The 56,576-nt window shown below is 66.7% G+C and carries 49 protein-coding genes and 2 tRNA genes; 27 read left to right on the forward strand and 24 right to left on the reverse strand.

All coding sequences use genetic code 11. The features are described from left to right. The 4 genes from WG921_RS15390 to WG921_RS15405 all read right to left on the reverse strand — a co-directional run. On the reverse strand, positions 1-584 hold a 584-nt coding region (locus WG921_RS15390), incomplete at its 3' end, for a tetratricopeptide repeat protein (protein ID WP_461786847.1). A 133-nt stretch (positions 585-717) separates the two neighbouring features. Beyond that, positions 718-1,743, reverse strand: a complete 1,026-nt coding sequence (locus WG921_RS15395) for an IS1595 family transposase (protein ID WP_340110143.1) — start codon at positions 1,741-1,743, stop codon at positions 718-720. 431 nt (positions 1,744-2,174) lie between these two features. Then, positions 2,175-2,251 (reverse strand) — tRNA-Met (locus WG921_RS15400). Between the two features lie 55 nt (positions 2,252-2,306). Next, positions 2,307-2,939, reverse strand: coding sequence for a glutathione S-transferase family protein (locus tag WG921_RS15405; protein WP_340110144.1), 633 nt, complete (start codon positions 2,937-2,939; stop codon positions 2,307-2,309). Between the two features lie 166 nt (positions 2,940-3,105). Between WG921_RS15405 and WG921_RS15410 the strand changes: the two genes are divergently transcribed. The 6 genes from WG921_RS15410 (at position 3,106) to WG921_RS15435 (ending at position 10,287) form a co-directional block, all read left to right on the forward strand. After that, positions 3,106-4,269 carry an isovaleryl-CoA dehydrogenase gene (locus tag WG921_RS15410; protein ID WP_340110145.1) on the forward strand — a complete coding sequence of 388 codons (1,164 nt, stop codon included), beginning with the start codon at positions 3,106-3,108 and terminating at the stop codon, positions 4,267-4,269. Positions 4,270-4,419: 150 nt separating this feature from the next. Further along, on the forward strand, positions 4,420-4,902 hold the full coding sequence (locus WG921_RS15415; RefSeq protein WP_340110146.1) for a lysozyme inhibitor LprI family protein: 483 nt from the start codon (positions 4,420-4,422) through the stop codon (positions 4,900-4,902). 3 nt (positions 4,903-4,905) lie between these two features. Continuing rightward, complete coding sequence (locus WG921_RS15420; RefSeq protein ID WP_340110147.1) at positions 4,906-6,510, forward strand: carboxyl transferase domain-containing protein; 1,605 nt, start codon at positions 4,906-4,908, stop codon at positions 6,508-6,510. Positions 6,511-6,637: 127 nt separating this feature from the next. Beyond that, complete coding sequence (locus WG921_RS15425) at positions 6,638-8,596, forward strand: acetyl/propionyl/methylcrotonyl-CoA carboxylase subunit alpha (RefSeq protein WP_340110148.1); 1,959 nt, start codon at positions 6,638-6,640, stop codon at positions 8,594-8,596. Further along, positions 8,589-9,452: a hydroxymethylglutaryl-CoA lyase gene (locus tag WG921_RS15430; protein WP_340110149.1), complete on the forward strand. Its 864-nt coding sequence runs from the start codon at positions 8,589-8,591 to the stop codon at positions 9,450-9,452. Before WG921_RS15425 ends, WG921_RS15430 begins: the two co-directional genes overlap by 8 nt. A gap of 52 nt (positions 9,453-9,504) precedes the next feature. Then, positions 9,505-10,287 (forward strand): crotonase/enoyl-CoA hydratase family protein, encoded by a 783-nt coding sequence (locus tag WG921_RS15435; RefSeq protein ID WP_340110150.1) that lies wholly within the window; start codon positions 9,505-9,507, stop codon positions 10,285-10,287. A 37-nt stretch (positions 10,288-10,324) separates the two neighbouring features. Here WG921_RS15435 and WG921_RS15440 read toward each other — a convergent pair whose 3' ends face one another. Next, complete coding sequence (locus WG921_RS15440) at positions 10,325-10,819, reverse strand: flavin reductase family protein (RefSeq protein WP_340110151.1); 495 nt, start codon at positions 10,817-10,819, stop codon at positions 10,325-10,327. Between the two features lie 149 nt (positions 10,820-10,968). On the opposite strand from WG921_RS15440, the gene WG921_RS15445 reads away from it, so the two are divergent. Next, complete coding sequence (locus WG921_RS15445; RefSeq protein WP_340110152.1) at positions 10,969-12,204, forward strand: META domain-containing protein; 1,236 nt, start codon at positions 10,969-10,971, stop codon at positions 12,202-12,204. 54 nt (positions 12,205-12,258) lie between these two features. Here WG921_RS15445 and WG921_RS15450 read toward each other — a convergent pair whose 3' ends face one another. The 6 genes from WG921_RS15450 to ccrA form a co-directional block, all read right to left on the reverse strand. Then, a complete protein-coding gene (locus WG921_RS15450; protein WP_340110153.1) occupies positions 12,259-13,728 on the reverse strand; it encodes a DUF2125 domain-containing protein in 1,470 nt (489 codons plus the stop codon). Between the two features lie 86 nt (positions 13,729-13,814). After that, positions 13,815-15,290, reverse strand: a complete 1,476-nt coding sequence (locus WG921_RS15455) for an ATP-dependent DNA helicase (RefSeq protein ID WP_340110154.1) — start codon at positions 15,288-15,290, stop codon at positions 13,815-13,817. A gap of 53 nt (positions 15,291-15,343) precedes the next feature. After that, positions 15,344-15,733, reverse strand: a complete 390-nt coding sequence (locus WG921_RS15460; protein WP_340110155.1) for an acyl-CoA thioesterase — start codon at positions 15,731-15,733, stop codon at positions 15,344-15,346. Positions 15,734-15,796: 63 nt separating this feature from the next. Further along, positions 15,797-17,215: a cardiolipin synthase gene (cls, locus tag WG921_RS15465; protein WP_340110156.1), complete on the reverse strand. Its 1,419-nt coding sequence runs from the start codon at positions 17,213-17,215 to the stop codon at positions 15,797-15,799. Next, complete coding sequence (locus tag WG921_RS15470; RefSeq protein WP_340110157.1) at positions 17,212-17,937, reverse strand: endonuclease/exonuclease/phosphatase family protein; 726 nt, start codon at positions 17,935-17,937, stop codon at positions 17,212-17,214. Before WG921_RS15470 ends, cls begins: the two co-directional genes overlap by 4 nt. 105 nt (positions 17,938-18,042) lie before the next feature. After that, on the reverse strand, positions 18,043-19,299 hold the full coding sequence (gene ccrA / locus WG921_RS15475) for a crotonyl-CoA carboxylase/reductase (protein WP_340110158.1): 1,257 nt from the start codon (positions 19,297-19,299) through the stop codon (positions 18,043-18,045). Between the two features lie 439 nt (positions 19,300-19,738). Between ccrA and WG921_RS15480 the strand changes: the two genes are divergently transcribed. Then, complete coding sequence (locus WG921_RS15480) at positions 19,739-20,698, forward strand: DUF2189 domain-containing protein (RefSeq protein ID WP_340110159.1); 960 nt, start codon at positions 19,739-19,741, stop codon at positions 20,696-20,698. Positions 20,699-20,714: 16 nt separating this feature from the next. On the opposite strand, the gene WG921_RS15485 is transcribed toward WG921_RS15480, so the two are convergent. Continuing rightward, the gene (locus WG921_RS15485; RefSeq protein ID WP_340110160.1) at positions 20,715-21,698 is read right to left on the reverse strand and encodes a GlxA family transcriptional regulator; all 984 of its coding nucleotides are present in this window, start codon (positions 21,696-21,698) and stop codon (positions 20,715-20,717) included. A gap of 160 nt (positions 21,699-21,858) precedes the next feature. Between WG921_RS15485 and WG921_RS15490 the strand changes: the two genes are divergently transcribed. From WG921_RS15490 to msrP, 3 genes are all read left to right on the forward strand, one after another. Then, complete coding sequence (locus WG921_RS15490; RefSeq protein WP_340110161.1) at positions 21,859-23,232, forward strand: class II 3-deoxy-7-phosphoheptulonate synthase; 1,374 nt, start codon at positions 21,859-21,861, stop codon at positions 23,230-23,232. A gap of 131 nt (positions 23,233-23,363) precedes the next feature. Further along, positions 23,364-24,131, forward strand: a complete 768-nt coding sequence (gene serB, locus WG921_RS15495) for a phosphoserine phosphatase SerB (RefSeq protein WP_340110162.1) — start codon at positions 23,364-23,366, stop codon at positions 24,129-24,131. A gap of 77 nt (positions 24,132-24,208) precedes the next feature. After that, on the forward strand, positions 24,209-25,168 hold the full coding sequence (gene msrP, locus WG921_RS15500; protein WP_340110163.1) for a protein-methionine-sulfoxide reductase catalytic subunit MsrP: 960 nt from the start codon (positions 24,209-24,211) through the stop codon (positions 25,166-25,168). 245 nt (positions 25,169-25,413) lie between these two features. On the opposite strand, the gene WG921_RS15505 is transcribed toward msrP, so the two are convergent. Then, positions 25,414-26,313: a LysR family transcriptional regulator gene (locus tag WG921_RS15505; protein ID WP_340110164.1), complete on the reverse strand. Its 900-nt coding sequence runs from the start codon at positions 26,311-26,313 to the stop codon at positions 25,414-25,416. A gap of 92 nt (positions 26,314-26,405) precedes the next feature. Here WG921_RS15505 and WG921_RS15510 point away from each other — a divergent pair, with 92 nt between their 5' ends. Continuing rightward, complete coding sequence (locus WG921_RS15510; RefSeq protein ID WP_340110165.1) at positions 26,406-27,263, forward strand: hypothetical protein; 858 nt, start codon at positions 26,406-26,408, stop codon at positions 27,261-27,263. A 40-nt stretch (positions 27,264-27,303) separates the two neighbouring features. Here WG921_RS15510 and WG921_RS15515 read toward each other — a convergent pair whose 3' ends face one another. Further along, on the reverse strand, positions 27,304-28,164 hold the full coding sequence (locus WG921_RS15515; RefSeq protein WP_340110166.1) for an alpha/beta fold hydrolase: 861 nt from the start codon (positions 28,162-28,164) through the stop codon (positions 27,304-27,306). A 332-nt stretch (positions 28,165-28,496) separates the two neighbouring features. Between WG921_RS15515 and WG921_RS15520 the strand changes: the two genes are divergently transcribed. Further along, entirely contained in the window at positions 28,497-31,946 is a 3,450-nt protein-coding gene (locus WG921_RS15520; protein ID WP_340110167.1) for an indolepyruvate ferredoxin oxidoreductase family protein, read from the forward strand. Positions 31,947-31,981: 35 nt separating this feature from the next. Here WG921_RS15520 and phoB read toward each other — a convergent pair whose 3' ends face one another. The 7 genes from phoB to WG921_RS15555 all read right to left on the reverse strand — a co-directional run bounded on the left by phoB (position 31,982) and on the right by WG921_RS15555 (position 39,536). Beyond that, the gene (gene phoB, locus WG921_RS15525) at positions 31,982-32,677 is read right to left on the reverse strand and encodes a phosphate regulon transcriptional regulator PhoB (RefSeq protein WP_340110168.1); all 696 of its coding nucleotides are present in this window, start codon (positions 32,675-32,677) and stop codon (positions 31,982-31,984) included. Between the two features lie 11 nt (positions 32,678-32,688). Next, complete coding sequence (phoU, locus tag WG921_RS15530) at positions 32,689-33,390, reverse strand: phosphate signaling complex protein PhoU (protein ID WP_340110169.1); 702 nt, start codon at positions 33,388-33,390, stop codon at positions 32,689-32,691. Between the two features lie 11 nt (positions 33,391-33,401). Further along, positions 33,402-34,190 (reverse strand): phosphate ABC transporter ATP-binding protein PstB, encoded by a 789-nt coding sequence (gene pstB, locus WG921_RS15535; protein WP_340110170.1) that lies wholly within the window; start codon positions 34,188-34,190, stop codon positions 33,402-33,404. A gap of 35 nt (positions 34,191-34,225) precedes the next feature. Beyond that, positions 34,226-35,533, reverse strand: a complete 1,308-nt coding sequence (gene pstA / locus WG921_RS15540) for a phosphate ABC transporter permease PstA (RefSeq protein ID WP_340110171.1) — start codon at positions 35,531-35,533, stop codon at positions 34,226-34,228. Further along, positions 35,533-36,993, reverse strand: coding sequence for a phosphate ABC transporter permease subunit PstC (gene pstC / locus WG921_RS15545; protein ID WP_340110172.1), 1,461 nt, complete (start codon positions 36,991-36,993; stop codon positions 35,533-35,535). The genes pstA and pstC overlap by 1 nt, the downstream gene beginning before the upstream one ends. Before the next feature lie 62 nt (positions 36,994-37,055). Next, a complete protein-coding gene (locus tag WG921_RS15550) occupies positions 37,056-38,087 on the reverse strand; it encodes a substrate-binding domain-containing protein (protein ID WP_340110173.1) in 1,032 nt (343 codons plus the stop codon). 117 nt (positions 38,088-38,204) lie between these two features. After that, entirely contained in the window at positions 38,205-39,536 is a 1,332-nt protein-coding gene (locus WG921_RS15555; RefSeq protein WP_340110174.1) for a sensor histidine kinase, read from the reverse strand. A gap of 94 nt (positions 39,537-39,630) precedes the next feature. On the opposite strand from WG921_RS15555, the gene WG921_RS15560 reads away from it, so the two are divergent. From WG921_RS15560 to WG921_RS15615, 12 genes are all read left to right on the forward strand, one after another. After that, a complete protein-coding gene (locus tag WG921_RS15560) occupies positions 39,631-40,065 on the forward strand; it encodes a DUF1178 family protein (protein ID WP_340110175.1) in 435 nt (144 codons plus the stop codon). An 80-nt stretch (positions 40,066-40,145) separates the two neighbouring features. After that, a complete protein-coding gene (locus WG921_RS15565) occupies positions 40,146-41,096 on the forward strand; it encodes a hypothetical protein (protein WP_340110176.1) in 951 nt (316 codons plus the stop codon). Beyond that, positions 41,096-41,911, forward strand: coding sequence for a hypothetical protein (locus WG921_RS15570; protein ID WP_340110177.1), 816 nt, complete (start codon positions 41,096-41,098; stop codon positions 41,909-41,911). Before WG921_RS15565 ends, WG921_RS15570 begins: the two co-directional genes overlap by 1 nt. A 112-nt stretch (positions 41,912-42,023) precedes the next feature. Beyond that, a complete protein-coding gene (locus tag WG921_RS15575) occupies positions 42,024-43,271 on the forward strand; it encodes an aspartate kinase (protein ID WP_340110178.1) in 1,248 nt (415 codons plus the stop codon). A gap of 103 nt (positions 43,272-43,374) precedes the next feature. Further along, complete coding sequence (gene ptsP, locus WG921_RS15580) at positions 43,375-45,552, forward strand: phosphoenolpyruvate--protein phosphotransferase (RefSeq protein WP_340110179.1); 2,178 nt, start codon at positions 43,375-43,377, stop codon at positions 45,550-45,552. Between the two features lie 82 nt (positions 45,553-45,634). After that, entirely contained in the window at positions 45,635-46,387 is a 753-nt protein-coding gene (locus WG921_RS15585; RefSeq protein ID WP_340110180.1) for a sulfite exporter TauE/SafE family protein, read from the forward strand. 103 nt (positions 46,388-46,490) lie between these two features. Further along, positions 46,491-47,927 (forward strand): FAD-linked oxidase C-terminal domain-containing protein, encoded by a 1,437-nt coding sequence (locus WG921_RS15590; protein WP_340110181.1) that lies wholly within the window; start codon positions 46,491-46,493, stop codon positions 47,925-47,927. Further along, positions 47,927-49,090, forward strand: a complete 1,164-nt coding sequence (gene glcE, locus WG921_RS15595) for a glycolate oxidase subunit GlcE (RefSeq protein ID WP_340110182.1) — start codon at positions 47,927-47,929, stop codon at positions 49,088-49,090. Before WG921_RS15590 ends, glcE begins: the two co-directional genes overlap by 1 nt. A gap of 4 nt (positions 49,091-49,094) precedes the next feature. Next, a complete protein-coding gene (locus tag WG921_RS15600; protein WP_340110183.1) occupies positions 49,095-49,784 on the forward strand; it encodes a response regulator in 690 nt (229 codons plus the stop codon). A gap of 7 nt (positions 49,785-49,791) precedes the next feature. After that, on the forward strand, positions 49,792-51,078 hold the full coding sequence (gene glcF, locus WG921_RS15605) for a glycolate oxidase subunit GlcF (protein ID WP_340110184.1): 1,287 nt from the start codon (positions 49,792-49,794) through the stop codon (positions 51,076-51,078). Between the two features lie 247 nt (positions 51,079-51,325). Continuing rightward, positions 51,326-51,802: an Hsp20 family protein gene (locus tag WG921_RS15610; RefSeq protein WP_340110185.1), complete on the forward strand. Its 477-nt coding sequence runs from the start codon at positions 51,326-51,328 to the stop codon at positions 51,800-51,802. A 231-nt stretch (positions 51,803-52,033) separates the two neighbouring features. Then, positions 52,034-52,609, forward strand: coding sequence for a hypothetical protein (locus WG921_RS15615; protein WP_340110186.1), 576 nt, complete (start codon positions 52,034-52,036; stop codon positions 52,607-52,609). A gap of 163 nt (positions 52,610-52,772) precedes the next feature. Here the strand turns inward: WG921_RS15615 and ykgO are convergent, their stop codons facing one another. After that, positions 52,773-52,898, reverse strand: a complete 126-nt coding sequence (gene ykgO, locus WG921_RS15620) for a type B 50S ribosomal protein L36 (RefSeq protein ID WP_340110187.1) — start codon at positions 52,896-52,898, stop codon at positions 52,773-52,775. A gap of 90 nt (positions 52,899-52,988) precedes the next feature. Continuing rightward, a tRNA-Val gene (locus WG921_RS15625) sits at positions 52,989-53,063 on the reverse strand. A gap of 135 nt (positions 53,064-53,198) precedes the next feature. On the opposite strand from WG921_RS15625, the gene WG921_RS15630 reads away from it, so the two are divergent. Next, entirely contained in the window at positions 53,199-54,059 is an 861-nt protein-coding gene (locus WG921_RS15630) for an N-formylglutamate amidohydrolase (protein WP_340110188.1), read from the forward strand. Positions 54,060-54,332: 273 nt separating this feature from the next. On the opposite strand, the gene WG921_RS15635 is transcribed toward WG921_RS15630, so the two are convergent. Further along, entirely contained in the window at positions 54,333-55,592 is a 1,260-nt protein-coding gene (locus tag WG921_RS15635; RefSeq protein WP_340110189.1) for a DNA polymerase IV, read from the reverse strand. Positions 55,593-56,038: 446 nt separating this feature from the next. Here WG921_RS15635 and WG921_RS15640 point away from each other — a divergent pair, with 446 nt between their 5' ends. Continuing rightward, the gene (locus WG921_RS15640; RefSeq protein ID WP_340110190.1) at positions 56,039-56,398 is read left to right on the forward strand and encodes a hypothetical protein; all 360 of its coding nucleotides are present in this window, start codon (positions 56,039-56,041) and stop codon (positions 56,396-56,398) included. The last annotated feature ends 178 nt before the right edge of the window (positions 56,399-56,576 follow it).

Here is a 56,576-nt window from a genome sequence, read left to right on the forward strand (position 1 = left end):
CCATGCGCATTTCGCGGATTGGCCGTCAGTGATTTATCAATGCTCTTTTCGGCACGGTGGAATTGGCCGACTTCGACTTGCGCGAACCCCAACAGACCTTGGAGCCACCAGTCATCGCCATAATGGGGTTCAAGAATCTCAGCCAGCGCAAGGTTCTCGGCTTCGCGTCCCGGCTCGCCACTGAATCCAATCAGACTCAGGACGCCGAGGCAGGCTTGCGCGATAATCACATCACGGGGATATTCTTGCAATTGATCCCGCGCGGCCTGATATCCAGCGGCGCTTTTGCCGTCGATCAAAAGGCCGATGATCTTGATCTGCCGCGCTTCCCGTTCTGTCAGCGGCCCGTCGCACTGTTTGGCGAGATGAAGTGATTGTTGCGCACCAGCCCTATCTCCGACAAGCTGCCGGTAACGTGCCAATACGACATGTGGGAGGGCGAAGCCTTCGTCTTCTTGGGTCGCCAGTTTGAGCGCGGCTTCAACGCCAATCTCGGCACCGAGAAACCGATCAAGGCCAAGAACATACGCATCTCTGGCCTTTTGCGAGTTCGTAGAAAGCGAATATCCGTATCTGTCTTTCATACCCAGCACCATGTTTGAGCCAATGCTACAACAGTCGGCACGAAAAGTCTGTGGCTTCGCCAAAGCGGTCGCTGATCAGTCTCGCAGCATTCAGAACAATGGGCTCTGAGAGGGCTTTCGTTGCAAGTAAGGGCTACGGCCATCGGAGGCCCCATGCAGGGGTGCGTCGCATCTCACGGCCCACCGCGCCACACAGAAGACCCCGCATCTGGTCAACTACCGGGATCGGTTTCCATACGGTCGTGGTTTCCGTTGATCGGAAGCCAGAACAGGACTTCCGTTTCCGCACTTTCGTCTCGGGGACGCGGTGATTCCAGCGCCAGAGGATCTCATCGAGATAACGCTGAAGGTGCTTATGTCCGAGGCGGTGATACACGCCGATTAGCGCCCGCTGCACCACGGCATTTACCGCCTCAGCGGTGTTGATATGCGCGCCGGTCTTCCGGTTGGCATACTCGCGCTTGTTGTGTTGCACGGTGAAGTGGTTCGCGAACGACGCTCCGATCTTTCGGTAGCTTGAGTTTTTGTCGGTGATCAGCACTGAATTTGGGTCGATCCAACCTTCCATGATGGGCTTCATCGTGCCCCCCTGCGCATTCGGGATCAGAACTGCCCGGGCCTGTCCGTTTCGCGCCGCGGCCACCAGAGCGATCGGCTTTCCTGTTCCTCGACCGCGCTTGTTCTTCACCCCATGGCGGAACTTGGGTTTGCCGCCGATGAAGGCCTCGTCGACCTCTACAACCCCCGACAAACGGCCAGCGACCCCGTGTCGATCATCCATGAGCTCGCGAATGGCGTGGCCAAGTTTCCAAGCGGTTTTCTGGTTCACGCCCAACAGCCGCGACATCACCACCGATGAGATGCCCTTGGAGGACGTCAACACGAGGAACATCGCCGCGATCCAGATACGCAGGTCGAGCTTTGTCGCGTGCAGCGGCGTCTTCGTGGTGACAGTAAACTGACTGCGGCAATCCCGCTCAGCGCACTGATACAGACCCGGGCGCACAGACGCGCTGCGGAGCGGTCGCGAGCTCAGGCTGCCGCAGTGCGGACAGAACCGATCATCGCCCCATATCGCGTTTTCCAAGAAGAGCCGGGCGTGACGCTCCGTCGGCATCCTCTTCCAGATGTCGTGGACGGATTTCAGTTCTGTGATCATGAGCCAGCCTCGTTCATCAAGGGAGCCGAGGATATTGGCTGTTTTCAAAAAATCAGAAGCGACTGCGTCTTGGCGCGGACGCGGGCCTATCGAACCATACTACACAAGCCAGTCACAGACGCGCTGTTTTTCTCGTGGATAATAGGGAAAATTTTACCCGGACTTCGCCTCGAAACCGAAAGACGCGTACATCGTCGTTGTGGAATGCGAGAGCCCCGATCGCCATGAGGTTGCGGAACTGACGTGAAGCGGCGAAGATCCGTTCTATATGCCGACAGAGCGAAACTTTGAACTTATCATCAGCACCGTCTCTTGCTACGGTTCAGGGACTGCGTCCACGCCGGGTTGCAGTCCCGGTGAAGTCCCGGGAAGAAGCAAGTGAGGAGCAGGAAAGGAGATCCGCAGCAAGCACCTGAAACATCAAGGAAATTTGGTAGCGGAGGAGGGACTTGAACCCCCGACACGCGGATTATGATTCCGCTGCTCTAACCAGCTGAGCTACTCCGCCACTGCGCGCGGGTTCTAGGCATGGTCCGGCGCGTCGTCAAGCATGGAATCCTCCGTCAGGGCAACGGAATTTCGTTGCCGGTCGCGGGGATGTCGTACCCTTTGCGGAAGCCGTCCCGCGCGGCGAGCGCCAGATACCAGCGCTTGACGTTCGGGAACGCGTCGAGGTCGATCTGCTGCCATTCATAGCGCGAGGCCCAAGGCCAGGTCGCGAAATCGGCGATGCTCAGGTCTTCTCCGGCGATATGGGTGGAGTCGGCGAGTCGGCGGTCGAGCACGCCGTAGAGGCGCTTTGTCTCCGCGCCGAAGCGCTCCTCCGCATAGGGCGCCTTGCCGGGGTTGAAGCGCAGGAAATGATGCGTCTGACCCAGCATGGGGCCGAAGCCGCCCATCTGCCACATCAGCCATTCCATGACCGAGACCCGGCCCGGACCGGAGCTTGGGAGGAACCGCCCGGTCTTCTCCGCCAGCCAGATCAGGATCGCGCCGCTCTCGAATACGGTTTGTCCGCTCTCCCGGTCGCGGATCGCGGGGATCTTGTTGTTGGGGCTGATTTTCAGGAAGTCGGCGGCGAATTGGTCGTTCTTGCCGATGTTGATCGCGTGAACTTCATAGGGGAGCTGCATCTCCTCCAGCGCGATGGAGACCTTGCGGCCGTTTGGCGTGCTCCAAGTGTAGAGATCAATCATGGCGTGTCCTCATTTTCCTTGGGCGCGACATTAGCGATGACGGCCGCGAGGGCAAGGCGGCGGCGCCTTTCCGCTTTCACGATCGGGGCGCTATGCGTAAACATGGCGCGGAACGCGCTGAGGGCGGAGCGCCCGCCACCATGCGGACGAGAAGAGGAGACGATTGATGTTCATGGCGTCGATGAATTTTGCGCTGGGCGACGATGTGGAGAGCCTTCGCGAGGCGACCCACCGCTGGGCGCAGGAGCGCGTGGCGCCGATGGCGGCGGAGATCGACAGCTCCAATGTCTTCCCGGCGGAACTCTGGCGGGAGATGGGCGAGCTTGGCCTCCTCGGCGTCACCGTGGAGGAGGAGTATGGCGGCGTCGGTCTCGGCTATCTCGCCCATACCGTCGCGGTGGAGGAGGTGAGCCGGGCTTCCGCGTCGGTCGGGCTGTCCTACGGCGCGCATTCCAATCTCTGCGTCAATCAGATCCGACTGAACGGGACGGATGAGCAGAAGCGGAAATACCTGCCGAAACTGATCTCCGGCGAGCATGTCGGCGCGCTCGCCATGTCGGAGGCGGGTTCCGGGTCCGATGTCGTCTCGATGAAGCTCCGCGCGGAGAAGCGCAATGACCGCTTCGTCCTGAACGGATCGAAATACTGGATCACCAACGGCCCCGACGCCGAGACGCTGGTCGTCTACGCCAAGACCGACCCGGCCGCGGGCTCGCGCGGGCTGACCGCGTTCATCATCGAGAAGGGGACGAAGGGCTTCTCCACCTCGCCGCATTTCGACAAGATGGGAATGCGCGGCTCCAACACCGGCGAGCTGATCTTCGAGGATTGCGAGATCCCTTACGAGAACATCCTCGGCGAGGAGGGCGGCGGCGTCGCGGTGTTGATGAGCGGGCTCGACTATGAGCGCGTGGTGCTGTCGGGGATCGGGGTCGGCATCATGCACGCCTGCCTCGACCATGTGATGCCCTACATGCACGAGCGAAAGCAGTTCGGAAAACCGATCGGCGAGTTCCAGCTGATGCAGGGCAAGATCGCCGACATGTACACGGGGATGAACTCCGCGCGCGCCTATGTCTACGCCGTCGCCGCCGCCTGCGACCGGGGCGAGGTCACGCGCCAGGACGCCGCCGCCTGCGTGCTCTACGCCTCCGAGCAGGCGATGACGCAGGCGGTGCAGGCGGTGCAGGCGATGGGCGGCGCCGGCTTCCTGAACGACAGTCCGGTGAGCCGGCTGATGCGCGACGCCAAGCTGATGGAGATCGGCGCCGGCACCTCCGAGATCCGCCGGATGCTTTGCGGACGGGAGCTGATGCGGGCGACGGCGTGAATGGCGTCGTCCGGCGTTCGATGAGCGCGCGCGCGGGGCGTCGGCGCCCGCGATTTGACCGTCGGGAGATAAGCGCCGAAGGTGGCTTCGGCGTCGGCGCGCTCCATGCGGCGCCTGCCGCATGACTGGGGAATGGCGGAGGGCCGAAGAATGAACGAGAAGACGCCGGCCGTCGCTCTCGCCGGCCTCTTCGCGGCGGCGCTGGGCGTCTCCGCCGCGACCGCCTCTGCGGATACGCTTGTCGAGCAGATCGACGCCTGCATCGGCGCGGTCGGGGCGCCGGCGGATCATGCGGAGCTCTGCATGGGCATATATGCGCAGCCTTGCATGGACGCGCCCGAAAGCCAGACGACGGTCGGCGCGGTCAGCTGTCTGCGGACGGAATTCTCCGCGTGGGACGAGATCCTCAATCGTGAATACGATGCGCTTTCCCCGCTGCTGGATGAAGAGCAGAGCGCCGCGCTCTGGGCCGCGCAGCGCGCCTGGATCGCCTATCGAGACGCTGACTGCGCCTTCCCGCATGTTCTGATCCGGGGAACGATGGCGCAGGCCTGGAGCATGGATTGCGTGATGCAGCACACCGCGCGCCGCGCGATGACGCTGCGCGGCCTGCTCGATTTCATGGGGAATTGAACGATGAAGCTCACATCCACCGCTCTGCCGCGGGATCCGGCCTTCGCCGCGAACAGAAAGGCGCATCTGGAGGCGCTCGCGCATGTCGCGGAGGCCGCCGCCGCCGCCGCTGCGGGAGGCGGCGAGCGTTCGATGGCGCGCCATGTGGCGCGGGGCAAGCTGCCGCCGCGCGACCGGGTCGCGGGGCTTCTCGATCCGGGCGCGCCGTTTCTGGAGATCGGCGCGACGGCGGCCCATGACATGTATGAGGGCGCCGCCCCGGGCGCCGGGTTGATCGCCGGCGTCGGCCGGGTCTCCGGGCGGGAGGTGATGATCGTCTGCAACGACGCCACCGTCAAAGGCGGCACCTACTATCCGATGACGGTGAAAAAGCACCTCCGCGCGCAGGAGATTGCGGCGGAGAACAGCCTGCCGAGCGTCTATCTGGTGGATTCGGGCGGCGCGAACCTGCCCAACCAGGACGAGGTCTTTCCCGACCGGGAGCATTTCGGCCGCATCTTCTATAATCAGGCCAACATGTCGGCGCTGGGCCTCCCGCAGATCGCCGTGGTCATGGGCTCCTGCACCGCCGGCGGCGCCTATGTGCCGGCGATGTCGGACGAAGCGATCATCGTGAAGAATCAGGGCACGATCTTCCTCGGCGGCCCGCCTCTGGTGAAGATGGCGACAGGCGAGGAGGTGGACGCCGAGACGCTGGGCGGCGGCGACACCCACACCCGCCTCTCCGGCGTCGCGGATCATCTGGCGGAGGATGACCTTCACGCGCTGGCGCTGGCGCGGGGGATCGTCGCCTCGCTCAACCGGCCGAAGCCCATGACGGTCGAGATGCGGACGCCCGAGCCGCCGGCCTATGACCCGGAGGAGCTCCTCGGCGTCGTCCCCGCCGATCTGAAGACCCCTTACGATGTCCGCGAAGTGATCGCCCGCGTCGTGGACGGCTCGAGATTCGATGAGTTCAAGGCCCGTTTCGGGCCGACCCTGATCACCGGCTTCGCGCATATCGAGGGGATTCCGGTCGGCGTCGTCGCCAATAACGGCATCCTCTATTCGGAGAGCGCGGTGAAGGGCGCGCATTTCATCGAGCTTTGCTGCCAGCGGAAGATCCCGCTCGTCTTCCTGCAGAACATCACCGGCTTCATGGTGGGCCGGAAGGCCGAAGCTGGCGGGATCGCCCGGCACGGCGCGAAACTGGTGACGGCGGTGGCGACGGCGCAGGTCCCGAAGGTCACGATGATCGTCGGCGGCTCGTTCGGGGCCGGCAATTACGGCATGTGCGGGCGCGCCTACAGCCCGCGGTTTCTCTGGACCTGGCCGAATTCGCGGATCTCCGTGATGGGCGGGGAGCAGGCGGCGGGCGTGCTGGCCATGGTGCGGCGCGATGCGCTTGAAGCGCGGGGCGAGACGCTGAGCGCGGAGGCGGAAGCCGCGATCAAGGATCCGATCATGGAGCAGTTCGCGCATCAGGCGCATCCGCTCTATGCCTCCGCCCGGCTCTGGGACGACGGGATCATCGATCCGCGCAAGACCCGTGAGGTGCTGGCGCTGTCGCTCTCTGCCGCGCTCAACGCGCCGATCGGAGAGTCGCGCTTCGGCGTGTTCCGGATGTGATCGTGTCCGATGTCCTGACATCGGGCGCCCTGCGCTCGGACTCCCGCGCCTTCGCGGCGATGCCGGCGCGGAAGCAAATGACGGCCGGATCGGCTGCTGATATCATGGCGGATGAAAGGCCATTCTGATGTTCTCCAGGATTCTCATCGCCAATCGCGGCGAAATCGCGTGCCGGGTGATCCGCACCGCCCGCCGGATGGGCGTCTCCACCGTCGCGGTCTATTCCGATGCGGACGCCCGCTCGCTCCATGTGGAGATGGCGGACGAAGCGGTCCGGATCGGCGCGGCGCCGGTCGGCGAAAGCTATCTCAAAGGCGACACGATCATCGCCGCGGCTTTGGCGACCGGGGCGGAGGCGATCCATCCCGGCTTCGGGTTTCTCTCGGAGAATCCGGATTTCGTGGATGCGGTGGAGGCGGCGGGGCTGGTCTTCATCGGCCCCTCGGCCGCCGCGATCCGGGCGATGGGCCTGAAGGATGCGGCCAAGCAGCTGATGGAGAAGGCGGGCGTGCCGGTCGTTCCCGGGTATCACGGGGCCGAGCAGGATCCGGATTTCCTCGCCGCGGAGGCGGAGAAGATCGGCTACCCGGTGCTGATCAAGGCGCGCGCCGGCGGCGGCGGCAAGGGGATGCGGCGGGTCGATGAGCCGGCGGAGTTCAAGGCGGCGCTTGTGGAGGCGTCCTCCGAGGGGCTGACGAGTTTTGGCGACGGCGCGGTTCTGATCGAGAAATACATCCTCTCCCCCCGCCATATCGAAATTCAGGTCTTCGGCGACGATCACGGAAACGCCGTCCACCTTTTCGAGCGTGATTGCTCGCTCCAGCGTCGCCATCAGAAGGTGATCGAGGAGGCGCCTGCGCCCGGCATGACCGAAGAAGTCCGGGCCGCGATGGGCGACGCGGCGGTGACGGCGGCGAAGGCGATCGGCTACGCCGGCGCGGGAACGATCGAGTTCATCGTCGATGGCGCCGGGGGCCTTCGCCCGGATGGGTTCTGGTTCATGGAGATGAACACGCGCCTTCAGGTCGAGCATCCGGTGACGGAGGCGATCACGGGCGTCGATCTGGTCGAATGGCAGCTCCGCGTGGCGGCGGGCGAGCCTCTGCCAATGCGGCGCGAGGATCTGCGCATCGACGGCTGGGCGTTCGAGGCGCGGCTCTACGCCGAGGATGCGGCGAAGGGGTTCCTGCCCGCCACCGGCCGGCTCGACCATCTCCGCTTCCCCGAGGGCGCCCGGATCGAGACCGGGGTGAGGGCCGGCGATGAGATCACGCCGTTCTACGACCCGATGATCGCCAAGATCATCACCCATGGCGCCGACCGGACCGAGGCGCTGTCGCGGCTTCACGCGGCCCTGCAGGCGACGGAGGTGGCCGGCTCCGTCACCAATGTGACGTTCCTCGCGCGGCTTGCGGCGCATGAAGGCGTTCGCCGCGGCGAGGTGGACACCGGCCTGATCGCGCGGGATCAGGCGGCGTTGACCGCGACGCCGGAGCCGCCCGCCGCCGCGCGCGCGCTCGCGGCGCTGGCCGCGCTCGGCCTGCCGAAGGCGCCCGGCGCGGCCTGGGACATGGGCGATGGATTTCGTCTCTGGGGCGCGGGGCGCTCATTGACGAGGCTCGACGACGCGCTTGTCGAGGTGGATGTCGCCGGCGACCGGTTTTCCGCCGATTTCGGCGTGGGCCCGGTGACGCTGACCGTGAGAAGGGTGGGCGACACGCTCCGCGTCGATGACGGCCGGCGCGTGTTCAAGGCGCGCGCGGTCCGCCATCGCGGCCGCGTCACCGTGTTCATGGACGGCGCCGCCCATGGATTCACCGTCCCCGATCCGCTCGCGGCGGCGGGCGATGCGGGCGCCGGGGGCGACATGGTGATCTCGCCGATGCCGGGGCTGGTGAAGGTGATGACGGCGGCGCCCGGCGCGGCGGTGGAGCAGGGCGCGCCGCTCTGCGTGCTCGAAGCGATGAAGATGGAGCATACGCTGAAGGCGCCGCGCGCCGGAGTGATCGCCGCGGTCGGCGCGGCGGCGGGGGATCAGGTCGAGGAGGGCGCGGTGCTGGTGACGCTGGAGCCGATCGATGAGTGAGGCGAACGGGCGCGCCCTGATCTTCGAGATGGGCCCGCGCGACGGGCTTCAGAACGAGGCGCGCCCGATCCCGACCGCGGACAAGATCCGGCTGGTCGATCTGCTCTCCGAAGCCGGTTTCGAGAAAATCGAAACCGCCAGCTTCGTCTCTCCGAAATGGGTCCCGCAGATGGCCGACGGCGCGGAGGTGCTGGCCGGCGTCGCCCGCCGCCCCGGCGCGCGCTACACCGCGCTCACCCCGAATCTCAAGGGATATGAGCGGGCGAAGGCGGCGGGAGCGGACGAGGTCGCGATTTTCGGGTCCGCCTCCGAAGGGTTCTCCCGCGCCAATCTCAATCTCGGCAAGGCCGAGGCGCTGGAGATGTTCCGCCCGGTGGCGGAGGCCGCCAGGCGCGACGGAATCCCGATGCGCGCCTATGTGAGCTGCGTCGCCGAATGCCCGTTCGACGGGCCGACGCCGCCGACCGCCGTCGCCGAAGCGGTGGAGGCGATGCTGGCCATGGGAGCTTACGAGGTCTCGCTCGGCGACACCATCGGCCGCGGGACGCCCGAGGCGGTCGCGGCGATGCTGGATGCGGCGCTCGATGCGGCGCCCGCCAGCCGACTCGCCGGGCATTACCACGACACGGGCGGGCGCGCGCTGGAGAATATCGACGTGAGCCTGGAAAAGGGGCTCCGGACCTTCGACGCGGCGGTCGGCGGGCTTGGCGGCTGCCCTTACGCGCCGGGCGCGGAGGGGAACGTCGCGACGGAGCGGGTCGCCGCGCTGCTGGCCGAGAGAAATTTCGAGACCGGCCTCGACATGGAGCGCCTCGCCGTCGCCGCCAGCTTCGCGAAGAGTTTGCGGAGCGGCTGACCCGGCGCCGCCGGGCGGGCCGGGCGCGGCGAGAGGATCGAAGGAGACGAGCATGGCTGAGACGATCAGGCTGGAGACCGACGGGCGCGGCGTCGCAACGCTGACGCTCGCGCGGCCCGAGAAGCATAATTCGATCTCGGCGCGCATGATCGTGGAGCTTTCCGAGGCCGCCGCGACGCTGGCGGCCGATCGGACGGTGCGCGCAGTGGTGCTGACCGGGGCGGGAGAGAGCTTTTGCGCCGGCGGCGATCTCGCGTGGATGCGTGAGCAGTTCAGCGCCACTCGGGCCGAGCGGATCGCGGAGGCGCGGAAGCTCGCGGCGATGCTCGGCTCGCTCAACACGTTGCCGCAGCCGTTGATCGGGCAGGTGAACGGGCAGGCATATGGCGGCGGTATGGGGATGATGTCGATCTGCGATGTCGCCATCGTCGCCGATCACGCCAGATTCGGTTTCACCGAGGCGCGGCTGGGCCTCATCCCGGCGACGATCTCTCCCTATGTGATCGCGCGCATGGGCGAGGGCATGGCGCGCCGGGTCTTCATGTCGGCCCGGCTATTCGATGCGGCGGAGGCGGTGGCGCTCGGCCTTGCGGCCAGGGCGGTCCCCTCGGCCACGCTCGATGCGGCGGTGGAGGCGGAGGTCGCGCCCTATCTGGCCGCCGCGCCCGGCGCCGTCGCCCGCGCCAAGCGTCTGGCCCGGCGCCTCGGCCCGCGGCTCGACGACGCCGTGATCGAAGAGACCGCTCTCGCCCTCGCGGACGCCTGGGAGGACCCGGAGGCGCAGGAAGGCGTCGCGGCGTTCTTTGAAAAGCGCAAACCCGTCTGGCGGGGATAACGCGCTTCGGGTTTGCGCCTGACCGCCGCCCCCTGCTTCATCTGTCGACCGGGAAATAGCCGCCGCGCGCATAGCCGAGCGGGCGCCGGCTGGTATGATCGAACCCCGCGACCCGGCCGATCAGAATGACATGATCCCCGGCCGCGAACTGATCGTGGAGGCGGCAATCGAACCAGCCGCAGACGCCATCGAGCAGCGGCCCGCCGACCGGCCCGGGCCGCCAGTTCACGCCTTTGAAGCGATCCTCGACACGGTGCGCGAACCGATGGGAGAGCGCCTGCTGATCCTCGGCGAGGATATTGACGGCGAAGCCGCCCGCGCGCTGAATCGCCGCGAGACTGAACGACTGGCGGGAGATGCAGACGAGGAGCAGCGGCGGGTTCAGCGAGACGGAGGTGAAAGCGTTCGCCGTCAAGCCGATCGGCTCGCCCGCAGCGCCCGTCGTCGTGACGATGGTGACGCCGGTCACGAACGCGCCGAAGGCGTCGCGGAGCGCGCGGCTGTCCCTGATGTCTTCTGTCGCACGGGTCATGGCGCGGCCGCTCCCTATCGGGCGCACCATACGCGCCGCCGGCGGGGATGAAAGGGGTGGGCGCGGCCCCCGGCCGCAATCGCGCGCGCATTGTCCGGCGCCCTGGCGCGAGCTAGGTTGCGAAGAGAGACCGCCCCAAGGAGCCTCCCGTGCGTTCATGTCTCGCCGTCGCCGTCATCGCCGCCTGTCTTCCCGTCGCCGGACCCGCCGCGGCTCATGAAGAGGTCCGCGCCATCGAGGGCGCGGCGCTCTATCGTGAGCGGATCGCGTTGCCGGATGACGCTTATCTCCGCGTGGAGACGCGGGATGCGGATGGCGCATTCTTCGCCGCCGCGCGCATGCGGACCATGGGCGGCCAGGTTCCGCTGCCCTTCGCGGTGGCGGCGCCATTCGGCGCTCAGGCGACGCTTCACGTCGAGATCGAGATCCCGGAGGGCGCCGGGTGGCGCAGCGCGGAAACGCTGATCCCGGCGGGGCGCGGCGCGCGCGATGTGGGCGCGCTGATGCTGACCCGAAGCCCGGCCCGCCTGAGAAGGGAGCGTTTCCTCTGCGGCGAGACCGAAGTCGCGGTCCGCCTGAGCGGCGCCGATGCGACATTGACCGCAAGGGGCGAGGAATTTCACCTCGCCTCCGCCCGCGCCGCCTCGGGGGCGAAATACGAGAGCCCGGACGATCCGACGACGTTTTTCTGGAGCAAGGGTGACGCGGATCCGATGATCTCCATTCGCGCCGAGACCTTGCCAGATTGCGCGCCGGCCGCTCGGCCGGTCGATTTTCGCGCGGGCGGAAACGAGCCTGGGTGGAGCCTCACTTTCATGGATGGGCGCGCCGCGCTGGAGACCGATTACGGCGCCGAGCGCCGCGAGGCGATGCTGGATGAGCCCGTCGAGGAGGACGGCGCGATCTTTCATCGCATCGCCGCCATCGGCGCGGTGATCCGGATCGAGGACGGGCTCTGCCATGACGGTGCGACCGGGATGCCGTATCCGGAAACGGTCGCGGTGACGACGGCGACGGCGGACCTGTCCGGCTGCGGCGGCGCGCCGCTCTCGCTCCTGACCGGCGGCGAATGGCTGCTGGAGGCCCTCGGCGGCGAGATGGTCGAGGGGCCGCGCGCGCGCTTCACCTTTGGGGACGATGGGCGCGTCGCGGGGCGGGCGGGCTGCAACCAGTTCAGCGCGTCATTCACGCTGACCGGAGAATCTCTGACCTTCAGCCGGGCGGCGATGACGATGATGGCCTGTCCGCCGGCGCAGATGGCTCAGGAGCGCCGCTTCGCCGAGGCGCTGGAGAAAACCGTCATCTTCGATATCGACGCCGCCGGGGCGCTCATCCTCAAATCGGCCGAGGGCGCGCCATTGATGCGGGCGCGGCGCGGGCGCTGAGGGCGCATGGCGGGATGACCGCGTTCGATCACATCGCCGCCCGCGCGCCCGCCGCTACTGCAAGGGCCGGCCGTTGATCGTCATCGCGCCTTTGGCGACGCGGATATCGGCCAGAAGATGATCCGGCCCCTCGCCGGCGCGCCCATAGGTCAGCGCGGCGCCGGTGTAGATCTCCGCCGCCTCCGGCGGAATGAGGCCGGCTTCGGTCAACTGTCCCAGAAGTCCCAGCGCGCCCTTCAGCTCGACCGTGAGGTTTCCGTCGGGAAACATGGCGTCGCCGGCGATGTCGAGCGCGCCGCTCGCGGAGGCGACCAGGCCGAGACCTTCCGCGCGGAGGCTTCGGATCTCCAGCGTCTCCACATCTACGGGCGAGTGCGAGAGCGATCCGCCGCCAAGGTCCTCCAGGATGCGCAGCGCGCCGGCGAAGTCGAGATCCAGGCTGATCGGCGTGCGGGTGATCGCGCCGATGGGATCGTTCGCGTCCCAGAACGCCTCATCGAGGGCGAGGTCGTTGATCGACAGCGAGAAGGCGTAAGGTTGCGGCTCCGGCGCCTGGCGGATCGGCATATCGAACGTCATCGTGAAGGCCTGGGCCGCCGCTCCGCCATTCGCGCCGTCTTCGTCGGTCTTCATCGCGTAGGCGATGTCGGCGGCCCTGGCGGCGTAGGCGGCGCGCCCCTCGCCGACGCTGATGCTGGATTCGCTCGACGCGGCGGAAAAATCGACGGTGTAGGGCGGGGCGCTCGGCCCGCCCGAGCCTTCGCTCTTCGCCTGATAGCGCCCTGTGCGCACAGAGAAATCCGCCGCGCCATCGCGTGCGACGAAATCGGCGAAGGTCGCGGCGTCCAGCGCTTCGCCGTCAAAATCGATCGCGATATCCGCGACCTGCAGCTTCGTGTTCGTCTCGCTCACCATGTCGGGGGCGAGACGATAGGAGAGCGAGAGCGAATCCGCCGTCAACACCGACGCTCCGCCGCTGTTCGGCGCGCTCCCGAGATCGAGCGCGAGCGTCTCGAGGCGCGCGCGCGCGTTCGACAACACGTTTGCGCCCGGCGCCTGCGTCGCCGAGACGGCGCCCGCCCGGATTTTGATTTTCGTCTCTCCGTCGGCTTCGCCAAGCAGAACCCGCGGCGTCTCCGCGATCACGTCGAAGACGAGGGGCGCCGCGTCCGGCGCCGCGCTGAACGCCGTCGTCTCGATCGTCAGCTTGCTTTCACGGGATGGCGTGAGCGTCACCTCGTCGGCGTTGGCGATGCGCGCGCCGACGGTCAGGCTCGGCGCGGTCCAGCGCCAGAGCGCGGATGAATCGGCGAGCGAGGCGCCCTCGTAGACGACGTCGTAGCCGAACGGAAATCCGCCAACCTCCCGCCGCTCATAGGTGAAGAACAGGCGGCCCTCGCGAAGCTGGGCGATGACCTTGTCCGCCTCGGGCTCGATATAAAGCGAGCGCCCGGCGAACCAGCCCGCGGTCCAGAGAACGGCGAGCCCGGCGGCGCCGATGATGATCATCCGTGACGGTCTCATGAGATGGGCGCTCCCTGGATCTGTTCGGGGGGTGTTCGGGCGGGCACCATCCCCGCTTCGGCCGCCGCGGTCAATGCGCCCCGGCGTCAGCCGAGATCCGCGACGCCAAGCGCGCGCGCCGGGCGCGCCATCCGGTACCGCGCGACCCAGATCAGTCGCTCTTCGGCCCGGGTCGCGGCGACATAGGCCAGCCGGCGCCAGAGCGGCGCGCCGGCCTCCATCCGGCCGGATCGCGCCGCCGCGTAGATATCCGGCGCGAAGATTTGCACCGCCGGCCATTGTGAGCCTTGCGCCTTGTGGATCGTCGTCGCCGCGCCATGAACGAAGACGGCGCCCATCCGCGCCGCGGAGGCGATGATCGGCTCCTCCCGGTCCGGAGCTTCGATCTTGATGATCGCGGCGGCGCTGATCGTCGGGGCTTCGGCGCCGGCGACATGGAGCCGCGCGAAGCCCTTGCGCTTCCCCGGCCCGAGATAGATCGCCTGCGCGCCCTTGATGAGCCCGCGCGCCTCCAGGTCGATCCGCTTCTTCCGATGTTTGAGCGGCAGCTCGATCCCGTCGCAGATCAGCGGCTCTCCCGGCAAGAGCGCGGCTTCCGGCGCGTCGTGAACGGTGCGAAACGCCTGAATCAGCCGAAGCCGCGTGGCGTTCCGCCAGACGAGGATCGGCGCCCGCGCCATCAGGTCGGGGTCGACGCGCGGCGCGACGACGATCCGCTCATCCTTCGCCGCCGCGCGCTCGATCTCCCTCTCGAAATCGTCAAAGTCGATGCCGTCCCGCAGCGCATGCGCGAGATCGAGGATCGGGTTGTCGGCGCTTTGCCGGTGGATCCGGCTCAACATGGGCTTTGACGCTTCGTCGAGCGCCTCGAACACCATGGCGCCGGACTGCCCGACCGGCGCAAGCTGCGCCGGATCGCCGAACAGAATCAGCGTGGAGAACACCTCCTTCAGGTCGTCGAGCTGCCGTTGGTCCAGCATCGAGGCCTCATCGACCAGCGCGACGTCGAGCGGCTCGTCGCGGCGGGTCCATCCGGTGATGAAGTCCGAGCCGGAGAGCCCGGCGATCGCCAACGCGCCGGGGACCGAGCCGTGCATGTCGTAGAATTCGCGAATCCGGTCCAGGAGCGCATCGTCGAGCCCTTCGACGTTTGGGCGCGGCGCGTCCGCCGCGGTCAGCCATTTGGCGATCTTCTCGAATTCGGGGTCGTAGACGGGGATATAGAGTATCCGGTGCAGCGTCGTCGCCTGCACTTTCCGCGCGCGGAGCACCGAGGCCGCCTTGTTGGTCGGCGCCAGCACGGCGTAGCTCCGCCGCGCGCGGGTGCGGCGCGGCTCATAATCTCCGCCGATCGGCTCCAGGCCCGCGGCCTCCAGCGCGGCGGCGATATTCACGAGAAGGGCGGTCTTGCCTGATCCCGCCTTGCCGAGCACCGCCAGCACCGAGGCCGGCCCCTCGCGGGGCGGGGGGCCGTGGCCGCCTGAATCGATGTCGATTCCGGCGGCTCGAAGCCGGGTGGCGATCGTGTCCCGCGCCTGACGCTGATCTTCGGAAAATTCCATGCGCTCTCTTAGCCGCGCGCCGCGCCGCGCGCCACCTTCCGGAGCGGCGGCCTTCACTCCGTCGGCAGCGGTCGCGGGTTCCCGTTCCGGTCGATGGCGACGAAAACGATCCGCGCCTCGGCCACGCGGCGCTCATCTCCGTTTTCAGCGTTGAAGATCCGCACCTCGACATCCATCGTCATCGAGCTTCGGCCAAGCTTGGCGACGGTGGGAAAGATCGAGACGACATCGCCGACCCGGACCGGGTGATGAAAGCGCATGTCGTTCACCGCGACCGTCGCGACCCGTCCTTCCGCCAGCGAACGGGCCAGCACCGACGCGCCAAGATCCATCTGCCCCATCAGCCAGCCGCCGAAGATATCGCCGTTGGCGTTGGTGTCGGCGGGCATGGCGATGGTCTGTAGCGCGGCGCCCGGGCAAGGGCCGCTGACGGTCTTGGACATGACGGCTCCGCTATTGGTTCAGGAAGGCTAGATGACCGCCCGGGTCTTGTGAAGGCGCGGATTTCAGAGCAGCGGCGTGAAAAGCCGTGCGATCGGGGCGCCGAGCCGCTTCAACGGCTTCTCTTCCGAGAGCGGCGTCTCATGTGGGCGGCTCACGCGGAAATCCGCCTCCAGCATCTCTGCCGCCTTGCGGACGGCGGCCTTGTCGAACAGGAGCGCCGTCACCTCGAAATTCAGACGGCAGGAGCGAATATCGAGATTGATCGTCCCGATGGAGGCGAGCGAGTCATCCACGACGACGACCTTCTGGTGCATGAAACCATCATGATAACGCCAGATCTCGACGCCGGCGGCGCGCACTTCGTCGAAATACGCGAAGGCGGCCAGCCAGACGAGCAATTGGTCCTCGCGCGCGGGCAAAAGGATGCGCACGTCGACCCCCCGGAGCGCGGCCAGCTTGAGCGCCGAAAGCGTATCCACGTCAGGCACGAAATAGGGCGTCGCGATCCAGAGCCTTTCGGTCGCCGCGCCGATGATATTGCAGAAATAGAGGCTGCCCGTCTCCAGCGGATCGGCCGGGCCCGGAGCGAGAATCAGCGCCTTTCCGCCTTCGGACTCTGACCTGGCGCCCCAGAAAAACTCCGGAATCTCATCATTCGCCCAGTGCCAGTCTTCGGCGAACACGAGCTGCAGTTGCGTGACGGTCGGCCCGGTGAGCCGGAGATGGGTGTCGCGCCAGCGGCCGAAATCCGGGTCGCGGCCCATGTATTCGTCGCCGACATTCAGCCCGCCGACGAAGCCGACCTTCCCGTCGACGATCACGATCTTGCGGTGGTTTCGGAAATTGATCTGAAAGGGATTCAATTTGCGGCGGATCGCATGGAAGTTGCACACCTCCACCCCGGCGGCCTTCAGGTCTTTCAGATACGAGTTGCGCAGACTGACGCTGCCGAGCGCGTCATAAATCAGGAGGACCCGGACCCCGTCGCGCGCGCGGGCGATGAGCAGATCCTTGAAGGCGCGGCCGATCCTGTCATCGCGGATGATGTAAAAGGACGCCGCGACATAGGATTCCGCCTTCTCGATCGCGGCGAAGATCGCGCCGAAGGTCGCGGCGCCGTCGATCAGCAATTCGACGTCGTTGCCGGACACGATCGGCATCCCGGCAAGCCTTTCGAACGCCGCGGCGCGGCTTCTGGCGTGACGCCCGGCGGAGGCGACGACCGCGCCGTGCGCCGATTTCTGCTTGTCCAGCGCGGAGATCATCCGTTGCGATTCGCGGCGCATCAGAACGAAGCCCGGATAGCGCGTATGGCCGAGAAAGAGATACGCCGGCACCGCGATGAACGGCGCCGTCAGCAGGAACACGACCCATCCGACCGAGCCTTGCGGGGTGCGCGCCGTGCGTATGGCGCGAATCGCGAAAAAAATGGCGGCGCTCCAGAGGAGAACCGCGCCGGCGGCGGTGAGCGCCGTCATCATCGGGCGGCTCTTCGGGGAGGCGTGCGCCCGGGCAGAGTGAGCTTCGCCCAGACCGGCAGATGATCGGACGCGCGAAGCGCGAGCGGGGAGCGGTGAACGCCGTGCTCGGCGACGCCAAGCTCCGGGCTGGTGAAGATACGGTCGATCGGCGCGATCGGCCGGGACGTGTGGAAGGACGCGCTGGTCGGCGCGGGCGCCAGCCGGCGGGAGATGATCTCGGCGCCGCCGCGATCCCCGCGCCATTGGTTCAGGTCGCCCATGACGATCTCCAGAGCGTCGTCGGCGCGCTGGTCCAGCGCCTCGATCACGGCGCGGGCCTGCGCCATGCGGCTGCCATGGCGCAGGCCGAGATGAAGGCCGACCACGCGGAGGGGCTGGCCGTGGATGGCGAGATCCGCCAGAAGCGCGCCGCGCGGCTCGAGGAAGGGAAGCGCGAGGCGCTCGATCCGTCGTACCTCGACGTCCTCGCCGACGAGGATGGTGTTGCCGTGCCAGCCATGGCTGGCGCCGGATCCCGGCAACTCGACGATGCGCAGCTTCGCCGTGCGCGCGAGCTCCTCCGCGGGCAACGTGCCGCGCCTCTCGCCAAAGCGGCGGTCCGCTTCCTGCAAGGCGACGATCTGCGGCGCGATCTCCGCCAGCACGCCGATGATGCGTTCCGGCTTTCGGCGCCAATCCAGCCCGACGCATTTCCGGATGTTGTAAGTTGCGACTTTCAGCACCGCAGCCCCTTGATGCCGCGCCACGTCCGCCGGCGCCGCGCCCCGCCGTCTGAATATCCGAGACGGCGCCGGGCTCAAAGCCGGAAGATGTCGCGCGGCGCCGTCTCAGCCGGCTTCGCGGGCGTCCTCCACGGTTTTCAGCCCGGTGGTCGGCGCGCTGACCAGCACCGCCATGTTGCCGGGCTTGTGCTCGTTCCGGAGCATCTTCAGATGCGCCGCCGGGATGTCGCTCCAGGAGAAGACCTCGGACATGCAAGGGTCGATCCGGCGCTCCAGCATCAGCCGATTCGCCGCGCTCGCCTGTTTGAGATTGGCGAAATGGCTCCCCTGAACGCGCTTCTGATGCATCCAGAGATAGCGCGCGTCCATCGTCAGATTGTAACCGGTGGTGCCCGCGCAGATCACCACCATGCCGCCCCGTTTCACGACGAAGACGGAGACCGGGAAGGTCGCCTGGCCGGGGTGCTCGAACACCATGTCGACATTGACGCCCTTGCCGGTGATCTCCCAGATCGCCTTGCCGAATTTCCGCACCTCGCCGAACCAGGTCTTGTATTCGGGCGTGTTCACCGTGGGCATTTCGCCCCAGCAATCGAAATCCTTGCGGTTGATCACGCCCCGCGCGCCGAGATCGAGCACGAACTGGCGTTTGGACTCGTCGGAGATCACGCCGATCGCGTTCGCGCCGGCGGCGTTGACGAGCTGGATCGCGAAGGAGCCGAGCCCGCCGGAGGCGCCCCAGACCAGCACGTTGTCGCCCGGCTTCAGGATATGCGGCCGGTGTCCGAACAGCATCCGGTAGGCGGTGGCGAGCGTCAGCGTGTAGCAGGCGCTTTCCTCCCAGGTGAGATGGCGCGGGCGCTCCATCAGCTGTTGCGACTGCACGCAGGTGAACTGGGCGAAAGAGCCGCCCGGCGTCTCGTAACCCCAGATGCGTTGCGAGGGAGAGAACATCGGGTCGCCGCCGTTGCACTCCTCGTCGTCGCCATCGTCCTGGTTGCAGTGGATCACCACCTCATCGCCGACTTTCCAACGCTTCACCTTGTCGCCGACCGCCCAGACGACGCCGGAGGCGTCGGAGCCGGCGATGTGGTATTCCGCGCCATGCACGTCGAAGGGTGAAATCGGTGTGCCGAGCCCGGCCCAAACGCCATTGTAATTGACCCCCGCCGCCATCACCAGAACCAGCACTTCGCCGCTGTCCGGGCGCGGGGTCGGCACCGTCTCCAGTTGAAAGGATTTATCCGGCTCGCCATGGCGTTCGCGCCGGATCGCCCAGGCCCGCATGTTCGCCGGCACATGGCCGAGCGGTGGGATCTCACCGATATCGTACAGATCCTTCAGAGGCGCATCGAGTGCCATGGGTCTCTCCTTTGTCCGCGGCGCCATGATTCATCGCGCAAGATTCGTGCGTTTCGAGCGTCATATTGCTAATTACATTATCAATGCCTTGACGCAAGTGCGATAGCGCACTGCGGGAAACTTGGCGCCGCGCCGGGCGAACGGCGCCTTTTCGGGCGTGGAGCGGCCAGAAGCATCGCGGCGCGGGTGGTCGCGCCGGCGCCGGGCGTGCGCGCCACGGATCCGTTTCGCGCGCCCGCCGCGCGGATCATTCCGGAAACTTTGAAATCCGGCGCCGAAGCCAGCCGCGCCGCGGTTCGGGTCTCGACCGATCCCGGTGAATCAGGTCACGCCCGAAGATGACCGGCTCCTGAGATCGCCCGACCGTATATCGCAACAAAACTTCGTGAAATCACTTTTGAGGCGCGCGAATCCGAGGCGATTCCGGTATGATCAGGGTGTGCTGAACCTCAGGGGTTCTCACACCGCCAGACGCCTTGTCTTTGATCGAAGCCGTAGCTTTTTGCAAGGAATGAGTGTCATGGTCGAACCGGTAGGCACCCCACTGTCATGGACGGCGCGCGCCTTGGGCCGAGGCTCGCGTTTTGTCGGTGAAGGGGTCGGCGAGATTCGCAGCGTGGACACCGCGCCGATCGAAATCAGAGACCTGCGAATTCCCGATCTCAAGCGCGCCCTGCGAAAGGGCGTCGATGATTTCGCGGCCCTGCGCACGGATGTGATGTTCATCGTGGTGATTTACCCGCTGGCCGGCCTGTTGCTGGCCTGGTTCGCTCTGAACCGCGAGATGATGCATCTTCTGTTTCCGATGGTGGCCGGATTCGCCCTCCTCGGGCCTGTGGCCGCGGTTGGCCTTTACGAGATGAGCCGCCGCCGCGAGCTTGGGCTTCATGCCAGCTGGGCGGACGCATTCGGGGTCATGAGATCGCCCTCGTTCATCCCGATCGTTGTGCTGGGGGCCTATCTCGCGGCGATCTTCGTCGCCTGGCTCTTCGCGGCCAACACGCTTTACAACCTGACGCTCGGCCCCGAGCCGCCGAGCTCCATCCCAGCCTTCATCGGAGATGTGTTCACCACCGGCGCGGGCCTGACCATGTTGATTGCAGGCGTTGCGGTCGGGTTCGTGTTCGCGGCCCTCGCCCTCGTGATCTCTCTGGTCTCGTTTCCGCTTCTGCTCGATCGCCACGTGGGCGTTCCGAACGCCATTGTCACATCGATGAAAATCGCGCGGCGAAACCCCGTGGTCGTGGCCGCGTGGGGCGCGATCGTGGTCGTGTCGCTGTGCCTGAGCGTCATGACCTTGTTCATCGGCTTGATCGTCGCGCTTCCGATCCTTGGCCATGCGACCTGGCATCTCTATCGGCGGGCCGTCGTTGGCCGCGTTTCGCCCAAGGCGGCCTGAATCCCGCCGGGACGGGTCAGAGCGGCTTGACGGCTGTCTCGGCGACGCCGCGCTCGCGATAGGGCGTCCGGTCGAAGTAATTGCGATAGCATTTGGAGAAATGCGAAGGCGACGTGAACCCGCAAGCGAGCGCGACGTTGATGACGCTCATATCCGTCTGCAGGAGAAGGCTCCGCGCCTTCCGTAGCCGGAGCTCCATGTAATAACGCTTTGGCGAGCGATCGACATAGCGTCGGAAGAGCCGCTCCAGCTGTCGGGTGGACATGCCGGCCTCCGCCGAGAGAAGAACCGGGCTGATCGGCTCCTCGATGTTCTCCTCCATCCGGTGAATCACCGCGGTGAGCTTCGGATGCCGCACGCCCACCCGCGCCGGGATGGAGAGCCGTTGCTCGTCGGCCGCCGTGCGAAGCGGCGTCAGCGCCAGTTGATCGACGACCATCGCGGCCAACTCGCGGCCCTGCTCCTCGTTGATCATATGCACCATCATGTCGGCGGCGGCCGCGCCGCCGGACGAGGTCCAGCGCGCGCCGTCACGCTCGAAATACCTGTTGGAGAGCATCAGGTCCGGGAACTCCTCGCGGAAGCTGTCGCGGTTCTCCCAATGGATCGTGCAGCGGACGCCGTCGAGCAATCCCGCCTTCGCCAGAACATGCGCGCCGGTGCAGACCGCGCCCAACGCCACGCCGCGCCGCGCCTCCTTGCGAAGCCAGGCGAGGACGCCGGGGGTCGCCATCCGGTTCACGTCGACGCCCCCGCAGACGATGATCATTGCGCCCCGATCGAGTTCGGCGAAGCCGGAATCGGCCATCACCCGCGTTCCGTTCGAGCAGGTGGCGCACCGGCCGTCCTCGGCCACGACGCTCCAGGCGTAGAGCTCCCGGCGGGCCATCCGATTGGCGACGCGCAAGGGCTCGATCGCCGACGCGAAGGCGATCATCGAGAACTTTTCGATCAGAAGGAACGCAAACCGCCGCGTCTCGCCGCCTTCGATGGCATTCATATCTCGCGCCTCACGTCTGAGCCATCAGCCACCACATTCGTTTCATTGGAGGGCGTCAAGTCTGAAACCGGCGCCGGTCGATCTGGAAAAGCCGGCCAGCCTGGCGTAGAAGGCGCCGACAGGTGGGCGCGCAGCCCGCCGATTGCGACGGAGATCCGATATGGCCGCACCCTGGTCCCGCGCCGGATGGCGCGACAAGACGGCGTTGCAGATGCCTGACTATCCCGACGCGGAGGCGCTCGCCCGCGCCGAAGCCAAGCTCGCGTCCTATCCGCCGCTGGTCTTCGCCGGCGAGGTGAGGAGCCTCCGCGCCCGGCTCGCAGAGGTGGCTCGGGGGGAGGCGTTTCTGCTTCAGGGCGGCGACTGCGCCGAGAGCTTTGCGGAATTCAGCGCCGACAACATCCGCGACACCTTCCGCGTGCTGCTGCAGATGGCGGTGGTGCTGACCTTTGCGGCGAAGAAGCCGGTGGTGAAGGTGGGCCGCATGGCCGGCCAGTTCGCGAAGCCCCGCTCCGCGCCGACCGAGACCGAGGGCGGCGTCGAGTTGCCCTCCTATCGCGGCGACATCATCAACGACATCGCCTTTTCCGCGGAGTCTCGGACCCCCGATCCCGAGCGGATGTTGCAGGCCTATCTGCAATCGGCGGCGTCGCTCAATCTTCTGCGCGCCTACGCTCAGGGCGGATTCGCCGATCTTCAGCGCGTCGCGAGCTGGAATCTGGGCTTCGCCAAAGGAAGCCCGGAGACCGAGCGCTACATGCGCATGGCCGAACAGATTTCCGCCAGCCTCGAATTCGTCGAGGCGTGCGGCGTGAACTCGGCCAACAGCCAGAAGATGCGCGGCGTCGATTTCTACACCAGCCACGAGGCGCTGCTGCTTCCCTATGAGGAGGCGCTGACGCGCACGGACGTCTCCTCCGGCGACGTGATCGCCGGTTCCGGCCACATGATCTGGATCGGCGACCGGACCCGTCAGCCGGATGGCGCGCATGTCGAATATTGCCGCGGGGTCAGAAATCCGATCGGGCTGAAATGCGGCCCGACGATCACCGATGACGATCTTCTGCGGCTGATCGACATCCTGAACCCCGAAAACGATCCGGGGCGGCTCACGCTGATCGCGCGCTTCGGCGCCGGCAAGGTGGAGGCGCATCTGCCGCGGCTGATCCGGGCGGTGGAGCGGGAGGGCAAGGCGGTGGTCTGGTCCTGCGACCCGATGCACGGCAACACGATCAAGGCCGAGAGCGGATTCAAGACCCGCCCCTTCGACAAGGTTCTGGCTGAGGTGCGGGAGTTCTTCGATATTCACAAGGCGCTTGGCACCTATGGCGGCGGCGTGCATTTCGAGATGACCGGGCAGGACGTGACGGAATGCCTTGGCGGCATGCACAAGCTGCAATCCGCCGATCTTTCCGACCGTTACCACACGGCATGCGATCCGCGCCTGAACGCCAGTCAGGCGCTGGAACTGGCGTTCCTTCTGGCTGAAGAGCTTGAGAAAACCGCGCCGGCGAGCCGGTCGGAGGCGATCTGAGCGCCCCCGGCGCGGTTCTCGTCCTTACGGCCGCCGGGCCGCTTGGCGACGACATCGCGGCCGCCGCCGCGGCCGCGCTCGCCAATTCGGGGCGGGCGCCGGGGCCCGTTCGCCGGCTGGCGCCGGAGGCGGTGGAGCTTGAGTTCGATCACGGCGGGGCTGGCGGCCTCGCCGCCATTGGCGACGAGGTGCGCGGCGCGCTCGCCGGCGCTCCGGTCGATGTGAACGCGCTGCCGGCGGCCGGACGGCGGAAACGTCTTCTGATCTCCGACATGGACAGCACGATCATCCCGATCGAATGCATCGACGAGATCGCGGATCACGCCGGCATCGGCCCCCGCGTCGCTGCGATCACCGAACGGGCGATGCGTGGAGATCTGGATTTCGAGGCTGCGCTGAAAGAGCGGGTCGGCCTGTTGAGAGGTTTCCCCGAGGCGGAATTGCAGGCGGTCTATGATGAGCGCGTGACGCTCACTCCCGGCGCGGAGGCGCTGGTGGGCGCGATGAACGCGGCGGGCGCGCTGACGGCGCTCGTATCGGGCGGATTCGATTTTTTCACGGCGCGCGTCGCGGCCGCGGCGGGGTTCGCGCGGCATCAGGCGAACAGGCTGATCGTCGTTGATGGGCGGCTGACCGGCGAGGTTGCGGAGCCGATCCTCGGGCGGGACGCGAAGCGCGCCGCGCTCCGCGCTTGCGCGGCGGAGCGGGGTCTCTCGCTGGCGGACGCGCTGGCGCTTGGCGATGGCGCGAATGATCTCGACATGATCGCCGCGGCGGGGCTCGGCGTCGCCTGGCGGGCCAAACCGGCGGTCGCGGCGGCGGCGGACGCGCGGCTGGACTACGCCGATCTTACAGCGGTTCTCAGGCTTCAGGGCGTCGCCGCGCCCGGCTTCGGCTGAAATTCCGGCGTTTTGATTGGATCGCGCGCCCGCGCGGCGCTATCTTCTCCATCAACCGGAATGAGAAGGAGAGGACGATGCGACTGATCCGACGCCCGGAATGGAGCCTGCCCGAGGCGGCCGCGACCTCAGAGAGCGCTTACCTCAACCGACGGACTCTCATCGCGGCGATGGGATTTGGCGCGATCGCCGCCGCCGCGCCCCGGGCGGGGGCCGCCGCGACCGCGTATGAAGACGCGCCGCTCAACCCCGATTTTCGCGCCGCCGGGCGGCCGGTGACGCCGGAGGAGCTGACCAGCCACTACAACAACTTCTACGAATTCGGCGGCCACAAGCAGATCGCGGAGGCCGCGCAGAAGCTCGAGACGGACGGCTGGACGATAAAGATCGACGGGCTGGTCGAAAAGGAGATGACCGTCGGCGTCGACGATCTGATCGCGCGCTTCGGGCTGGAGGAACGGATCTATCGCCATCGCTGCGTCGAAGCGTGGTCGTTCGTGGCGCCATGGATCGGCATTCCGCTGGAGAAGGTGGTGCGGATGGCGGCGCCGCTTTCGGGCGCGAAATATCTGCGCTTCGAGACCTTCCATGACCCGGACGTCGCGCGGGGGCAGCGGCAGAGCTGGTACCCCTGGCCCTATGTGGAAGGGGTGACGATGGCGGAGGCGATGAATCCGCTGCCGATGCTGGTCGTGGGCGCTTACGGCAAGGTGATGGCCAATCAGTTCGGGGCGCCGGTCAGGTTGCATCTGCCGTGGAAGTTCGGATTCAAGTCGATCAAGTCGATCACCCGGATCAGCTTCGTCGATGAGCGCCCGGTCAGCTTCTGGGAGGAGCTTCAGCAGAGCGAATACGGGTTCTGGGCGAACGTGAATCCGGAGGTGCCGCACCCACGCTGGAGCCAGGCGATGGAGCGCGATCTCGAAACCGGCGATAAGATCCCGACGCAGCTCTTCAATGGGTATGGCGAAACCGTCGCCGCGCTTTACGACAACGACCCGGAGGCGCTCGCGGCGGGGGACCGGCTCTGGCGTTGAAACCGCGCCCGAAATCTCGGCCCGAAATCTCGATCGTCCAAAAAAAAAGGCCGAGCTTGCGCTCGGCCTAGTCCAACAGGGAGGTAGACAATACGGTGGGCGACAGAGCCGCCCCGTTGCATTGTCTGCAGGGTAGATAGGACGGCCGACATCGTCCTTCAAGGATAAAGCGCCAACTCGTATGCAAACCTGCGTTGCATCTGGCGCATGGCTTGACTCAACCGGAGGTAGGTGCGCGCGCCGGCTTATTGTCCCGCCCGAAACGAAGCGAGCTCCTCGAGTATGAAGTCGCGGAACGCGAGCACCCGGCGGGAGCGGCGCAGCTCATCCGCATAGGCGATGTAGATGGTGAACGCCGGGCTGACGAGGCTTCCGCCCACGGGGATCAGTCTCGGGTTGAGCTGTGAGAGGTAGTCCGGAAGCGGTGCGATCCCGATCCCCGTCTCCGCCGCCTGCATCACCGCGAAATAGTTGTTCACGCTGAGATGGCTCTTGTGCTTGATCTCGGCCGTGTGCTCGAGCCAGTCGGTGACCGCAGGCGGCAAGGGGGATTTTCGGTCGGCGCGATAGGAAATCAGGCGGTGATCCCGAAAATCCGCCGCCGATGCGGGCGCGCCGTGGCGCTCGACATATTCGGGCGCCGCATAGAAGCGGATCGTCGCCTCGGCCAGCGGTCGGCGGATCAGCTCCGCCTGTTCAGGCTCGCGCAACATCAGCGCGACGTCGGCCTCTCGCATCGGCAGGTCGAGAATCTGCTCGGTCAGGACGAGATCGATGGAGATGTCGGGATAGTCGGAGAAAAACCGGCTGAGCCTCGGCGCGAGCCAGAGCGAGCCGAGCCCATGGGTGGTGGAGATCCGCAATTCGCCGCCGTCGCTGTCCTTCGCGTCGCCGATGCGGGCGGTCGCGAGGTTCAGGCGCGTGGCCATGTCGCGCGCCGCGCTATAGAGAAGCTCGCCCTGTTCGGTCAGGATCAGCCCGCGCGCATGGCGGTGAAACAGGGTCGCGCCGAGATTTTCCTCCAGCGCCCTGATCTGCCGGCTGACGGCGGATTGGCTGAGATGCAGCGCCTCGCCCGCATGGGTCAGGCTGCCCGCCTCCGCGACCGCATGGAATATGCGCAGCTTGTCCCAGTCGGTCGGCATAAACTCCCTTTCTCGACAGGCGCCGGGCGCCTTTCCCCTGCCGCGCCGGTGGGGTAGACCTTCTATACAGCCATGGGCCCGAGGAACAAAGCATGTCGAGGCGTCTCGTCGCCGTTCTTTTCTCCATCCTGATCGCCATCGGGCTCTGCGGCCCCGCCCTGGCGGAGTTGTCGGGCGATTACCGCGGGATCGACGCGGCGGACGGGATGAAGCTGACCCTCTCCTCGTCGGGCGGGCGGATTTCCGGCCGGCTGACCGAATCTTCCGGCGCGGTGGCGACGTTCACCGCGAATCCGCTCCCCTCGGGCGCGGAGGCGCGGACGGTGCGGAACGGGCGCGACGTCTATTTCATTTTCAACGAGGAGCCGCTCGGCGTCAGCCTGGTGGTGTTGCCGCTCGGCCCCAACGACACCGCGTCGCCGGCGGAGACCGAAGCGATGTTCTTTCTGCGCGCTGGCGTCGCGCAGCCGCCGCGCCCCTCGCGCTATGTGCCGCCCCCCGAAGGGCCGGGCGGCACGATCGACCCGCGCGCGTTCGTCGAGAGCTACGCCTTCTGGCCTTCGGCCAATGTCGCTTACGGCTACGCCATGGTGCGCGGCCGCTATCGGACGCTGATCCGGCTGCACCCTGTCGTTCAGGCGGATATTCTCTGGAAGCTCTGCCGCGCCGACACCTCGCCGGCGGTGCTGGAGGAGGCGCTGCGCGGGCAATCCACGACTTGTGGCGACGTGCTCGCAGCCTTCGGGAGGATGCTCAAGCCGGGTGGCTCGGTCGAGCCTTTCAACCGCTTCCGCAAGGATGTCGAGGCGCAGAAAGCGGCGCTGGTGGAGGCGATCGTCTGCTCGATCGACTATCGGCGGAACGACCCTGAATGCAAACGCGCGGGCGCCCGCGTGGCGAAGGCCGCGGTTTCTCTGGTGACGGTGAAATCGGTTCTGGAGCGATATTGAGCGCGCGGAGCGCACGAGGGGCGGAAGAGGTCGCCGCCGGTCAGCCGAAGGCGGCGACGCGCAGCCGGTCGAAGGAGTCGATCACCTGATCCTCTCGCGCGTGGTGGGGCATGTGCCCGACTCCTGCGAGAACGGTCAGGGTCGCGTTTTGCGCGGCCTTGCTCAGCGGCCGGGCGTGAATCTCCAGCCCGACCGTCGTGTCCGCGTCGCCGTGGACGATCTCCAGCGGCGCCCGCAGCTCGCCGTAGCGCGGGCTCAGCTGGGCGAGGTGGTCGTTCAGGCCATCGATATCTTCGGCGTTCCAGCGGAATGTGTCGGGCCGAAGCGCGAGCTCGACGCCGATATAATCGACATAGCCGGGCGGCGGCGCGTTCGGGGCGAAGATCCCGGCGACGAAGCTTTCCGCTCGGTCGCCCCTCACGTAAAGCCGGGCGAGCGCGCTGACGGCCGGGCTGAAAGGTCCGGCCCCGAGATTGTACAGCAACCCGCCATCGCCATCCCAGGGGTATGTTGCGCCAGCGAGAATCGCCGCTCCCGCGACCTGCTCGGGCCGGTCGAGCGCCCAGGCCGTCGCGACCGCGCCGCCCCATGAATGGCCGGCGATCAACGTCCGCTCCGCGCCAAGCGCCGCCGCCGCGTCGGCGAGCAGCCGCGCTTGCGCCGCCGGATTCGCGCCGTCGATCGCGAGGCGGCCGCTGTAGCCATGGCCGGGCCGATCGAAGGCGATGACGCGGAAGTTTTCTCTGATCCGGCCGGTCATGGAGAAGGTCCAGTCGCGGAGATTGCCGTTCGCGCCATGAATGAGAACGATCGGCGGCCCTGCGCCTTCATCCACATAGTGGAGCCGGACGCCGTCGATTTCGATGAACTTTCCGATGGGAGGATGCGCCGGCTCAGCCATGCCCGCCTCTCTGGCGCAACCGGCGGACGACAAGACCGCCGTCGACGCCAGCCCGGCGATCATTTCGCGTCGTCTCATTCACCCGCCCACCCATCGCGCCGTATCGTCCGACGTTACCGCGCATGGAGCGTTTTCGCCAGACCGGCCGGTTTTTTGGGCCCGGATCGGGCGCACGGACTTTGCTTGAAGGCTCAAGGCCGTATATAGGCCCATGCACATATCGAACCTCGGGGGCTTCCGCTTGACGAACCGGCGAGGACGGAGAAACATGCTTGCGCATGTAGGTCAATCTTGCTTACCTTGAATGCGGTGCGCGAGGACAGGAGACTGTGATGAAGCATGCGAATGTAAGCCTGGGCGATCGGTTCGACCTGGAATGCGACCAGGTTCTTCTGAACGGCACTCAGGCGCTCGTCCGCCTGATGCTGACGCAGAAGTGGCGCGACAAGCAGGCGGGCCACAACACCGCGGGCTATGTCTCCGGCTATCGCGGCTCCCCGCTCGGCGGCGTGGACGGAACGTTCCTTGGCGCCAAGAAGACGCTGGACGCGAACGACATCCGCTTCGAGCCGGCGCTGAACGAAGATTCCGGCGCGACCATGATCTGGGGCGCGCAGCAGGCGGGGCTTCGCGGCGACGGGCTCTATGACGGCGTTTTCGGCCTCTGGTACGGCAAGGGGCCGGGGGTGGATCGCTCGGGCGATGTTCTGCGCCACGCCAGCCTCGCGGGAACGGCGCCGCTCGGCGGCGTCCTGGCGGCGATGGGGGACGATCACACCGGAGAGTCCTCCACCACGGTGCACCAGTCCGATTTCGCCTTTGTCGACGCGCAGATGCCTATCATGGCGCCCGCGGGCGTGCAGGAGATTGTGGATTACGGCGTCCACGGCATCGCGCTCAGCCGCTACTCGAGCCTCTGGGTCGGCCTCAAGTGCCTGAAGGACACGATCGAATCGACGGCGGTGATCGACGGCCGCCCGGATCGGGTGAAGACCGTGATCCCGACGGATTTCGAGATGCCCGAGGACGGCCTTTCGATCCGGCTCGCCGATGACCGCATTCCGCAAGAGGTGCGGATGCAGCATTACAAGCATGGCGCGGTGCACGCTTACGCCCGCGCCAACAAGTTCGATAAACGCGTGCGCGGCAAGGCGGGCGCGAAGATCGGCATTGTCGCCGCCGGCAAGAGCTGGCTGGACGTGGCGCACGCGCTCGATCTTCTCGGAATCGACGAGGCGACGGCGGAGCGCATCGGCGTCACCGTCTACAAGCCGGCGATGATCTATCCGCTGGAGCCCACCGGACTGAAGGCCTGGGCCGAGGGGCTGGAGCTGATCATCGTCGTCGAGGAGAAGCGAAGCCTGATCGAGTCCCAGATCAAGGAAATTCTCTATAACGAGCCGCGCCGGGCGCGCATCGTCGGCAAGCATGACGAGGCGGGCCGCGTGCTCTTCCCCGTCGAGATGGGGCTGAGCCCGGTCGACGTCGCGGTGAAGCTCGGCCACCTCGTCTATGACGAGGGCATCTCGGACGAATTGAACACCCGCCTGATCGAGAGCCTGGAGAAAACGGCGAACTCGGCCAATGTCGAGGCGACGCCGGAGCGCATGCCCTGGTTCTGCGCCGGTTGCCCGCATAACAGGTCCACCCGGCTCCCGGACGGCTCGATCGGCTTCGCCGGCATCGGCTGCCATTTCATGGCGCAATGGATGGGGCGCGGCGTCATCGGCTACACCCATATGGGCGGCGAGGGGCTGAACTGGATCGGCGAAAGCCGGTTCACGAAGACGGAGCACGCCTTCCAGCAGCTTGGCGACGGCACCTACAACCACTCCGGCGCGCAGGCGATCCGCGCGGCTGTCGCGGCGAACGCGAACATCACCTACAAGATCCTCTACAATGACGCCGTGGCGATGACGGGCGGGCAGACGCTGGAAGGCGGTCTCGACCCATACCGGATCGTCGAAGAGGTGAAGGCCTTCGGCGCCAAGAAGGTCGCCGTCGTCTATGACGAGAAGGAGGCGTTCGACCCGTCGAAGCTGCCTGCGGGCGTCGAGGCGCGCAAACGCGACGATCTCGACGCGGTGCAGCGCGAGCTCCGCGAGATCGAGGGCGTCACCGTGCTGGTCTATGTTCAGACCTGCGCGGCGGAGAAGCGGCGTCGTCGGAAGCGCGGAACCTTCCCGGACATCGCCAAACGGGTCTACATCAATCCCGAAGTCTGCGAGGGTTGCGGCGATTGCGGCGTGAAGTCGAATTGCGTCGCGGTTTCGCCGCTCGACACCGAGCTTGGCCGCAAGCGGCAGATCGACCAGTCCGCCTGCAACAAGGACTTCTCCTGCCTTGAAGGGTTCTGTCCCTCCTTCGTCACGCTCCACGGCGCGACGGTGAAGAAGGGAAAGCCGGCCGGGCTGAACATCCCGGATCTGCCGGAGCCGGAACTGCCTGCGATCGACAAGGTCTGGAACACGGTCACGACCGGGGTCGGCGGCACCGGCGTCGTCACGGTCGGCGCGCTTCTCGGCATGGCGGCGCATGTCGAAGGCAAGGGCGCCGGGGTGATGGAGATGGCGGGGCTCGCGCAGAAGGGCGGCGCCGTGCAGATTCATTGCCGCATCGCCGAGCGGCCGGAAGACATCACCGCGATCCGCGTCGCCACCGGAGAAGCGGATGTGGTGATCGGCGGGGATCTTCTGGTGACCGCGGGCGCCAAGACATTGCCGCTGATGACCCATGGGCGCACCGGCGTCGTCTGCAACACCTATGAGATCAACTCTGGCGAGTTCGCGATCGATAGCGGGTTCCGCATTCCCTCGGATCGGCTCCGGCTCGGCCTTGAGGCGCGGGTCGGCGCAGAGAATGTGGCCTATATCAACGCGTCGAAGATGGCGGAGAAGCTGCTTGGAGACGCGATCTTCTCCAACGTGTTGGTGCTCGGCGCCGCATGGCAGATGGGGCGCATTCCGCTGAAGAAGGAATCCATCCTGAAGGCGATCGAGCTGAACGGCGCCGGCGTCGAGGGGAACAAGGCGGCCTTCGAGATCGGCCGCTGGGCGATCACGCATCCGGACGACGCCCGGGCGGCGGTGGCGCCGCAGCAGGAGGAGCCTGCTCAGACGGCCAAGACCTATGAGGAGAGGATCGCCTTCCGCCACCAGCGACTCGTCGCCTGGGGCGGCCGCAAATGGGCCGATCGCTGGCTCGCCTCCGTGCGCGCCGCGGAGGCCGCCGAGAAGCGGCTCGGCGGCGACGCCAGCGCTTTCGCGGAGGCGGCGGCGTTCGGGCTCTTCAAGTTGATGAGCTACAAGGACGAATACGAGGTCGCGCGTCTTCATGCGGAAACGCTGGAGACGCAGATCGACGAACGTTTTGAGAATGTCCAGAAGATCGAGTTCCACATGGCGCCGCCGATCTTCGGCAAGAAGGGCCCGGATGGAAAACCGGCGAAATCGACCTTCGGCCCCTGGATGCTGACGGCGTTGAAGCGGCTGGCGAAGTTCAAGGGGCTGCGCGGCACGCCGCTCGACATTTTCGGCTACTCGGCGGAACGGAAGGCGGAGCGCGCCGCGATCCCCGCGCAAGAGGCGTTGCTGAAGGAGCTCTGCGACGGGCTGACGCCGGAGACCTACACCGTCGCCGTCCAGCTGGCGGAGTTGCCGCTCCAGGTGAAAGGCTTCGGCCATATCAAGGACGCCAACGCCGCGGCGGCGGCGAAGCGGCGCGAGGAGCTGCTGCTGGAGTTCAGAAGCGGCGGCGCGCCGGTGCTTCAGGCTGCGGAATAAGGGGCGGGGAGCGGCGGGCGACCGCCGCTCCCGGCTCACCCCGGATAGGTCTCGTCGAGCGCATAGCCCGCCGCGCGCACGGTGCGGATCGGGTCTCTGTCTCCGCGCCGGTTCAGCGCTCTGCGGAGCCGGCCGATATGCACGTCGATCGTGCGGGCCTCGACATAGACGCCGGCGCCCCAGACGAGGTCGAGCAGCTGCTCGCGGCTGAAGACGCGGCCGGGGCGGCGGATCAGGCACTCCAGGATCTGGAACTCCTTCGGGCCGAGGCGCACCTCTCGCCGGCCCCTGCGCACACGCCGATTTTCACGGTCCAGGATGATGTCGCCGAAGGTGGCGGCGTCCCCGGCCAGAGCGGGGTTGGCCCGGCGCAGAACCGCCCGCACGCGCGCCAGAAGCTCCGTCATCGAGAACGGCTTGGTCAGATAATCGTCCGCCCCGGTGTCGAGCCCGCGGATCCGGTCCTCCTCTTCGCTGCGCGCCGTGAGCATGATGATCGGGAGCGCGCGGGTCGCTCTTCGTCCGTGGACGCGCCGGCAGATCTCGATGCCGGAGACGCCAGGCAGCATCCAATCGACGATCAGAAGATCGGGAGCGTCCTCATCGAGGCTCAGGAGGCCCTCGTCGCCGTCGGCGCAGACGCGCACGCGGTGGCCTTCCCGCGTCAGGTTGTAGTCGAGGAGCGCGCCGAGCGCCTCGTCGTCCTCGATGACCGTGATGCGCGCGCTCATGGGGGGCGCCGTCAGTCGCGCGGGTCCAGATCGGAGAAACGGCCCTTCGGACGGTCGTCGCCGAGCACCTCGCCGGTCGCGGTGTAGTAGATCATCTCGGCGACATGGGTCGCATGGTCGCCGATCCGCTCCAGGTTCTTCGCGATGAAGAGAAGCTCCGAGCCGAGAGTGATCGTCCGCGGGTCCTCCATCATGTAGGTCACCAACTCGCGGAAGATCGAGTTGTAGGCGTCGTCGATCTCCACATCGCGCCGCCAGACCGAAACGGCGGCGTCGACATTGGTCTTCGCGTAGGCGTCCAGCACTTCGGTGAGCAACGCCTGCGCCTGCCGGCCCATGCGCACGACCGAGCCGGATACGGACATCGAGCCGGTGCCGGTCAGGCGCTTTCCGCGCTTGGCGATGTTTTTCGCCAGGTCGCCGACCCGCTCCAGCGTGGTCGAGAGCTTCATCGCGGAGATCACCAGCCGGAGATCCTGCGCCAGCGGCTGGCGCCTGATGATGGTCTGCGTCGCCAGACGCTCGACCTCGAACTCCAGCGCGTCGACGCGCTTGTCCATCTGGATGACCCGGTCCGCAATCTCGGTGTCGCGCCTCTCCAGACTGTCGAGCGCCATGGCGAGTTGGTTTTCAGCCAGTCCGCCCATCTCCGAGATGCGCGCGCGAAGCTCGACAAGGTCGTTGTCGAACGAGCTTACAATATGTTCACGCATCGTCTTCCTCCTCAGCCGAACCGGCCGGTGATGTAATCCTGAGTGCGTTTGTCCTCGGGATTCGTGAAAATCTTCTCGGTCGAGCCGTATTCGACCACGATGCCGAGATGGAAGAACGCGGTCGTCTGGCTGACCCGCGCCGCCTGCTGCATCGAATGGGTGACGATGACGATGGCGAAGGTGTCGCGGAGTTCGTCGATCAACTCCTCGATCCGCGCGGTCGCGATCGGGTCGAGCGCGGAGCAGGGCTCGTCCATCAGCAGGACCTCCGGCGAGGTGGCGATGGCGCGGGCGATGCAGAGCCGTTGCTGCTGGCCGCCGGAGAGCCCGGTTCCAGTGGCGTCGAGCCGGTCTTTCACCTCATCCCAGATCGCCGCGCGCCGAAGCGACGTCTCGACGATTTCATCGAGATCCGCCTTCGTCCGGGCGAGCCCATGAATGCGCGGACCGTACGCCACGTTGTCATAGATGGATTTGGGGAACGGATTGGGTTTCTGAAACACCATGCCGACGCGGGCGCGGAGCTGCACAGGGTCGACCGCCCGTTCGTTGATGTCGACCCCGTCCAGCAGGATCTCCCCGGTCACGCGGCAGATCTCGATGGTGTCGTTCATCCGGTTCAGGCAGCGCAGGAGCGTCGATTTTCCGCAGCCGGACGGGCCGATGAAGGCGGTGACCGCCTTGTCCGCGATTTTCACGCTCACGTCCTTGATCGCGTGCACGTCGCCGTAAAAGACGTCTACGCCTGTCGCGGTGATCTTGGCGCCGGCGGTCGCCGGCGGTTCGGTCCTGTCATTCATCGTGTATCCTGGCATGGCGTCCCTTCGTTTCGTCGTCACCAGCGGTGCTCGAAGCGCCGTCGGAGAATGATGGCGATGACATTCATCACCGCCAGGAAGCCGAGCAAGATCATGATCGCTGCTGACGTGCGCTCGACGAATGCGCGCTCGGCCGAATTCGCCCACATGTAGATCTGCACCGGCAGCGCCGTCGAAGGCTCCATCGGCGTCCTCGGAATGTCGACGACGAAAGCGACCATGCCGATCATCAGAAGCGGCGCGGTCTCGCCGAGCGCCCGCGCGAGCCCGATGATCGCGCCGGTGAGGACGCCGGGCATCGCCAGGGGCGCAACATGATGAAACACCGCCTGCATTTTTGACGCGCCGACGCCGAGCGCGGCCTCACGGATCGACGGAGGAACCGCTTTCAGCGACGCGCGGGTGGTGATGATGATCGTCGGCAAGGTGATCAGCGTCAGCACCAACCCGCCGACGAGCGCCGCCGAACGCGGCAGCCCTGCGAAATTTATGAACGCCGCGAGCCCGAGGATCCCGTAGACGATGGAGGGCACCGCCGCGAGATTGTTGATGTTCACCTCGATAAGATCGGTCCAGCGGTTTCTTGGCGCGAACTCCTCCAGATAGATCGAGGCGGCGACCCCGATCGGCAGCGCGAGAATCAGAACCACCGCCATCATGTAGAAGGAGCCGGCGATCGCGGCGCCGACGCCGGCCATCTCCGGACGAGATGACGCGCCATGGGTGAAAAGACCGGTGTTGAATCTCTTCTCGAGGAGGCCCGCCTTCTGAAGATTCCGAACCATCGCGATCTGCCGGTCGTTTATCTGACGGCGGGATTCGGGGGTCTCGGCGCTGATCGAGCCTTTCACGAAGGAATCGACGACGTCATCGGCGACGAGCCAGATCCCCTGCGTCGCGCCGATCAGCGACGGGTCCCGGGCGACCGTGTCGCGGAGCCGGATGCGTGAGCCGGAGGAGAGCAGCTTGCGCGCGTCATCCGCCGCGGCCGCGTCATCGGGGGCGACGCCGAGGGTCGTGACGATCGCGTCCTCGATGAGCGGGTCCCAGCGGAACACGTCGCCGGTCATCACCGCCTTGGCCGTTCCGAGATTCTGAGGGTCGATCACGTCCCTCTTCAGGTCCACGTCGAGCTTGATCATCGTCTGCTGAAAGGCGGGATAGCCCTTGGCGACGACCGAGACGAGCAGCGCGGCGAGGAAAAGCAGGCCGACGGAGATCGCGGCGATTCCGTAGAATCTGAATCTCGCCTCCGCGGCGCGGCGCCGGCGGAGCCTCGGCGTCGCTTCGGTCAGGGAAGCGCGGAGATTCGGGTCTTCGGTCATCAGTCGTATTGCTCCCGGTATTTCCGAACGATGCTCAGCGCGAGGATGTTGAGCGCCAGCGTCACGGTGAAGAGCGTAAGCCCGAGCGCGAAGGCGACGAGGGTCTGCGGCGAGGTGAACTCGGTGTCGCCGGTCAGTTGGCTGACGATCTTCACCGTGATGGTGGTCATCTCTTGAAACGGATTGAGCGAGATGCGCGTTGCGACGCCAGCGGCGAGGACGACGATCATCGTCTCGCCGATCGCGCGGGAGGCCGCCAGCATCACCGCGCCCACGATGCCCGGGAGCGCCGCCGGGATGACGACCTGCCGGATCGTTTCGGATTTCGTGGCGCCGAGCCCGAGCGAGCCGTCGCGGAGCGATTGCGGCACCGCATTGATGATGTCGTCCGAGAGCGACGAGATGAACGGGATGATCATGATCCCCATCACGACGCCGGCGGTCATCACCGACGAGCCGGAATCGCCAAGGCCGAGCGGGCGGGCGAAGACGTCGCGGATGAACGGCCCCACCGTGATCAGTGCGAAGAACCCGTAGACGATGGTCGGAATCCCCGCCAGAACCTCGATCAGCGGCTTGATGACGCCGCGCATGCGCCGCGACGCGTATTCCGCCATGTAGATAGCGGAGAAAAGGCCGATCGGCACGGCGATGACCAGCGCGATGAATGAAATATAGGCCGTGCCCCACACCAGAGGCAGAATGCCGAACTGGCCGCCCTCGTCGCCGGTGGAGCCGGCCGGGGCGAAGCGTGGATCCCACACCGTTCCGAAAAAGAAATCAAACGGAGAAACTTCGGCGAAGAATTTCATGCTCTCGCTCAGCATGGAGAGCACGATTCCGGCGGTTGTCAGCACGGCGATGGTCGAGGCGGCGATCAGGATCGCCTTGACGAGGCCCTCGACGTGATTGCGCGCCCGGGTCTCGGGCCTGATCCTGCGCCATGCGATGATCAGGCCGGCGAGCGCGGCCGCGATCGCGAATATCGAGAGCAGGGTGGAGAAGGTCGCGGACAGCGCGTTTCTCTTCTCGGCGGCGCGGATCATGTAAGGCTCGATCTCTCCACCGCCGAGGATGACGCCGTTCGCCCTGAGGAGCGGGCGGATATCGTCGCCGCTCTCGAACGCCTCCATCTCGGCCTCATCGAAGTGGGAGAGACCGGTCGCGACGGAGCGGACGACGCTCGCGACCAGATCCGTTTCCGCGCCGGCCTGCCGTATTTCAGGCGGAAATTCCGCGAGAGCCGCGTTGTCGATCACCAGCGGCTGCGCGACCAGCGTCACCGCGATGACGGCGAATGCGGGGATCAGCGTCCAGCTCATCACCTGAGCCGCGTGAAATCCGTGGCGCGAATGCGGCTTGGGGCCGCTTTGCTCCAGCGCGATGGCCTTGGCGCGTCCGAAGAGATAGCCGGCCGCGCCGAGGGCTGACACGATCAGGATCAACGCAGCCAGTCCCATGCGTCAGTTCCCCCCGTTCATCATGCGGGGTCCGGGCCGCGCGTCTGTTGTCTCGAACGTCTTCACAGCGTCTCTCCTGCGGCGATGCGCGCGCGCAGAGCGTCGCGTTCCGCCTTGGGCGCGGCGATGAGGCCATATTCCGCCAGCGGCGACGACGGCCCGATCATCTCGTCACGCGTGAAAAACTCGACATAGCTCCGCAGGCCGGGGATGGCGTCGAGATGCGCCTTCTTCACGTAAAAGAACAGGGGGCGGGACACCGGGTATTCGCCGGAGGCGATGGTTTCGACGGAAGGAAGGACGCCCGACATCGTCGCCAATTTGAGCTTGTCGCGGTTGTTCTCGTAAAAGGAGAACCCGAACGCGCCGACGCCAGTGCGGTTCGCGTCGATCCGCGACAGCGTTTCCGTGTAATCGCCATCGATGTCGACCGAGGCGCCGTCCCTGCGGATGCGGGTGCAGGCGGTCTTCGCCTGCTCCTTGGACATGCCCAAGCCGATCATCGCATCCATCGCGCCGGTCGCCGCGCATCCGGCGGCGAGCGCCTTTTCCTCGATGACTTCACGGGTGCCGTGTTTCTCTCCGGGGATGTACGCGTTGATCCGCCATCCCGGAAGCTTCGGGTCCACCTCTTTCCATGTCTTGTTCGGGTTCGGCGCCAGTTCTCCGTCGACCATCACCTTCGCCGCCAGCGCGAGATAGAAATCCGTCGGCGTGAGCGCGAAATCCGGGCTGTCGGGCGCGGTCGCGAAAACGATCCCGTCATAGCCGAAGCGGACCTCGATGATCTCCGTGACGCCGGCCTTCGCGCAGGCCTCTCTCTCCCTCTCGCGGATCGGCCGCGAGGCGTTCGCGATATCGATGGTGCCCGGGCCGACCCCCTGGCAGAATTCCTTGAGCCCGCCGGACGAGCCTCCGGATTCGACGATCGGCGTCGGGAAGTTCGGAAGGCTCTCCCCGAAGATCTCGGCGACGATCTGCGCGTAAGGCAGGACGGTGGATGACCCGGCGATCCTGATCTGGTCGCGGCCCGACGCCGCCCCGGCGGCCGCGATGACCGCCGCCAGCGTCGCGAGGAAGACGCGGCTCTTCATGGGCGCCCCTTCATATCTCGTTCCACAGCATCGTCCGTATGTCCCATGTCTGGATCCTATAGCGCGGATGGAACAGTTTTATGACATAGTAACATGTTGTAATATAGAGATAATAACTCATTTTGACGACGCCGCGCGGTCAGGGTCGGCCGCTTGCGGCTCCGTGCCTGACGGCGAGTCGCCGCGCCGCGGCAGCCAGATGGTGAAGGCGCTTCCCTCTCCGAATGTCGACCTGACGCGCAACTCTCCCCGATGTCGTTGCAGAATATGTTTGGCGATGGCGAGGCCGAGCCCGGCGCCGTCGGCGCGGGTGTCGGAGACGCGATAGAACCGCTCCGTCAGGCGCGGCAGGTGCTCGCGCGGGATGCCGGGGCCGTCGTCGGCGACGACGACGCCGACCATGCCGGGCCATTCCGGCGCCAGAGGCGCGGCCCTGATCGTGACGGTGACGCCGGCGCCGCCGTATTTCACAGCGTTGTCGATCAGATTGGCGAGGACCTGTGCGAGTTGATCCGGATCGCCCGTCGTCATCAGGCGCTCCTCATCCGCCAGCTCGACGCTGATGCGCGCTCCGGCGCGCGCCGCCACGGGCTCCAGCGCGGCCGCGGCGGCGCGCGCCAGCCGGGCGAGGTCGACCGCGGATGTGGGGCGCGCATGCAGGCCCATCTCGATCCGGCTGAGCGCCATCAGATCCTCGATCAGATGCTTCATCCGTTCCGCCTGTGAACTCATGATCCCGAGAAAACGCGCGCGCGCGAGCTCATCGTCTTTCGCAGGCCCTTGCAAGGTCTCGATAAAGCCCATGATCGAGGCGAGCGGGGTCTTCAGCTGATGTCCGGCGTTGGCGATGAAGGTGCGCCGCATCTCCTCCACCTGGCGCGACTCGGTCCGATCCTCGATCAGGATCAGCACGGCGGGCGTGCGTGGTTCGACCGTCGGAAGCGGCCGGATATGGGCGAGAAGGGCGCGCTCCCCTCGGCTGCGGATCAGCGTGAACGCGGCGCTGCGCGGCGTCTGATCGGCCAGCGTCGCCACCACCGCTTCGATGAGGCCAGGCGCCCGTATCACCGAGACGAGCGGCGCGCCCAGCAGCCCGGCGATATCGACGCCGTCATCCCCGATCAGGGTGAGCGCGGCCGCGTTCGCGCGCCGCACCCGGCGCTCCCGGTCGACAATCAGCACCGCCGCCGGAAGATGAAACAGCGCTTCGCTGTCGGCTTCCGCGGCCCCGCCGCTCGCCGCGGGCGCGCCCATTCGCGCGGCCTGGGGCCGGGGCGGAAGGGCGCCTGAACTCAAGCGGAGAGCGATGAACGCGGCCGCCGCGGCGCCGCCCGCGCTCATGAGCGCGTAGTGAACGGGGCCGCCGCCCGCCGCGGCGGCGCCGAGCGCGCCGAGCGCCGCGCCGAGCGCGGACGACAAGACGAGCGGCGGCGACGGCGGCAGGGTCATGGCTGCGCCTCATATCCGAAACGGCGTCGGGAAAGAAGCGGGATTGTTTTCGCCGAAAGGTCCTATATTTGAGAGAGGAGAGTCGGGGTGAACGATGATCAGATATCAGTTGAAATGCGCGGAGGGCCACGCGTTCGAGGCCTGGTTCGGATCCGCCGCCGCTTATGACGAACAGGTGGAGCGCGGGCTGGTCGGCTGCGCGATCTGCGGATCGGTGAAGGTGGAGAAGGCGTTGATGACGCCGCAAGTGCCGGCCCGCGGGAACGCGCGCGAGGACGGATCCGCGCCGATGCTGGCCGGGCCGGTTCCGGCGGCGGTGACGGAGAAACTCGCCGCCCTCCGGCGAGAAATCGAGAAGAATTCGAGCTATGTCGGCCGCAATTTCGCCGCCGAAGCGCGCGCCATGCATGTCGGCGACGCGGAACGCCGCGCGATCCATGGCGAAGCGACCGGCGAAGAGGCCAGAACCTTGATCGAAGAGGGAATCCCGATTGCGCCGCTTCCGCCGATGCCGCGCCGGGATGATTGATCGGCGGCGCCGGTTTCAATCAGAGCTTGCAAGCCAATGACTTCTGAATAATCGTGATCGTCGGCCTGGAGGGGAGACCGATGATTTTTAAACCTGTTTTCAGTTCCTTTTTCCACCGCGCGGCGCTCGCGGCGCTGACCACGGCGGGGCTCGCCGGCTGCGTCGCGACCGTGCGCGGGGCGCCCGAGGAGTCGTTCGCCCGCTCCTCGGCGCCCGAGGATTGGTCATTCAAGGAATCCATCGTCAACGCGACGCTCGATCGCGACCGCATCGTCGCTCTGGCGACCAATGGGGCCACCGTCGCGCAGCGGAACGAGGTGATCTTCGCGCGGCTCGCGGAGCTTGATTCGCTTTATTTCGCCTATGAGCGGGACCTTTCCAAGGAACTCCGCGAATCCGGCTTCGCCGCGACGCTGGCGCAGATCGCCGTCGGCGCGGCCGGCTCCGTGACCGGTCAGCAAGCGTCGCAGATCCTCTCCGCCGTATCGGCGGGCATAGCCGGGAGCCGGGAGGCGTTCGAGAAGGAGATCCTGATCGACCGGACCATGCAGGCGTTCATTTCGCAGATGCGCGCCGGCCGCGATCAGATGAAACGACGCATCCTGCTGAAGCTCGGCGCCTCGGCGGATGCATATCCTCTGCAGGCCGCGGTCTCCGATCTCGAGGCCTACCGGCAGGCCGGAACGCTGACCGGCGCGCTCGCCGGGATCTCCGCGGACGCGTCGGAGAAGGAGACCGCGGCGCAGGAGGTTCTTGCGGCGGCGGAAGCGAAGATCATCCATGCGACATATGGGGAGAGCGAAGCGGCGCGCCTGCTGAACGCCTATATCAACGAGGCCGCGTCTCCCGCCGAGATCGCGCGCCGGACGCGGGCGATCGGTGCGGCGTATGAAGGGCAGCCGTCTTCGCTCAGGGACGCATGCCCCGGCGGCGCGGATGGCGTGCTTTACGCCAGCGCCGCCGACCCCGACTGCCGCCGGATCGCGGAGAACCTGCTCGAACTCTTCAGGCAGATAGGGGAGATTCAGTAATGACCGCCGCCTTTCAGATCGATGGCGTGCAGACCAAGGCGAAAGCCGAGGAGATCGCCCGCACGATGCGGATTCTCTATCCGGATTGGACGGTCGAGATTCTGGGGGCAGGGCCCTATTCCGTACGCCGCACGCCGCCGGCGTCTTCATCGGCGCCTGACGCGCCTGACGCGCCGCCTCCGGCGACCCCGATCCCCGAACCGGCGCGGGGCGCGGTGCCGGGCGCCGCGCCCGCTTCGCCGTCGGCGCCCCCCGATATGGGCCCGACCCCGGCGCCGCCGACCGCGTCCCCGTCTCCGGCGCCAGCCTCTCCTCCCCCGAGGATCGCGCCGCCGCGGCGGGGCGTGGACGGCTTTCTCGATTTCATCGCTGATTTCGAAAGCCGCGGAAACTACAACGCCCGCTACGGCGACGCCGCAAATCTCCGCAATCCCTGTTTCACCGAAATGACCGTGGACGAGGTGCTGGAATGGCAACGCGGGCGCAAGTTCAGCGCCTGCGGCAAGTATCAGATCATCCGCGCGACCTTGAGCGATCTGAAGGCGCGGCTGAATCTGACCGGCTCCGAACGATTCGACGAAGAGATGCAGGAACGGATGGGGCGCGTTCTTCTGGAGCGACGCGGATTGGCCAAGTTTCTGTCGCGGGAGATGCCGCGGGAAGATTTCGCTCTCTCGGTCGCGCGGGAGTGGGCTGCGCTGCCGGGCGTGAAGCCGCCTTATGGCTCGAAAAGCGTCTATGCGGGGGACGGCGTGAACCAAGCCTTCGTCACGGTCGAGAAGTATCTCGCGGCGGTTGACGAGATGCTGGCCTGAACCGGACGAAGCGCCGCCCGGGCCTTCAACGGCTTGCGAGCTTTTCGCAGCGGCGATATAGCGAGCGCGCCGTGTCCGCGCTCTGGCGGGCGGCGAGAGGGAGCCCTCAGCAATGCCCGCCCCGCGTCTAGTGATGAAATTCGGCGGTACGTCCGTCGCGGATATGACCCGTATTCGGAGCGCCGCCGCGCGCGTCAAACGCGAGGTGGAGGCGGGCTATGATGTCGCGGTCGTCGTCTCCGCGATGGCGGGAGAGACGAACCGCCTCATCGGCTATGTCCGCGAGGCGTCGGAAGCCCCGGGCTCCAACAATCCTGGCCTCTATGATGCGCGGGAATATGACAGCATCGTGGCGTCGGGCGAGCAGGTGACCAGCGGCCTCATGGCGATCACATTGCAGGAAATGGGCGTGCCGGCGCGCTCCTGGAGCGGCTGGCAGGTGCCGGTGCGAACCTCGTCCACCCATGGGGCGGCGCGGATCGAGGAGATCGACACCACCCGGCTCGATGAGAGGTTCGCCCAGGGCATGCACGCGGTGATCGCCGGTTTTCAGGGGATCAGCGCCGATGGGCGGATAACCACGCTCGGCCGCGGCGGCTCGGACACGACGGCGGTCGCCTTCGCTGCGGCGCTCGGCGCGGAACGGTGCGATATCTACACCGATGTCGAGGGGGTCTACACCACGGACCCGCGGATCGAGCGGAAAGCCCGCAAGCTGGAGCGCATCAGCTTCGAGGAGATGCTGGAGCTGGCGTCGCTCGGCGCGAAAGTGCTGCAGACGCGCTCGGTCGAGCTGGCGATGAATTACAAGGTGAAGCTGATGGTTCGCTCCAGCTTCAACGACGCCCCCGGCACGTTGGTGTGCCCAGAGGAGGAAATCGTGGAGAGAAACGTCGTTTCGGGCATCGCGGCCGAGCGCGGCCAGGCCAAGGTGACGCTGCTGAAGGTGGCGGACCGGCCCGGCGTCGCCGCCTCGATTTTCGGGCCCCTGGCGGAAGGCGGGGTGAATGTGGACATGATCGTCCAGAACATCTCGGAGGAAGGGTACACCGACATGACCTTTTCCTGCCCGGAGGATGACGTCGAGCGCGCCCGCGCTCTCCTCGAGGCGGAACGGGACAGGATCGGCTATCGTGAGATCGTGATCGACAAGGATGTCGCGAAGGTCTCCGTCGTCGGGATCGGCATGCGCTCGCATTCCGGAGTCGCTCAGATCATGTTCGGCGCGCTGGCGGCGGATGGCGTGAATATCAAGGTGATCACCACATCTGAGATCAAGGTCAGCGTCCTGATCGACCGAAAATACATGGAGCTGGCCATTCAGTCGCTTCACGCCGCATTCGGGCTGGACAAGAGTTGACGAAGGAACCCGTCGCGGTGTTTTGCGGCGGGAGGGAGGCAGTTCGATGCCGCCATCGGCGGATATAGGTTCGCGCGTCTTGTTGCGCCGTATGCGTCAGGTGATGGCGGAGCCGGGAGACCCGCAGACGCGGCTGGATCGGATTGTCTCGGTGATCGCCAACAACATGGTGGCCGAGGTCTGCTCGATCTATCTCCGCCGGGACGAGGCGACGCTGGAGCTCTGCGCGACCCAAGGGTTGCGCGCCGAGGCCGTCCACCGGACCCGGCTGCGGCTGGGCCAGGGATTGGTGGGCCAGATCGCGGCGCGGGCGGCGCCTTTCTCGACGGCGGACGCCCCGCATGCGGACGGGTTCGAATATCGGCCCGAGACCGGCGAGGAGATCTACTCGAGCTTTTGCGGCGTCCCGATCCAGCGTCTCGGCAAGGTGATGGGCGTTCTGGTCGTGCAGAACGCGGTCGCGCGCGAATACACCGAGGACGAGATCGACGCGCTCGAGGTGATCGCGATGGTGATCGCCGAGATGGCGGACGCCGGGCGGTTGACCAGCGAGGGGTTCGATCTCGAAAGAGTCGCGGCGAAAACCTATCAGGGCGTCGCCGCGTCGGACGGCGCCGCGATCGGCGTCGTCCATCTTCACGAGCCGAAACTGGCGATCAGCAATCCGTTCACCGACGACGTGGCCGGAGAGCGCGCCCGCCTCGACGCCGCGATGACGGATCTCCGGGGCGAGGTGGACGAATTGGTGGCGGCGGATTTCTCCAGCGCTCCAGCGGAGTATCGCGACGTTCTTCAGGCCTATCGGATGTTCGCCCATGACAAGGGCTGGCTCCGGCGGCTGCACGAGGCGGTCGCCGCCGGCGTCGTCGCCGAGGTGGCGGTGGAGCGCGTCCAGTCGGATGCGCGAAGCCGGATGGAGCGGGCGGACAATCCCTATCTCCGCGATCGGCTCCACGACCTCGACGATCTCGCCAACAGGTTGCTGAGGCGCCTGACCGGCGCCGGCGCGGAGGAGACGCCTGAGCACGCGGTCCTCGTGTGCCGCACGATCGGGCCGGGCGAGCTGCTGGATCGTGACGGTCGTATCGACGCGGTGGTGATGGAGGAAGGCGCGGTCGGCTCCCATGCGGCGATCGTCGCGCGGGCGCTGGCGATCCCCCTGGTCGTCGGCGCCGAGCTGATCGTGGCGGAGGCGCAAAACGGCGATCAGATCATTGTCGACGGCGACCGCGGCGAGGCGTTCCTTCGGCCGCCCGAGAATCTTCTTGAAGCGTATCGCGAGAAAATCGCCAGCGCCGAGGAGGCGCAAAGCCGTTATCGCGCGATCCGCAGCCAGCCGGCGGAGACGCGCGACGGCGTGAATGTCGAGCTTCATATCAACGCCGGCCTGATTTCGGATTTGCCCAATCTTTTCGATGTCGGCGCCGACGGGGTCGGGCTTTATCGGACCGAACTTCAGTTCCTGTCGCGGCCGACTCTGCCGCGGCGGGCGGATCAGGCGGCCCTTTACGGCCGGGTGCTGGACGTGGCGCAGGGCGCGCCGGTGGCGTTTCGAACGCTCGATATCGGCTCCGACAAGGTGCTGCCCTACATGAAGCGGCCGGTTGAAGAGAACCCCGCTCTCGGCTGGCGCGCGATCCGGGTTGGGCTCGACAAGCCTTTCGCGCTGAAGATGCAGGCGCAGGCGTTGCTGCGCGGGGCGGGCGCGCGGCCGCTGAAGGTGATGTTCCCGCTCATCGCGGCGGAGGCGGAATTCTACGCCGCCCGCGATATCCTGACCGGGACGCGGGCGCGGCTGCGCCGGCTTGGGCATACGGTTCCGGAGCGACTCGAGATCGGCGCCATGCTGGAGACCCCCGCGCTCGCCTATGCGTCCGACCAGTTTTTCCGCGATGTCGATTTCCTGTCGGTCGGCGGCAATGATCTGATGCAGTTCTTTTTCGCGGCGGATCGCGGCAACGAACAGGTCCGCCGCCGCTATGACGCGCTGTCGGCGCCGTTTCTCGCCTTTCTTCGCGACATCGTCGCGCGGGCGGATGCCGCGGGCGCGCCAATCTCGTTCTGCGGCGAGGCGGCGGGGAAGGCGGAGGACGCGGTGGCCCTGGCCGGGATCGGGTTTCGCGCGCTCTCGATGCGCCCGGCGTCGATCGGCCGGGTCAAATATGCGTTGAGGGCGATCGAGATCGGCGCGGCCAGAGCGGCGGTGGAGGCGGCGATCCGCGAGGGCGGATCCGCGCGGCCGGCGATCCGCGGCCTCCTGGCGCGGGCGGGGGCGCTGTGAGCGCGCTTGGCCGGCCGTCCCTTCGGGCGATTTCCCGCCGCCGATCGGCGACGGGATCGCCTCGCGCCGGATTGCGTCTGGGATGACGTCGTTCCCGATCGATCCGACAGGCTGGGTTATCGTTATCGGCGGCGCGCTGATCGCGGGCTTCATCACCGGATTTGCGGGTTTCGGCACCGTGCTCGTGGCTTCGGGGTTCTGGTTCTATGCGTTGCCGGCCCCCGTCGTGCCGCCGCTTCTGGTGATCGCCTCGGTGGCGGGGCAGGCGGTCGGGCTGGTCGCGGTTCGCGCAGCCTTCGACTGGCGCCGCGTCGCGCCGTATCTCATCGGCGCCGCCGTCGGGGTGCCGCTCGGCGTTCTGGCGCTCAGTCACGCGGCTCCGGCGCTCCTTCGTCTGTCGGTGGGAGTTTTTCTGATCGCCTACGCGTCGTTTCAGCTCAGCCGGCTCACCCGTCTCGGGGTCGGCGCCTGGGGCGGCCGCGCGGCGGATGGCGTCGTCGGCCTCGGCGGCGGGTTTCTTGGCGGGTTTTCCGGGCTCTCCGGGCCGCTGCCGTTGATCTGGCTGCAACTCCGGGGCGGGCCCAGTTCCGAGCAACGCGCGACCTATCAGCCATTCAACCTGGTCGTGCTGAGTTTCACCTGCGTGGTCATGGCGCTCAGCGGCAAGATCGGGAAAGAGGTGCTCACGCTCAGCGCCATGCTGATTCCGCTGTCGCTGTTCGGCGCGTGGTGCGGGGTGAAGGCGTATCCGCTGATGAGCGAGCGTGGATTCCGGCGGGTGGTTCTGTTCCTGCTGATCGTCTCGGGCGCCGTTCTGATCCTTCAGGGCGTCTAGCGCGGATTCGGCGCGGCGAAAGTTCGCGTTCCGCTCCCGGCGCCTTGCTCTGGCGGATGAATGGCTCATGATGGCGCGCGCCGCCAACCAGGGAGCCGCAGCGATGCAGATGCCGACGCCCGATCCGGAAGTTCTTTCACGCCGCGATGAGCTCGTGGCGCGTCTGGAGGCGGCGTTGCCCGCCGGGACGGTGGTCTCCGACCCGAAAGGCGTCCTCGTTTACGAGTGCGACGCGCTCACCGCCTATCGCTGCCCGCCTCTCGCCGTCGTCCTGCCGGGCGACACCGCGGAGGTCGCTGCGGCCTTGAAGATCTGCAAGGAGTTCGGCGCGCCGGTGGTGCCGCGCGGCGCCGGCACGTCTCTCGCGGGCGGAGCGCTGCCGACCGCGGACAGCGTGGTGCTCAGCGTCGCGCGGATGAACGCGGTGCTGGAGACGGATTACGCGAACCGGTTCATCAGGGTTCAGACCGGGCGCACCAATCTCTCCGTCACCGGAGCGATCGAGGCGGACGGGTTCTTCTACGCGCCCGACCCCTCCAGCCAACTGGCCTGCGCGATCGCCGGGAATATCGCGATGAACTCGGGCGGCGCGCATTGTCTGAAATACGGCGTGACGACCAACAACCTCCTCGGCGTCACGATGGTGACCATGGATGGCGACGTGCTGGAGATCGGCGGGCCGTGGCTCGATTCCGGCGGGCTCGACCTTCTCGGCGTCATTTGCGGCTCGGAGGGGCAGCTCGGCGTGGTGACGGAGGCGACGCTCAGGATAATCGCGAAGCCGGAAGGCGCGCGCCCGATCATGATGGGGTTCGATTCGAACGAGGTCGCGGGGGCGTGCGTCAGCGACATCATCCGGGCCGGGGTGTTGCCGGTCGCGATCGAGTTCATGGACCGGCCCTGCATTCGCGCCTGCGAGGCGTTCGCGAAGGCCGGCTATCCGGATGTGGAGGCGTTGCTGATCGTCGAGGTCGAAGGCTCCGACTCCGAGATCGACGACCAGCTGGCGAAGATCAAGGAGATCGCCCTTCATCGCCAGCCGGCCGCGCTGGAGGAGAGCGAAAGCCCGGAGCATTCGGCGCGAATCTGGAAAGGCCGGAAGGCCGCCTTCGGCGCGATGGGGCAGATCAACGACTATATGTGCCTTGATGGCGTGATTCCGGTCTCCGCCCTCGCGCATGTGCTGGGCCGCATTGGCGAGATGAGCAAGGAGTTCGGGCTCGATGTCGCCAATGTGTTCCATGCGGGCGACGGCAACATACATCCGCTGATCCTGTTTGACGCCAACAAGCCCGGCGATCTGGAAATCTGCGAGGCGTTCGGCGCCGAGATCCTGAAGCTCTGCGTCGAGGTCGGCGGCTGCCTGACCGGAGAGCACGGCGTCGGGGTCGAAAAGCGCGAACTGATGCGGCACCAATACAGCTCCGCCGACCTGGAGGCGCAGATGCGCGTGAAGGATGCGTTCGATCCCGCCTGGCTGCTGAACCCGGCCAAGGTGTTTCCGATCGAGACATCGGCGCCACGCCGCGAGGCGGCCTGATGTCGGAGGCGGCGGGGTACGCGGACGCGGAAGCGGCGCTGGCGGCGGAGATCCAAGCCGCATATGCGGCGGGCGAGCCGCTGGAGATCGTCGGCGGAGGGACGCGGCGCGCGCTTGGCCGGCCGGTGACGGCGGCGCGCAGCGTCTCCACCGCAGGGATTTCGGGAATATCGCTCTACGAGCCGGGCGCGCTGACGCTGGTCGCCGGCGCGGGAACGCCGCTGGCTGAGGTGGAGGCGGCTCTGGCGGAGGAGGGGCAGCGGCTCGCCTTCGAGCCGATGGATCATCGCGGGCTGCTTGGCTCCGCGGGGGAGCCGACGATCGGCGGCGTTGCGGCGATCAACAATTCCGGCCCCCGGCGGATACAGGCCGGCGCGGCGCGCGACGCGATGCTCGGGGTTCGCTTCATCGACGGGCGCGGCGACGTGATCCGGAACGGCGGCCGCGTGATGAAGAATGTCACGGGCTACGACCTCGTGAAGCTGATGGCCGGCTCATGGGGCGTGCTCGGCGTTCTGACCGAAGTCGCGCTCAAGGTGTTGCCGGCGCCGGAACGCGAAGCGACGCTCGTCCTCGACGGGCTTTCGGAGGACGCGGCGGTGGCCGCGCTCGGCGCGGCGCTCGGCTCTCCCTATGATGTGGGCGGGGCGGCGCACGCCGGCGGGCGCACGTTGATCCGGGTCGAGGGCTTTGAGGCGCAGGTGGCGCACCGCGCCCCCGCCCTGGCGGCGGCGCTGAAGGCGCATGGCGCGGCGGAGATCATCGAGGGCGAGGAGAGCGCCGCGCTCTGGCGCGCGGTGCGCGACGTCGCGGCGTTCCACGGCCGCCCCGGCGCGATCTGGCGGATCTCGGTCAAACCCTCCGACGGGCCGAAACTGGCGGCGGAGCTTCGGGAAAAGCTGGATCTGGACGCGCTCTTCGATTGGGCGGGGGGGCTCGTCTGGCTGCTGACCCCGGAGATTGGGGACGCAGGGGCGGGCGCGATCCGGGCGGCGACGAAGGCGCGCGGCGGGCATGCGACCCTGGTGCGCGCGGAGGCCGCCACCCGCGCCGCGGTCGAGGTGTTCGAGCCGGAGGCCCCGCCCGTGGCGGCGCTGAGCGCGCGCGTGAAGGCGGCGTTCGATCCGAAGGCGATCCTCAACCCGGGCCGGATGCGGGGCTGAGGCGGTGGAGGGCGTCGCCAGGCTGATCGAAGCGACCAGCGCCATGCTTTGGCCGGTGGCGGCGATCGCCATCATCTTTCTGCTTCTCCCCGTGATCCGAAAGGTGATCGAGAGCCGGGAGTTCTCGCTGGAGATCGGCGGATTCAAGTTCTCGGCGCAGGAAGCGACCGAAAAGATGCAAAAGCAAATCGGCGACCTGCAAAACAAGCTCGCGGCCTTCGAGGCGGTCGGCGCGGCCTTTCCGCCCGAACCGGGGATCGCGAGCCTCGGAGACGAGCAAGACCGTTCTGGAGCGGCCCGACGCCTTTCGATCCTCTGGGTGGACGACACCCCCGCCAACAACGCCTTCGAAGCCGATTCCCTTCGCCGCGAAGGCCACGGCGTTCGTACGGCGCTCAGCACGAGCGAGGCGTTGTCGGCGCTCGGCGCGGCACCGATCGACCTCGTGATCTCCGACATGGCGCGGGTCGAGGACGGAAGCCGCGACGCAGAGGCGGGCGTGAGGCTCCTTCGCGAGATGCGTGCGGAGGGGTTCCAATCCCCGTTCGCTTTCTACACCTCGCCAGCCTCCGCCGGACGACATGCCGGAGAGGCGGAGAAGCTTGGCGTCATCGCGATCACGAGCTCGTTCACCACGCTCTCAGCGGCGATCAAACGCCGGTTCGCCGAACCGACGACACAGAAAGGCGGCTGACCGGATCATGCAGACGAATTTTACCGAAGAGCAGTTGAAAATCCCCGCGTTCGAGCGCTCGAACGAGATCCTCAGAACCTGCGTGCATTGCGGGTTCTGCACCGCGACCTGCCCCACCTATCAGATCTTCGGCGATGAACTGGACGGCCCGCGTGGGCGCATCTATCTGATCAAGGAGATGCTGGAGGCTGGACGGCCCGCGGACGAGAAGACCGTCAAGCATATCGACCGCTGCCTGTCCTGCCTCGCCTGCATGACGACTTGCCCTTCGGGCGTCCATTACATGCACCTCGTGGACCACGCGCGCGCATATATCGAAGAGACGTACAAACGCCCGTTGAGCGACCGGGCGCTCCGGTGGCTTCTGGCGCGGATATTGCCCTATCCGATGCGGTTCCGCGTCGCGATGCTGGGCGCGCGCTTCGCCAAGCCCTTCGCGCGGCTCCTGCCGGGCAGGCTGGGCGCGATGGTCGCCTTCGCGCCCGCTTCGGTCCCGCCGCCGAGCCTGATGGAGAGGCCGCAGACCCACGCCGCGCAGGGCGCGCGCAAGATGCGGGTCGCTCTCCTGACCGGCTGCGCGCAGCGCGCCCTCAACACGGATATCAACGAAGCGACGATCCGGCTTCTGACGCGGCTCGGCGCGGAGGTGGTGATCCCGAAGGGCGAGGGGTGTTGCGGCGCGCTGACCCATCACATGGGAAAGACGGCTGAAAGCCATGCGTCGGCGGCGAAGAACATCGACGCGTGGACGCGCGAGATCGAAGGCGAGGGGCTCGACGCGATCGTGATCAACACATCGGGGTGCGGCACCACGGTGAAGGATTACGGACATATGTTCCGGACCGATCCCGCCTATGCGGAGAAGGCGGCGCGGGTCTCGGCGCTGGCGCGGGACATCTCCGAAGTGCTGGTGAAGCTGGATGTCTCTCCTGTCGGGGATGCGCCCGCGCTCCGCGTCGCCTATCACTCCGCCTGCTCTCTCCAGCATGGCCAGCAGGTGACGCAGGAGCCGAAAACACTGCTTCGCAGCGCCGGGTTCGAGGTCGTGGAGCCGGCGGAGGGGCATCTCTGCTGCGGCTCCGCGGGAACATATAACCTGATGCAGCCTGACATAAGCGCCGAATTGAAGGCGCGGAAGACGAAGAACCTCGCCGCGACCCGGCCGGATGTGATAGCGGCCGGCAATATCGGGTGCATGATGCAGATCGGCTCGGGGATGGAGATCCCGGTCGTGCACACTGTCGAGCTGCTGGACTGGGCCACGGGAGGCCCGAAACCGCCGGCGCTCGGGTAGGGCGCGGCCGCTGCGCGCCTTGGCGCGGAACCCGAAGGCGGCTTTGGAGGATGATCTCCACCCGCCGCCGGGGGGCTGATTTCGCCTTGCGGCCGGCCCCGCCGTCACGCCAGGCGGGTCTTGAAACCCTGAATCAAACCCCCAGATATCTGCTGTCGGGCGCCGGTTTTCGGGCTCGACGACAGAAAAAGGCGTCGCCCGCGCGGGGGCGCCGAACATCAGTATCGCTCAAATGAGGACATCTGACATGCGCAACTTCGACCTTACCCCCCTCTACCGCTCCACAGTCGGCTTCGACCGCTTCGCGAGCATGCTGGATCAGGTTCTGACGGCGGACAGCGGGCAGCCGTCCTATCCGCCGTACAATATCGAAAAGACCGGCGAGGACGCCTACCGCATCACTTTGGCGGTGGCCGGATTCTCGATGGGCGATCTCGATATCGAGGCGCGCGACGGCCTGTTGGTCGTGAAGGGCGGCAAGGCTCCAGCGAAGAGCGAGGACGCGCCGGTCTACCTCCATCGCGGGATCGCCGAGCGGAGCTTCGAGCGCCGCTTCCAGTTGGCCGATCATGTCCACGTCACGGGCGCTGCGCTGGAGAACGGGCTTCTGCATGTTGACCTCGTCCACGAGTTGCCGGAGGCGTTGAAGCCACGGAAAATCGAAATCGGCGGCCAGAAGGCGATTGAAAGCGAAAGCAAAGGCAAGGCTCGCGCCGACGCTTGATTGACTTGGCCCGCCTGACATGACGATGATGCGCGCACCGGGCGGCCGGTGCGCGTTCGTCATTCTGGAGGCCTCCGCGACCGAATGCGCGCGGAGCCCGGCGAAGACGGACAGGCGCCGGATAGGCCGGCGGCGTTGCCGCACTGGAATATGTGCGTAAACTCGGCGGGGATTCGGCCGACCGGGCGCGGCGTCATCAAAGTGTTATCTACGCCTGAACCGGAGCGATTCATGACTGATCTGACAAAATTGGCGCTGGCCGCCCTTGGCGCGGCGTTTCTCTCCGGCTGCGCGCCTTCGGCGCCCGAGGTCATGGAGTCGTCGACGGTGAGCGCGGCGGATCTGGATCTGATCGGAGACCGCTTCTCCGCATATTTCAAGGAGCGGTGCGCGGTGCCGCTGCGGGCGGGCGCGGCGCCCGACACGATCGGGTTGGTCCCCGCGAGCGACGTCATCACCGCCAGCTATCCGAAGGTGCCGGAATATCGGGAGTTCAGCGGCCGCGATCTTTCATTCTGGACGGCGCCGGACGATCCGAAAGGCTCGGTCATCCTCGTTATCGAAAACGGCGTCGCGGGCAGGCGTTGCGCCGCGGTGACGAGGGCGTTCACCGCCGAGCAGTTCGCTCAGTTGGTGAAGGCGACCTATCCGGAATATGTCGGGGCGACGTCGGATGAGAACGTCGTAAACGCGCGCGCTTTCCTTGACGATGCGGCCGATGACGAGCTTAGCCTCGTCTATTCCTCGTACCATGATGACAAGACGCGCATCTCCGCGGGCGTCGTGTCTTTGAGCGAGACCGATTGATGGGGGCGCGCCTCCGCGCTCCCGCGAGGCCGGCGTCGGATCGTCCCGTTCGCAGATTCGCCGAATCGCGGTCAGGCGGCTGTGTCGTCGTCCAACGCAAAAGACCGCGCCTTGGCGCGGTCTTGTCGTCTCACGGTGCGCCCGATTGATCGGGCGGCGCTCGTCAGCCCTGGCGGGCTTTGAAGCGACGCTGCACCTTGTTGATCACATAGACGCGGCCCTTGCGACGGACCACGCGGCACGCGCCATGGCGGTTCTTCAACGACCGAAGCGAATTCCTGACTTTCATCTCGCATCTCCCGGCGCACGGCGCGCTCTATCTTCTGCGGCGCGCCTCGCGCGCCCTGTTATCTGCGTCTCGCCCGGCGCGGCGGTCGGATGGTGGGCGTAACTGGGATTGAACCAGTGACCCCTTCGATGTCAACGAAGTGCTCTCCCGCTGAGCTATACGCCCATGAGCCTCCGCGCCCGGTCGCGGGATAAAGCATGGGATGAAGAGGGTCGTCAAGGCCATCGGGCCTCGAAATTCCGCGTCGCGCATCCGCGGGCTTCATTGCCAATCGTTGGGACTGAGTCCATCTTCACCGATATGGTCCCGACCACGCCATTTCGCCTGATCGAGCCGGAGGCGCTGATCTCCGCCGCGGTGTTCAGTTCGCCCCATAGCGGCCGGATGTATCCGGAGAGTCTGATTCGGCGCGCGCGTCTCGATCCACTTGCGCTCCGGGCGTCAGAAGACGCGTTCGTGGACTTGCTTTTCGAGACTGCGCCGGATTGGGGCGCGCCGCTCATCTGCGCGACGGCGCCGCGCGCCTATGTCGATCTGAACCGGGGACCGGAGGAATTGGACCCCGCGGTGGTGCGCGGAGTCCGCGCCACGGGCCTCAACCCGCGGATCGCCGCCGGGCTCGGCGTGATTCCCCGGATCGTGGCGGAGGGACGGCCGATCTATGACGGCAAGATCAGCCTGGCGGAGGCGCGCGGCCGGATCGCCGCGTTTCACACCCCCTATCATGAATGTCTGGATGCGTTGATGGCGCGCGCGGCCGAACGTTTCGGCTATGCGCTGCTCTTTGACTGCCACTCGATGCCGTCAGACGCGCTTCGCGCGGCGCCGCGGGTTCGAGGCCGCCGAGCGGAGATCGTGCTCGGGGACCGATTCGGCGCTGCGGCCGCGCGCCCCATGATGCAGGCGACCATCGCTGCGTTCGAGGAAGCCGGCTTCGCCGTCGCGGTCAACGCGCCGTTCGCGGGCGGGCACATCACCCAGAGATACGGGCGCCCCTCGCTCAATTGGCACGCGATCCAGATCGAGATAGATCGCGGCCTGTACCTCGATCAGGGGCAGGTGCGGCCCGGTGGCGGCTATGCGGCGTTTCACGCTGCATTGGCGCGGATCATACCCGCGTTGGCGGTGATTGGCGGAGCGCGCGCCCTCGCGGCGGAGTAGCGCGGCGCCTTGAAGCCGGCCAAAAAAAATGGGCCGCCGAAGCGGCCCAAGTTTAGGGAGGAAACGCCCGATAAAGGGCTACGACCTAAGTCGTGAGAACAAGCTATGTGTGCGATGCAGCATTAGCAAGGGTGCAGCGCAATATTTTTCGGATCAATCGAGCGGATATCCGAAGGCGTTCCGGTTTTATCGAGATATTTCAGTTTAGTAGAGTGTCGCTTGGGGGTGCAATCTCTTTTGCGATCGCGAGATCGGCGCGCCGGGCGTCCGGACTCAGTTCAGGCTCCTGCCCTTGACGATCGCGCCGGTCCCGAAGCGCATCCGAATGCTGTCGCTTGCGCGTTCGGCCCGGGCTCTGGCGCCGGCCTGGGAGTCGAGAAGGTCCGGGGGCGCATCGTCGTCGACGGATCCGGTGAGAAGATCGCCGAGCCCGACGCCGAGCAGCCGGAACGGGCCTTTCGGCAGCATCAGGCCGAGAAGGGGGCGGCCGGCGCCGAATATCCGGTCCGCGAGCTGGGTCGGCGCATCGAGCGCGCTCTGGCGGGTGAGGCCGCGGAAGCCGCTGGTCTTCAGCTTGATCGTCACCCGGCGTCCGGCGAGAGACCTGGCTTTCGCGCGGTCGGCGACGCGGACGGCCAGCCGCCAGAGATGGGCCTCCAGAATGTCTTTCGCGGCGAGATCTTCATCGAAGGTGGTCTCGGCGGAGATGCTTTTCGCGGTGGAATCGGAGCGGATCGGGCGGGCGTCCTCACCGCGGGAGAGGGCGGCGAGGCGGCGGCCGAGGGCGCCGTAGCGGGCGATGAGGTCTTCATCGCGGGCCCGGCGGATGTCGGCGATGGTGCGGAGGCCGTCGGCCTTGAGGCGGGCCTGCGTCGCCGCGCCGACGCCCCAGATGGTGGAGACGGGGCGGGGGGCGAGAAAATCCGCGGTCTCCGCCTCGCCGATGACGGAGAATCCGTTCGGCTTGTCGAGATCGGAGGCGATCTTGGCGAGGAACTTGTTGTGGCTGAGCCCGACGGAGGCGGTGAGGCCGGTCTCCCGCCTGATCCGGGCGAGGAGGCGGGCGAGGGTGACGGCGGGCGGGGCGCGGTGGACGCGGAAGGTGCCGCGAAGGTCGAGGAAGGCTTCGTCGAGCGAGAGCGGCTCCACCAGGGGGGTGGTGGTCTCCATCAGGGCGCGGATCTGGCGGGAGGCGGCCGCGTAGGCCTCCATGCGGGGCGGAATCACCACGGCGTCGGGGCAGAGGGCGAGGGCCTTGAACATCGGCATGGCGGAGCGGACGCCGCGGATCCGGGCGACGTAGCAGGCGGTGGAGACGACGCCGCGCCGGCCGTCGCCGCCGACGATGACCGGGCGGTCGGCGAGGCTCGGATCGTCCCGTTTCTCGACCGAGGCGTAAAAGGCGTCGCAATCGATATGGGCGATGGCGAGGGTGAAAAGCTCGGGGTGGCTGAGGGTGCGGGGCGAGCGGCAGGCCGGGCAGCGGCCGGGCCGGTCGAACGTCTCGAAACAGTCTCGGCAAAGGGCGGGCATGGGGGGAGACTAGCAGAGAGGGCGGCGGGGCGTCATCAGCTTGATCGGGGTGCGTTATCGCACGCGATAAGGTGGTCAAGTATCTGATAGTAAAAGATAATCCGAAAATCCGAAATTTTCGGGCCCGCGATATCGCGCGGAATCCGCCGCCTTTCGCCGCTTTGAGGGGCGCGGGCGGGCGCCCTGAGTCCGCCCGCCCGAAGGGGCCGAACGCCGCTGAAAGCGGCGCCTTTCGCGGCGGATGGTTCAAGCGGGCCGGTCCGGGAGAGCCCCCGCGCCGGATCGCGGCGGGCGGCGAAAAGAGCCCGCCCAACCTGATCCGCTTCTAGAAATATATGATTATAAATCAGTATATTGCGCGAATTTCTCTTGAATATGATTGAATATAACTTATATTGCAAAATGTAACTTGAAATAACGAAAATCATAAAACAGGGAAAAATCTAATGATCGAATGGATCAAACCTTCAGTATATGGCGCGATCGCCGGCGCCGTCGCGATCACGATCGTCGGCTTCAGCGCGGATTGGGTGATGACATCCGGCTCCGCGACCGAGCTTGCCGAGCAGCAGGCCGATCGGGCGGTGCTCGCCGCGTTGACGCCGGTCTGCGTCGCGCAGTTCAGGGCCGAGAGCCAGGCGGTGCGGACGACGAAACTCGCGGCGCTCGGCGAGGAAAGCTCCTACAAGCAGGGCGATTTCGTGGCCGATCAGGGCTGGGCGACGATGCCGGGAACCGACAAGGCCAATGACGCGGTCGCCGACGCCTGCGCCGACAAGCTCCTGGAAGCCGCCGGCGCGTCCTGAGCCTTCACGCCGGGGCGGCCGGCCGAACGCGGAAGGCCGGCCAACATGGCGCGAGGCGGCGCGATCTTCACCGGAGAGCGGGGAAACCGCGCTCAGCCCGCGCGGCCCGCGCCGCAGAGCGCATGAACGGCGGGCGAGACGGCGCGGCTCCCGTGTTTTGACGCGAGAGCCGCGCCAT

The organism is Paludibacillus litoralis, assembly GCF_037646705.1.
Lineage (GTDB): Bacteria > Pseudomonadota > Alphaproteobacteria > Rhodobacterales > Rhodobacteraceae > Pikeienuella > Pikeienuella litoralis.

Excerpts from the sequence above, each read along its gene's own strand:
- WG921_RS15490 (WP_340110161.1), top strand. The coding sequence starts at position 21,859 with ATGGCCGCACCCTGGTCCCGCGCCGGATGGCGCGACAAGACGGCGTTG.
- WG921_RS15455 (WP_340110154.1), bottom strand. The coding sequence starts at position 15,290 with ATGGAATTTTCCGAAGATCAGCGTCAGGCGCGGGACACGATCGCCACC.
- WG921_RS15615 (WP_340110186.1), top strand. The coding sequence starts at position 52,034 with ATGACTGATCTGACAAAATTGGCGCTGGCCGCCCTTGGCGCGGCGTTT.
- WG921_RS15610 (WP_340110185.1), top strand. The coding sequence starts at position 51,326 with ATGCGCAACTTCGACCTTACCCCCCTCTACCGCTCCACAGTCGGCTTC.
- WG921_RS15395 (WP_340110143.1), bottom strand. The coding sequence starts at position 1,743 with ATGATCACAGAACTGAAATCCGTCCACGACATCTGGAAGAGGATGCCG.
- phoU (WP_340110169.1), bottom strand. The coding sequence starts at position 33,390 with ATGCGTGAACATATTGTAAGCTCGTTCGACAACGACCTTGTCGAGCTT.
- WG921_RS15430 (WP_340110149.1), top strand. The coding sequence starts at position 8,589 with ATGAGTGAGGCGAACGGGCGCGCCCTGATCTTCGAGATGGGCCCGCGC.
- WG921_RS15555 (WP_340110174.1), bottom strand. The coding sequence starts at position 39,536 with ATGACCCTGCCGCCGTCGCCGCCGCTCGTCTTGTCGTCCGCGCTCGGC.
- WG921_RS15585 (WP_340110180.1), top strand. The coding sequence starts at position 45,635 with ATGACGTCGTTCCCGATCGATCCGACAGGCTGGGTTATCGTTATCGGC.
- glcF (WP_340110184.1), top strand. The coding sequence starts at position 49,792 with ATGCAGACGAATTTTACCGAAGAGCAGTTGAAAATCCCCGCGTTCGAG.
- WG921_RS15630 (WP_340110188.1), top strand. The coding sequence starts at position 53,199 with ATGGTCCCGACCACGCCATTTCGCCTGATCGAGCCGGAGGCGCTGATC.
- ykgO (WP_340110187.1), bottom strand. The coding sequence starts at position 52,898 with ATGAAAGTCAGGAATTCGCTTCGGTCGTTGAAGAACCGCCATGGCGCG.
- WG921_RS15520 (WP_340110167.1), top strand. The coding sequence starts at position 28,497 with ATGAAGCATGCGAATGTAAGCCTGGGCGATCGGTTCGACCTGGAATGC.
- ccrA (WP_340110158.1), bottom strand. The coding sequence starts at position 19,299 with ATGGCACTCGATGCGCCTCTGAAGGATCTGTACGATATCGGTGAGATC.
- WG921_RS15460 (WP_340110155.1), bottom strand. The coding sequence starts at position 15,733 with ATGTCCAAGACCGTCAGCGGCCCTTGCCCGGGCGCCGCGCTACAGACC.
- WG921_RS15515 (WP_340110166.1), bottom strand. The coding sequence starts at position 28,164 with ATGGCTGAGCCGGCGCATCCTCCCATCGGAAAGTTCATCGAAATCGAC.
- pstA (WP_340110171.1), bottom strand. The coding sequence starts at position 35,533 with ATGACCGAAGACCCGAATCTCCGCGCTTCCCTGACCGAAGCGACGCCG.
- WG921_RS15420 (WP_340110147.1), top strand. The coding sequence starts at position 4,906 with ATGAAGCTCACATCCACCGCTCTGCCGCGGGATCCGGCCTTCGCCGCG.
- WG921_RS15640 (WP_340110190.1), top strand. The coding sequence starts at position 56,039 with ATGATCGAATGGATCAAACCTTCAGTATATGGCGCGATCGCCGGCGCC.
- glcE (WP_340110182.1), top strand. The coding sequence starts at position 47,927 with ATGTCGGAGGCGGCGGGGTACGCGGACGCGGAAGCGGCGCTGGCGGCG.
- WG921_RS15425 (WP_340110148.1), top strand. The coding sequence starts at position 6,638 with ATGTTCTCCAGGATTCTCATCGCCAATCGCGGCGAAATCGCGTGCCGG.
- pstB (WP_340110170.1), bottom strand. The coding sequence starts at position 34,190 with ATGAATGACAGGACCGAACCGCCGGCGACCGCCGGCGCCAAGATCACC.
- phoB (WP_340110168.1), bottom strand. The coding sequence starts at position 32,677 with ATGAGCGCGCGCATCACGGTCATCGAGGACGACGAGGCGCTCGGCGCG.
- WG921_RS15505 (WP_340110164.1), bottom strand. The coding sequence starts at position 26,313 with ATGCCGACCGACTGGGACAAGCTGCGCATATTCCATGCGGTCGCGGAG.
- pstC (WP_340110172.1), bottom strand. The coding sequence starts at position 36,993 with ATGGGACTGGCTGCGTTGATCCTGATCGTGTCAGCCCTCGGCGCGGCC.
- WG921_RS15560 (WP_340110175.1), top strand. The coding sequence starts at position 39,631 with ATGATCAGATATCAGTTGAAATGCGCGGAGGGCCACGCGTTCGAGGCC.
- cls (WP_340110156.1), bottom strand. The coding sequence starts at position 17,215 with ATGATGACGGCGCTCACCGCCGCCGGCGCGGTTCTCCTCTGGAGCGCC.
- WG921_RS15550 (WP_340110173.1), bottom strand. The coding sequence starts at position 38,087 with ATGAAGAGCCGCGTCTTCCTCGCGACGCTGGCGGCGGTCATCGCGGCC.
- WG921_RS15435 (WP_340110150.1), top strand. The coding sequence starts at position 9,505 with ATGGCTGAGACGATCAGGCTGGAGACCGACGGGCGCGGCGTCGCAACG.
- WG921_RS15510 (WP_340110165.1), top strand. The coding sequence starts at position 26,406 with ATGTCGAGGCGTCTCGTCGCCGTTCTTTTCTCCATCCTGATCGCCATC.
- WG921_RS15405 (WP_340110144.1), bottom strand. The coding sequence starts at position 2,939 with ATGATTGATCTCTACACTTGGAGCACGCCAAACGGCCGCAAGGTCTCC.
- WG921_RS15565 (WP_340110176.1), top strand. The coding sequence starts at position 40,146 with ATGATTTTTAAACCTGTTTTCAGTTCCTTTTTCCACCGCGCGGCGCTC.
- WG921_RS15590 (WP_340110181.1), top strand. The coding sequence starts at position 46,491 with ATGCAGATGCCGACGCCCGATCCGGAAGTTCTTTCACGCCGCGATGAG.
- WG921_RS15570 (WP_340110177.1), top strand. The coding sequence starts at position 41,096 with ATGACCGCCGCCTTTCAGATCGATGGCGTGCAGACCAAGGCGAAAGCC.
- msrP (WP_340110163.1), top strand. The coding sequence starts at position 24,209 with ATGCGACTGATCCGACGCCCGGAATGGAGCCTGCCCGAGGCGGCCGCG.
- WG921_RS15440 (WP_340110151.1), bottom strand. The coding sequence starts at position 10,819 with ATGACCCGTGCGACAGAAGACATCAGGGACAGCCGCGCGCTCCGCGAC.
- ptsP (WP_340110179.1), top strand. The coding sequence starts at position 43,375 with ATGGCGGAGCCGGGAGACCCGCAGACGCGGCTGGATCGGATTGTCTCG.
- WG921_RS15410 (WP_340110145.1), top strand. The coding sequence starts at position 3,106 with ATGTTCATGGCGTCGATGAATTTTGCGCTGGGCGACGATGTGGAGAGC.
- WG921_RS15575 (WP_340110178.1), top strand. The coding sequence starts at position 42,024 with ATGCCCGCCCCGCGTCTAGTGATGAAATTCGGCGGTACGTCCGTCGCG.
- WG921_RS15485 (WP_340110160.1), bottom strand. The coding sequence starts at position 21,698 with ATGAATGCCATCGAAGGCGGCGAGACGCGGCGGTTTGCGTTCCTTCTG.
- WG921_RS15450 (WP_340110153.1), bottom strand. The coding sequence starts at position 13,728 with ATGAGACCGTCACGGATGATCATCATCGGCGCCGCCGGGCTCGCCGTT.
- WG921_RS15415 (WP_340110146.1), top strand. The coding sequence starts at position 4,420 with ATGAACGAGAAGACGCCGGCCGTCGCTCTCGCCGGCCTCTTCGCGGCG.
- WG921_RS15635 (WP_340110189.1), bottom strand. The coding sequence starts at position 55,592 with ATGCCCGCCCTTTGCCGAGACTGTTTCGAGACGTTCGACCGGCCCGGC.